Origin of the sequence: Salipiger sp. D13, assembly GCF_003703915.1 — a bacterium.
Classification (GTDB): domain Bacteria; phylum Pseudomonadota; class Alphaproteobacteria; order Rhodobacterales; family Rhodobacteraceae; genus Salipiger; species Salipiger profundus.
In genome coordinates, this window is sequence record NZ_RAPJ01000039.1 from 1 (window position 1) to 55,326 (window position 55,326).

54 protein-coding genes and 1 tRNA gene (1 of these 55 only partly in view) are annotated in these 55,326 nt (G+C 66.6%); 28 read left to right on the plus strand and 27 right to left on the minus strand.

The features are described 5' to 3' along the window. Window positions 1-194: 194 nt before the first annotated feature. Window positions 195-662, plus strand: coding sequence for a very short patch repair endonuclease (locus D6860_RS22475; protein ID WP_017469008.1), 468 nt, complete (start codon window positions 195-197; stop codon window positions 660-662). Between the two features lie 330 nt (window positions 663-992). Here D6860_RS22475 and D6860_RS22480 read toward each other — a convergent pair. Both D6860_RS22480 and D6860_RS22485 read right to left on the minus strand, forming a co-directional pair. After that, window positions 993-1,082, minus strand: a tRNA-Ser gene (locus tag D6860_RS22480). 110 nt (window positions 1,083-1,192) lie between these two features. Next, window positions 1,193-2,839 carry an electron transfer flavoprotein-ubiquinone oxidoreductase gene (locus D6860_RS22485; RefSeq protein ID WP_076622783.1) on the minus strand — a complete coding sequence of 549 codons (1,647 nt, stop codon included), beginning with the start codon at window positions 2,837-2,839 and terminating at the stop codon, window positions 1,193-1,195. A gap of 295 nt (window positions 2,840-3,134) precedes the next feature. On the opposite strand from D6860_RS22485, the gene greA reads away from it, so the two are divergent. The 4 genes from greA (at window position 3,135) to D6860_RS22505 (ending at window position 5,780) form a co-directional block, all read left to right on the plus strand. Further along, complete coding sequence (gene greA / locus D6860_RS22490) at window positions 3,135-3,605, plus strand: transcription elongation factor GreA (RefSeq protein ID WP_017468544.1); 471 nt, start codon at window positions 3,135-3,137, stop codon at window positions 3,603-3,605. Between the two features lie 12 nt (window positions 3,606-3,617). Continuing rightward, entirely contained in the window at window positions 3,618-4,634 is a 1,017-nt protein-coding gene (locus tag D6860_RS22495; protein WP_076622784.1) for a hypothetical protein, read from the plus strand. Between the two features lie 118 nt (window positions 4,635-4,752). Next, on the plus strand, window positions 4,753-5,457 hold the full coding sequence (locus tag D6860_RS22500) for an AzlC family ABC transporter permease (RefSeq protein WP_076622785.1): 705 nt from the start codon (window positions 4,753-4,755) through the stop codon (window positions 5,455-5,457). Further along, window positions 5,454-5,780 (plus strand): AzlD domain-containing protein, encoded by a 327-nt coding sequence (locus D6860_RS22505; protein WP_076622786.1) that lies wholly within the window; start codon window positions 5,454-5,456, stop codon window positions 5,778-5,780. Before D6860_RS22500 ends, D6860_RS22505 begins: the two co-directional genes overlap by 4 nt. Here D6860_RS22505 and D6860_RS22510 read toward each other — a convergent pair. From D6860_RS22510 to D6860_RS22525, 4 genes are all read right to left on the minus strand, one after another. Then, entirely contained in the window at window positions 5,765-6,460 is a 696-nt protein-coding gene (locus D6860_RS22510) for a hypothetical protein (protein WP_076622787.1), read from the minus strand. The genes D6860_RS22505 and D6860_RS22510 overlap by 16 nt on opposite strands. A gap of 29 nt (window positions 6,461-6,489) precedes the next feature. After that, a complete protein-coding gene (locus tag D6860_RS22515; protein WP_017467912.1) occupies window positions 6,490-6,624 on the minus strand; it encodes an aa3-type cytochrome c oxidase subunit IV in 135 nt (44 codons plus the stop codon). 120 nt (window positions 6,625-6,744) lie between these two features. After that, window positions 6,745-7,773 carry an MBL fold metallo-hydrolase gene (locus D6860_RS22520; protein ID WP_017467911.1) on the minus strand — a complete coding sequence of 343 codons (1,029 nt, stop codon included), beginning with the start codon at window positions 7,771-7,773 and terminating at the stop codon, window positions 6,745-6,747. After that, window positions 7,773-9,473, minus strand: coding sequence for an acyl-CoA dehydrogenase (locus D6860_RS22525; RefSeq protein WP_076625280.1), 1,701 nt, complete (start codon window positions 9,471-9,473; stop codon window positions 7,773-7,775). The genes D6860_RS22520 and D6860_RS22525 overlap by 1 nt, the downstream gene beginning before the upstream one ends. A gap of 120 nt (window positions 9,474-9,593) precedes the next feature. Here D6860_RS22525 and D6860_RS22530 point away from each other — a divergent pair, with 120 nt between their 5' ends. Continuing rightward, a complete protein-coding gene (locus D6860_RS22530) occupies window positions 9,594-10,550 on the plus strand; it encodes an L-threonylcarbamoyladenylate synthase (protein ID WP_076622788.1) in 957 nt (318 codons plus the stop codon). Here the strand turns inward: D6860_RS22530 and D6860_RS22535 are convergent. The 3 genes from D6860_RS22535 to nth all read right to left on the minus strand — a co-directional run bounded on the left by D6860_RS22535 (window position 10,510) and on the right by nth (window position 13,441). Beyond that, window positions 10,510-11,685 carry a S8 family serine peptidase gene (locus D6860_RS22535; protein WP_076622789.1) on the minus strand — a complete coding sequence of 392 codons (1,176 nt, stop codon included), beginning with the start codon at window positions 11,683-11,685 and terminating at the stop codon, window positions 10,510-10,512. The genes D6860_RS22530 and D6860_RS22535 overlap by 41 nt on opposite strands. A gap of 101 nt (window positions 11,686-11,786) precedes the next feature. Beyond that, window positions 11,787-12,800 carry an adenosine kinase gene (locus D6860_RS22540; protein ID WP_076622790.1) on the minus strand — a complete coding sequence of 338 codons (1,014 nt, stop codon included), beginning with the start codon at window positions 12,798-12,800 and terminating at the stop codon, window positions 11,787-11,789. Further along, on the minus strand, window positions 12,797-13,441 hold the full coding sequence (gene nth / locus D6860_RS22545) for an endonuclease III (protein ID WP_076622791.1): 645 nt from the start codon (window positions 13,439-13,441) through the stop codon (window positions 12,797-12,799). Before nth ends, D6860_RS22540 begins: the two co-directional genes overlap by 4 nt. A gap of 117 nt (window positions 13,442-13,558) precedes the next feature. Between nth and D6860_RS22550 the strand changes: the two genes are divergently transcribed. The 3 genes from D6860_RS22550 to D6860_RS22560 all read left to right on the plus strand — a co-directional run bounded on the left by D6860_RS22550 (window position 13,559) and on the right by D6860_RS22560 (window position 16,189). Continuing rightward, entirely contained in the window at window positions 13,559-14,401 is an 843-nt protein-coding gene (locus D6860_RS22550; RefSeq protein WP_076625281.1) for a methylated-DNA--[protein]-cysteine S-methyltransferase, read from the plus strand. A 195-nt stretch (window positions 14,402-14,596) separates the two neighbouring features. Next, entirely contained in the window at window positions 14,597-15,262 is a 666-nt protein-coding gene (locus D6860_RS22555; protein WP_076622792.1) for a YiaD family glycine zipper/OmpA-like lipoprotein, read from the plus strand. Between the two features lie 126 nt (window positions 15,263-15,388). Next, the gene (locus D6860_RS22560) at window positions 15,389-16,189 is read left to right on the plus strand and encodes an HTD2 family dehydratase (protein WP_076622793.1); all 801 of its coding nucleotides are present in this window, start codon (window positions 15,389-15,391) and stop codon (window positions 16,187-16,189) included. Window positions 16,190-16,263: 74 nt separating this feature from the next. On the opposite strand, the gene D6860_RS22565 is transcribed toward D6860_RS22560, so the two are convergent. Beyond that, the gene (locus tag D6860_RS22565) at window positions 16,264-16,953 is read right to left on the minus strand and encodes a sugar transferase (RefSeq protein WP_076625282.1); all 690 of its coding nucleotides are present in this window, start codon (window positions 16,951-16,953) and stop codon (window positions 16,264-16,266) included. Between the two features lie 968 nt (window positions 16,954-17,921). Between D6860_RS22565 and D6860_RS22570 the strand changes: the two genes are divergently transcribed. The 6 genes from D6860_RS22570 to D6860_RS22595 all read left to right on the plus strand — a co-directional run bounded on the left by D6860_RS22570 (window position 17,922) and on the right by D6860_RS22595 (window position 21,766). Next, window positions 17,922-18,536 (plus strand): ribonuclease D, encoded by a 615-nt coding sequence (locus tag D6860_RS22570; protein ID WP_076622794.1) that lies wholly within the window; start codon window positions 17,922-17,924, stop codon window positions 18,534-18,536. Window positions 18,537-18,539: 3 nt separating this feature from the next. Further along, entirely contained in the window at window positions 18,540-19,148 is a 609-nt protein-coding gene (lptC, locus tag D6860_RS22575; protein ID WP_076622795.1) for an LPS export ABC transporter periplasmic protein LptC, read from the plus strand. A 10-nt stretch (window positions 19,149-19,158) separates the two neighbouring features. Then, window positions 19,159-19,656 (plus strand): lipopolysaccharide transport periplasmic protein LptA, encoded by a 498-nt coding sequence (lptA, locus tag D6860_RS22580; RefSeq protein WP_076622796.1) that lies wholly within the window; start codon window positions 19,159-19,161, stop codon window positions 19,654-19,656. 14 nt (window positions 19,657-19,670) lie between these two features. Further along, window positions 19,671-20,429, plus strand: coding sequence for an LPS export ABC transporter ATP-binding protein (gene lptB, locus D6860_RS22585; protein ID WP_017467719.1), 759 nt, complete (start codon window positions 19,671-19,673; stop codon window positions 20,427-20,429). Between the two features lie 254 nt (window positions 20,430-20,683). Continuing rightward, window positions 20,684-21,247, plus strand: a complete 564-nt coding sequence (gene hpf / locus D6860_RS22590; protein ID WP_076625283.1) for a ribosome hibernation-promoting factor, HPF/YfiA family — start codon at window positions 20,684-20,686, stop codon at window positions 21,245-21,247. 54 nt (window positions 21,248-21,301) lie between these two features. Next, window positions 21,302-21,766 (plus strand): PTS sugar transporter subunit IIA, encoded by a 465-nt coding sequence (locus D6860_RS22595; RefSeq protein WP_076622797.1) that lies wholly within the window; start codon window positions 21,302-21,304, stop codon window positions 21,764-21,766. A 229-nt stretch (window positions 21,767-21,995) separates the two neighbouring features. Here D6860_RS22595 and D6860_RS22600 read toward each other — a convergent pair whose 3' ends face one another. The 8 genes from D6860_RS22600 to cysQ form a co-directional block, all read right to left on the minus strand. Then, entirely contained in the window at window positions 21,996-23,426 is a 1,431-nt protein-coding gene (locus tag D6860_RS22600) for a sulfotransferase family 2 domain-containing protein (RefSeq protein ID WP_076622798.1), read from the minus strand. A gap of 8 nt (window positions 23,427-23,434) precedes the next feature. Next, window positions 23,435-25,135, minus strand: a complete 1,701-nt coding sequence (locus D6860_RS22605) for a DUF5927 domain-containing protein (RefSeq protein ID WP_076622799.1) — start codon at window positions 25,133-25,135, stop codon at window positions 23,435-23,437. Beyond that, on the minus strand, window positions 25,132-26,142 hold the full coding sequence (locus tag D6860_RS22610) for a glycosyltransferase family 2 protein (RefSeq protein WP_076622800.1): 1,011 nt from the start codon (window positions 26,140-26,142) through the stop codon (window positions 25,132-25,134). Before D6860_RS22610 ends, D6860_RS22605 begins: the two co-directional genes overlap by 4 nt. 51 nt (window positions 26,143-26,193) lie before the next feature. Beyond that, a complete protein-coding gene (locus D6860_RS22615) occupies window positions 26,194-27,429 on the minus strand; it encodes a glycosyltransferase family 4 protein (RefSeq protein WP_093412501.1) in 1,236 nt (411 codons plus the stop codon). Then, window positions 27,410-28,393: a UDP-glucose 4-epimerase GalE gene (galE, locus tag D6860_RS22620; RefSeq protein WP_076622801.1), complete on the minus strand. Its 984-nt coding sequence runs from the start codon at window positions 28,391-28,393 to the stop codon at window positions 27,410-27,412. Before galE ends, D6860_RS22615 begins: the two co-directional genes overlap by 20 nt. A gap of 6 nt (window positions 28,394-28,399) precedes the next feature. Next, a complete protein-coding gene (gene galU / locus D6860_RS22625; protein WP_076622802.1) occupies window positions 28,400-29,296 on the minus strand; it encodes a UTP--glucose-1-phosphate uridylyltransferase GalU in 897 nt (298 codons plus the stop codon). Window positions 29,297-29,487: 191 nt separating this feature from the next. Then, window positions 29,488-30,720, minus strand: a complete 1,233-nt coding sequence (locus D6860_RS22630; protein WP_076622803.1) for a glycosyltransferase family 2 protein — start codon at window positions 30,718-30,720, stop codon at window positions 29,488-29,490. 8 nt (window positions 30,721-30,728) lie between these two features. Beyond that, on the minus strand, window positions 30,729-31,526 hold the full coding sequence (cysQ, locus tag D6860_RS22635; RefSeq protein WP_076622804.1) for a 3'(2'),5'-bisphosphate nucleotidase CysQ: 798 nt from the start codon (window positions 31,524-31,526) through the stop codon (window positions 30,729-30,731). Window positions 31,527-31,673: 147 nt separating this feature from the next. On the opposite strand from cysQ, the gene D6860_RS22640 reads away from it, so the two are divergent. Then, window positions 31,674-32,504: an ABC transporter permease gene (locus tag D6860_RS22640; protein WP_017468370.1), complete on the plus strand. Its 831-nt coding sequence runs from the start codon at window positions 31,674-31,676 to the stop codon at window positions 32,502-32,504. Window positions 32,505-32,581: 77 nt separating this feature from the next. Beyond that, window positions 32,582-33,217: a COG3650 family protein gene (locus D6860_RS22645; RefSeq protein WP_110688247.1), complete on the plus strand. Its 636-nt coding sequence runs from the start codon at window positions 32,582-32,584 to the stop codon at window positions 33,215-33,217. Between the two features lie 104 nt (window positions 33,218-33,321). On the opposite strand, the gene D6860_RS22650 is transcribed toward D6860_RS22645, so the two are convergent. Continuing rightward, complete coding sequence (locus D6860_RS22650; RefSeq protein WP_017467389.1) at window positions 33,322-33,927, minus strand: alpha-ketoglutarate-dependent dioxygenase AlkB family protein; 606 nt, start codon at window positions 33,925-33,927, stop codon at window positions 33,322-33,324. A 220-nt stretch (window positions 33,928-34,147) separates the two neighbouring features. On the opposite strand from D6860_RS22650, the gene dnaK reads away from it, so the two are divergent. From dnaK to radC, 4 genes are all read left to right on the plus strand, one after another. Beyond that, window positions 34,148-36,076 carry a molecular chaperone DnaK gene (gene dnaK / locus D6860_RS22655; RefSeq protein ID WP_017467388.1) on the plus strand — a complete coding sequence of 643 codons (1,929 nt, stop codon included), beginning with the start codon at window positions 34,148-34,150 and terminating at the stop codon, window positions 36,074-36,076. 79 nt (window positions 36,077-36,155) lie between these two features. Further along, window positions 36,156-37,313 carry a molecular chaperone DnaJ gene (gene dnaJ / locus D6860_RS22660; protein ID WP_076622806.1) on the plus strand — a complete coding sequence of 386 codons (1,158 nt, stop codon included), beginning with the start codon at window positions 36,156-36,158 and terminating at the stop codon, window positions 37,311-37,313. Between the two features lie 155 nt (window positions 37,314-37,468). Beyond that, on the plus strand, window positions 37,469-38,107 hold the full coding sequence (locus tag D6860_RS22665; RefSeq protein WP_076622807.1) for a DedA family protein: 639 nt from the start codon (window positions 37,469-37,471) through the stop codon (window positions 38,105-38,107). Window positions 38,108-38,141: 34 nt separating this feature from the next. After that, window positions 38,142-38,906 (plus strand): RadC family protein, encoded by a 765-nt coding sequence (gene radC / locus D6860_RS22670; RefSeq protein ID WP_017469047.1) that lies wholly within the window; start codon window positions 38,142-38,144, stop codon window positions 38,904-38,906. Between the two features lie 7 nt (window positions 38,907-38,913). On the opposite strand, the gene D6860_RS22675 is transcribed toward radC, so the two are convergent. The 3 genes from D6860_RS22675 to secA form a co-directional block, all read right to left on the minus strand. Then, window positions 38,914-40,467 (minus strand): phosphate ABC transporter substrate-binding/OmpA family protein, encoded by a 1,554-nt coding sequence (locus D6860_RS22675; RefSeq protein ID WP_076622808.1) that lies wholly within the window; start codon window positions 40,465-40,467, stop codon window positions 38,914-38,916. A gap of 19 nt (window positions 40,468-40,486) precedes the next feature. Beyond that, entirely contained in the window at window positions 40,487-41,464 is a 978-nt protein-coding gene (locus D6860_RS22680; protein WP_076622809.1) for a translocase, read from the minus strand. 151 nt (window positions 41,465-41,615) lie between these two features. Continuing rightward, complete coding sequence (gene secA / locus D6860_RS22685) at window positions 41,616-44,378, minus strand: preprotein translocase subunit SecA (protein WP_076622810.1); 2,763 nt, start codon at window positions 44,376-44,378, stop codon at window positions 41,616-41,618. Between the two features lie 193 nt (window positions 44,379-44,571). On the opposite strand from secA, the gene D6860_RS22690 reads away from it, so the two are divergent. The 4 genes from D6860_RS22690 to D6860_RS25910 all read left to right on the plus strand — a co-directional run bounded on the left by D6860_RS22690 (window position 44,572) and on the right by D6860_RS25910 (window position 47,431). Then, window positions 44,572-45,423: a peptidylprolyl isomerase gene (locus D6860_RS22690; protein ID WP_017467931.1), complete on the plus strand. Its 852-nt coding sequence runs from the start codon at window positions 44,572-44,574 to the stop codon at window positions 45,421-45,423. Further along, a complete protein-coding gene (gene argJ, locus D6860_RS22695) occupies window positions 45,424-46,653 on the plus strand; it encodes a bifunctional glutamate N-acetyltransferase/amino-acid acetyltransferase ArgJ (RefSeq protein ID WP_076622811.1) in 1,230 nt (409 codons plus the stop codon). A gap of 88 nt (window positions 46,654-46,741) precedes the next feature. Beyond that, the gene (mutT, locus tag D6860_RS22700; RefSeq protein WP_076622812.1) at window positions 46,742-47,143 is read left to right on the plus strand and encodes an 8-oxo-dGTP diphosphatase MutT; all 402 of its coding nucleotides are present in this window, start codon (window positions 46,742-46,744) and stop codon (window positions 47,141-47,143) included. Between the two features lie 159 nt (window positions 47,144-47,302). After that, entirely contained in the window at window positions 47,303-47,431 is a 129-nt protein-coding gene (locus tag D6860_RS25910; protein ID WP_093412504.1) for a hypothetical protein, read from the plus strand. Between the two features lie 171 nt (window positions 47,432-47,602). On the opposite strand, the gene infB is transcribed toward D6860_RS25910, so the two are convergent. From infB to D6860_RS22725, 5 genes are all read right to left on the minus strand, one after another. After that, window positions 47,603-50,095 carry a translation initiation factor IF-2 gene (gene infB / locus D6860_RS22705; RefSeq protein WP_076622813.1) on the minus strand — a complete coding sequence of 831 codons (2,493 nt, stop codon included), beginning with the start codon at window positions 50,093-50,095 and terminating at the stop codon, window positions 47,603-47,605. Further along, window positions 50,096-50,776, minus strand: coding sequence for an RNA-binding protein (locus tag D6860_RS22710; RefSeq protein ID WP_076622814.1), 681 nt, complete (start codon window positions 50,774-50,776; stop codon window positions 50,096-50,098). Between the two features lie 2 nt (window positions 50,777-50,778). Beyond that, on the minus strand, window positions 50,779-52,419 hold the full coding sequence (nusA, locus tag D6860_RS22715) for a transcription termination factor NusA (protein WP_017467297.1): 1,641 nt from the start codon (window positions 52,417-52,419) through the stop codon (window positions 50,779-50,781). 7 nt (window positions 52,420-52,426) lie between these two features. Continuing rightward, window positions 52,427-53,011 carry a ribosome maturation factor RimP gene (gene rimP / locus D6860_RS22720; RefSeq protein ID WP_017467296.1) on the minus strand — a complete coding sequence of 195 codons (585 nt, stop codon included), beginning with the start codon at window positions 53,009-53,011 and terminating at the stop codon, window positions 52,427-52,429. Between the two features lie 225 nt (window positions 53,012-53,236). Then, window positions 53,237-53,632: a VOC family protein gene (locus D6860_RS22725; RefSeq protein WP_076625285.1), complete on the minus strand. Its 396-nt coding sequence runs from the start codon at window positions 53,630-53,632 to the stop codon at window positions 53,237-53,239. 73 nt (window positions 53,633-53,705) lie between these two features. On the opposite strand from D6860_RS22725, the gene dapD reads away from it, so the two are divergent. From dapD to D6860_RS22740, 3 genes are all read left to right on the plus strand, one after another. Beyond that, on the plus strand, window positions 53,706-54,533 hold the full coding sequence (gene dapD / locus D6860_RS22730) for a 2,3,4,5-tetrahydropyridine-2,6-dicarboxylate N-succinyltransferase (RefSeq protein WP_076622815.1): 828 nt from the start codon (window positions 53,706-53,708) through the stop codon (window positions 54,531-54,533). A gap of 151 nt (window positions 54,534-54,684) precedes the next feature. Further along, window positions 54,685-54,939 carry a GlsB/YeaQ/YmgE family stress response membrane protein gene (locus D6860_RS22735; protein ID WP_076622816.1) on the plus strand — a complete coding sequence of 85 codons (255 nt, stop codon included), beginning with the start codon at window positions 54,685-54,687 and terminating at the stop codon, window positions 54,937-54,939. A gap of 100 nt (window positions 54,940-55,039) precedes the next feature. Further along, window positions 55,040-55,326, plus strand: partial view of a sodium:calcium antiporter gene (locus D6860_RS22740; protein ID WP_076622817.1) — the beginning only. 745 nt of this gene lie beyond the right edge of the window; 287 of the gene's 1,032 nt are visible here — the first part of the coding sequence; its start codon is at window positions 55,040-55,042; its stop codon lies off the right edge, out of view.

A 55,326-nucleotide genomic window follows, 5' to 3' on the forward strand; every position in this document is an offset into this window, starting at 1 on the left:
ACTTCGGCCATCAGCCGATTTGTGCAACAGAGCCCGGGAATTTATTAAACGGCATTGATCTTTGTCTTTCTCGCTCGATACTGCTTTCCTAGCCTAAGTGCGTGCTTCAGGCACGGTGGCCAGGTCGCGTTGTTCATAAGGCGGGTTTGCTATAGGCTCTTTACTCAAGCTAATGCCGAGTGAAAGTCTAAGCAATGACCGACGTGGTCGATCCGCTGACACGCTCTCGTATCATGGCGAGTATCGGGCAGAAGGATACCGCCCCTGAGATCGCAGTTCGCAGAGCACTACACTCAAGAGGGTTCCGTTACCGACTGCACGTACGCGGGCTCAGGGGGCACCCCGACCTGGTCTTTCCAAAGTACCGCGCAGTCGTCTTTGTGCACGGCTGCTTCTGGCATCGGCATGCCGGATGCCGCTACGCAACCAACCCCAAGACGCGCACCGGATTCTGGGAGGTGAAGTTCGCCGCGAACGTTGCGCGGGACAGCGCCGTTCGGACCGCGCTGCTCGAAGCAGGCTGGCGCGTCGCGACGATCTGGGAGTGTACCCTTCGAAAGCCGGAGCAGATCGCGGCAGCGGCCGACCAGCTTTCAACATGGTTGCTCTCCGAAACTGACACGCTCGAGCTCGGCGGGCGCGAGATCTCGCCACCCACGTGAGAAGACGAAGATGTCAGGTCGTCCAGCTGATTGGTGCAGCCCTGCAGGGTATGATGTGTCCGTTGAATGTTCGATCTGAGTGTCTCCTTGCGCATGCCACTGGCGTCGAAGTGTTTAGCCAGGGACTCCGCAAAGGCATTTTATTTCAGTGACTTGCAACCAATTCACCAAATTTGTGCAGTCATGAGGTCCGGAGAATATCGGCCCTCAGAGAGTGACTTTGGGTCTTCGGGCCGCCACCGCAGTCAACAGCCAACCGCGCATAACCCCTGAATACAACGGAAAAATCCGGCAGCAACTGGATCGGGAGAACGCTTTCGCGAGGGCAAGTGGCGGAGAGGAAGGGATTCGAACCCTCGAGACGGTTTCCCGCCTACACACTTTCCAGGCGTGCGCCTTCGACCACTCGGCCACCTCTCCGCCGACCCCTTTAGCGGAACAGGCGACCCGGTTGCAAGGAGGAAAACCCCGATAAATCGAAGCCCCGGACAATGCCGGGGCTTCGCGCGAATTCTGACCGTGAGACGCGATCACATGTTGGGGTAGTTCGGGCCGTCGCCACCCTGCGGAACCGTCCAGTTGATGTTCTGCGCCGGATCCTTGATGTCGCAGGTCTTGCAGTGCACGCAGTTCTGGAAGTTGATCACGAATTCCGGCCCCTTATCGGTCTCGAGGAACTCGTAGACGCCGGCCGGGCAGTAGCGCTGCGAGGGGCCCGCGTAACTGGTGTAATCCACCACCACCGGCACGGACTCGTCCTTCAGACGCAGGTGACAGGGCTGGCTTTCCTCGTGGTTGGTGAACGAGAACGACACGTTCGTGAGCCGGTCGAAGGACAGCTTGCCGTCGGGCTTGGGGTAGTCGATCGGCTTGTGGTGGCTCGCGGGCTCGGTCGCCTCCGCGTCGGACTTCCCATGCCCCACCGTGCCGAACAGCGAGAAGCCCAGCTGGTTGGTCCACATGTCGAGCCCGCCCATCGTCAGCGACCCGGCTAGGCCCCACTTCGACCACATCGGCTTGACGTTGCGCACCTTCCAGAGGTCCTTGCCGATCGCGCCATCGCGCACCTCGGTCTCGTAGGCGTCAAGCTCGTCGGACGCGCGACCCGCCTTGAGCGCCTCGCAAGCGGCCTCGGCCGCGGCGATGCCCGAGAGCATGGCGTTGTGGTTGCCCTTGATGCGCGGCACGTTGACCATGCCGACCGAGCAGCCCAGCAGCGCCACGCCCGGCGCGACCATCTTCGGCATCGACTGGTAGCCGCCTTCCGAGATCGCCCGCGCCCCGTAAGCCACGCGCTTGCCGCCCTCGAGCAGCTCGGCGACGTGCGGGTGATGCTTGAAGCGCTGGAATTCCATGTAGGGGAACAGGTGCGGGTTCTTGTAGTTCAGGTGAACCACGAAGCCCACGTAGACCTGGTTGTTGTCGAGGTGGTAGATGAAGGCACCGCCGCCGGCGTTGCCGCCCAGGGGCCAGCCCATCGTGTGCTCGACCCGGCCCTCGCGGTGCTTCTCGGGGTCGATCTCCCAGATCTCCTTCATGCCGAGGCCGAACTTCTGCGGCTCCTTGCCGGCGGAGAGGTCGTATTTCGCGATCACCTCCTTCGAGAGCGAGCCGCGCACGCCCTCGGACAGGAAGACATACTTGCCGAGCAGCTCCATGCCGGGCTCGTAGCCGGGGCCGGGCGTGCCGTCGGGATTCTTGCCGAACTCGCCCGCGACCACGCCGCGCACTTCGCCGTTGTCGCCGTAGACCAGCTCGGAGCAGGACATGCCGGGGAAGATCTCGACGCCGAGCGCCTCGGCCTGCTCCGCCATCCAGCGGCAGACGTTGCCCATCGATACGATGTAGTTGCCGTGGTTCGACATGAACGGCGGCATCGGCCAGTGAGGGATGCTCACCTTGCCGCCCTCGCCGAGGAGGTAGAACTTGTCTTCCTTGACGGGAACGGTGACCGGGGCGCCCTTTTCCTTCCAGTCGGGGATCAGCGCATCGAGCCCGCAGGGATCAAGCACCGCCCCGGACAGGATATGCGCCCCCACCTCCGAGCCCTTCTCGAGCACGACCACCTCGAGCCCGGCATCGAGTTGCTTCAGGCGGATCGCTGCGGACAGGCCTGCCGGCCCCGCGCCCACGATCACCACATCATATTCCATCGACTCGCGCTCGATCTCGGCCATGCCGACCCCTCTGCTGGATTCATACGAAATTTTCTTTCGCTCCGGGGTAGCGCGGCAGCGCGGCGAAGGTCAATAAAAACACGGCGTCGCACGGTCTGCATGCGACCAATTCCGATCATCCCCGCAGGATGTCGCGATGCCCCGCAGGCGGCATGGAACCCCAGGGCGACTCGGAGCCCGGGCCTGAAAACGGCGGCGCTCCGCCACCCTGAGCCCTTGACGAAGGGGCGGTGCGACACGTTATGTGCGTTACTCAGACTGACATGCACGAACCGTTCGTTCAGGAGCGCCCTCCTTGGAAAAGATACTGATCACCCGCGCGGGCTACACCGCGCTCGAGACCGAATTGAAACAGCTCAAGTCCAAAGAGCGCCCGGCGATCATCCAGGCGATCGCGGAAGCGCGCGAGCTCGGCGACCTCAAGGAGAACGCCGAATACCATTCGGCGCGCGAGAAGCAGGGCTTCATCGAGGGCCGGATCAAGGAGATCGAGTCGATCATGGGGCTTGCCGAGGTCATCGACCCGACCAAGATGTCCGGCGCGGTGAAGTTCGGGGCGACCGTCACCGTCGCCGACGAGGACACCGACGAGGAGAAGACCTGGCAGATCGTCGGCGAGCACGAGGCCAACATCGAGAAGGGCCTGCTCAACATCAAGTCGCCGATTGCCCGTGCCCTCATCGGCAAGGAAGAGGGCGACAGCGTCGAGGTCCGCACGCCCGGCGGCGAGAAGAGCTACGAGATCCTCAGCATCGTCTACAAGTAAGGTCCACGCCAGATGGCCGACAGCAACGACAGCCGCTCCACGCCGCTGGGCATCTACGACCGCCCCGGCAAGGCCGGTCTTACCGGTATCGAAATCGCCGCGGCGGGGCTGAGCCTTGGCTGGCTGGTGCTTTCGGGCGCCTTCTTCACGCTTTACGAGAGCGAGGGCACCGACGGGCTGCGTTTCGTGCTGACCATCATGGTGGTCTTCATGCCGGTGGCCCTGATCTGGGTGGCGGCGACCGCGGCGAAGGCCAGCCGCGTGATGCGCGAGGAAAGCCAGCGCCTCCAGTCGGCGATCGACGCGATCCGGAACGCCTACATCTCGCAGGCGCAGGCCGGGCGCTCCGATCCGGCCTCGGGCACGATCACCAAGAAGCTCGACGAGATCGCGGCGGCGCAGCGCAAGACCGAGGCCGCGCTGGCGCTGCTGGGCTCTGACCGCACCACCGCCCCGGCACAGGCGTCGGCCCCCGCCCCGGCCCCGGCGCCGGAGACGACCGGCGCGGACGACCAGCCCCGGCTGTCGCTCGGAACGCCGGCCGAGGCACTGCAGCCGCCGCTCGCCAATGACGACTTCATCCGGGCGCTGAACTTCCCCGAGACCGCCGAGGACCAGGTGGGCTTCAACGCACTGCGCAAGGCCCTGAAGGACCGGCAGGCGGCGCAGCTCATCCAGGCTGCGCAGGACGTGCTGACCCTGCTCAGCCAGGACGGCATCTACATGGACGACCTGCAGCCCGACATGGCACGGCCCGAGATCTGGCGCGCCTTCGCCGAAGGCGAGCGCGGGCGGTCCATCGCGGCGCTCGGCGGTGTACGTGATCGCTCCTCGCTGGCACTGACGGCGGGCCGGATGAAGCAGGATCCGATCTTCCGCGATGCCGCGCATCATTTCCTGCGGCTCTTCGACAAGGCGGTGGCCCGCTTCGCACCCGTGGCCAGCGACACCGAGATATCCGAGCTGGCCAATACCCGCTCTTCGCGGGCCTTCATGCTGCTCGGACGGGTGGCCGGCACCTTCGACTGATGCAATTCCGGCTGTGCGCCCTGCGCGCACGGCCAGCGCGCCGGCCCCGCCCCGCCGGCAATTGCATCTGGCCCGGCGCTTGGATACGGCTGCTGCGACCCCTTCTTCGGAGCACGCCATGGCGGGACGCAATCTCAGGACACACTACTGGAAAGGCGTGCGCGACGCGGCCCCATTCCTGCTGGTGATCGTGCCCTTCGCCATGCTTTTCGGCGTGCTCGCCTCCGAGGCCGGGCTGAACGTCGCCGAGGCGCTCGCCTTTTCCGTTGCGGTCATCGCGGGGGCCTCGCAGTTCACCGCGCTGCAGCTCTTGCAGGACAACGTGCCGCTGGTGGTGGTGCTGGCCTCGTCGCTGGCCGTAAACCTGCGGATGGCGATGTACTCGGCCTCGCTCACGCCCTACCTCGGGCATTTGCCGCTGTGGAAGCGCGGCCTCGCCGCCTATTTCCTCGTCGACCAGACCTACGCGCTCTCGGTCGTCGAGTTCGAGAAGCGGCGCGACCTGAGCAACGCCGAGAAGTTCGCCTATTTCTTCGGGACGGTCACGCCGATCTGCCCGATGTGGTATGTCTTCACCATCGTCGGCGCCAGCCTCGGCGGCGCCATTCCGATCGAGATGGGCATCGACTTCGCCATGCCGATCGCCTTCATCGCGCTCATCGGCCCGGCGCTGCGCACCGGCGCGCACATCGCCGCCGCGCTCGTGGCATCGGTATCGGCGCTGCTGTTCGCCTTCCTGCCCTACAACCTCGGGCTGCTGATCGCCGCCGGCCTGGGCATGGCCGTGGGCGCCGAAATCGAACGCCGGAGGGGCACCGCATGATCGACCGCACGGATCTCTGGATCGTCATCATCGGGCTGGGGCTGGGCAGCTTCGGCCTGCGCTTCGTGTTCCTCGGGCTCGTCGGAGACCGTCCGATCCCGGGGTGGATCATGCGCCACCTGCGCTACACCGCCGTCGCGGTGCTGCCGGCGCTCATCGCGCCGCTGGTGATCTGGCCGAACGCGACCGACGGGCAGACCGATCCGGTCCGCCTTGCCGCCGCTGCGGTCACGCTTCTGGTGGGATATTTCGCCAAGAACCCGCTGGCCGCGATGGTTCTTGGCGGCATCGTGCTGTTCGGCGGGATTTACTGGACCGCCTGACCCTGCTGCACCTGAGCCTGGGTCTGCGCACCGGATTGCCCCTGGGAATCCATGGTGGCCTGTTCCGTCCCGAACTCCGAGATGGCGACGCTCTTGTCGTCGGCGTCGTTCTCGCGGACCACGCGCTCGGTCACCCCGGGCATCTCGGCAAGCTGTTCGGCGAGGTTCTTCGGGAACCACGTCCGGTTGATCTGCTCGAAGCCGCGAAGCTGTGACAGCACCCCCGAGGTCGCCACGGTGCACTGCGTCTGCGCGACGGCGCCGTAGTTCTCGACGATCTGCAATGCGCGCTCGGCCACGTCGGCCGGCACCTCGATTCGCTGGATGCGCACGCGATAGGTCTCGCGGGCGTGGGCGCGCTCGTAGAAATCCTCGATCCGGGGCGTGATGCCGTAGAGCACGTCATCGGACTCCACGAGATATTTCGCGCGCACCGAGCCGGCCGGATCGAAGATCACGCGCTGCGATGGCGCGTTGATCATGATGCTGGAATGCGCGCCTGCCTCGCTGTTGTTGTTGATCATCGTGTAGAGCGTGATCGCCGGCGGGCCGTCGTGGCGATAGGCCGCCGCCGCGACCTCTTGCGGGGTCGCGTTCGGCGCATGCGCACTCGGCGTGGTGCAGCCCGCGAGCGACAGGCCCGCCAGAAGGGCGGCGCAAACCGCGGCTCGGATAGTCATGGAGAGAAGCTCCTGCTGAGGAAGATGCCTCAGCCGTTCCACATCGCGAGAAGGACCACAAGAACGAGGATCACCACGACCGTGCGGATCGTGAAAGTGACGAAGCCGTTGAAGGTCTTCTCCTGCTCGGTGATGTCCATGCTGCCGTGCTTGTGTTCAGCCATCGTGTGTTCCGTCCCTGTGGAAAATGTCCTCCGGAAGACTGGTTAGCCGATTTCCGAGGCGCTGTCACCGCCCAAACAAATGGCATCCGGGTATCTTTTTGCCGCAGCCCCGCCAGCAGCTCAGGCCGCCTGCCAGAGCCAGGCGCCGTCGTCGCGCAGGCTGCGGGTGGCGCGCCCCTCGTGCCAGAGGTGCAGGCAGTGGGCCATCGCCTCGACCAGCGCGAGCCCGTATTCCCCGCCGCCGATGCTGCGCTTGAAGAGCACCGGGAAGCAGTCCCCCGCCGCCTTCGGCTCGCCAAGGAATCCGTGCAGCCGGTCGAGCGCCGAATGGTGGTTGTCGATGAGCTGCGCCATGCGGAAGGGCAGTCCGGTGAACGGCAGCTTGTGGCCGCCGAGCACCAGATGCTCCGGTCGTGCCAGCTCGGAGAGGCGCTCGCAGGCTTCGAGCCAGTCGCCCACCGGATCGGCCTCGGGCTCGGTGGCGTAGACGCCGATGTTCGAGCTGATGGTCGAGAGAATCTGGTCGCCCGAGATCACGAGGTCGTCGTCCCGCGACCAGAGCGTCGCGTGTTCCGGAGCGTGGCCGTTGCCGATGTGAACGTCCCATTCGCGCCCGCCCGCGCGGATACGGACGCCCTGCCGGATACGGGTGAACCCCAGCGGCATGGGCCAGACGCAGTCGGCGAAGTTGAAGGGTCGCTCGTTCGCCCGTTTCTCGAGGATATCCGGCGCCATTCCGCAGCGGCGCCAGTAGGTGAGCTGCGCCTCGGTCGGATGCTCCTGCGCATCGAGCAGCAGCATCCGCGCAAACAGCCAGGCCGTGCGCGTGGTGACAAGCTCGGCGCCGCGTTCCTGGAACCAGCCCGCCAGCCCGACATGGTCCGGATGGTGGTGGGTCAGCAGCACCCGATGCACCGGCTTGCCGCCCAACGGCCCCGCAAGCAATCGCTCCCAGATCGCCCGCGTCCGGCGCGAGGAAAACCCGGTGTCGACGATGGTCCAGCCCTCGCCGTCATCGAGCGCGTAGACGTTGACGTGATCCAGCGCCATCGGCAGCGGAAGGCGCATCCAGAGCACGCCCTCTGCCACTTCGATCGCCTCGCCCTCCTCGGGGGGCTGCGCGTGCGGGTAACGGATGCCGCGCGTCATCAGGCCGCGAGGTCGTCGGGGCTGATCTCCATGAGGCCCTCGCCGCCGGCGCGGACATGGGCAAGCAGCCCCGCGTGTTCGGGCAGCATCCGCGTGATGTAGAACCGCGCAAGGCGACCGTGGGCGCCCTCGGGGTCGGCCATCGCGGCGCGCAGGTGATAATGCCCGCCGAGGACACGGGCAAAGGCGCGCAGATAGGGCACGGCGGTGCCGAACCGGTCGGCCATCGGCTGCGCCACCAGCCAGTCGGTCGTCTCTCGCAGCGATTCAGCCGCATCCCAGACGGCCTCGGCCAGATCCGGCAGCGTGGTCTTGGCAGTGTCGGCAAAGGCCTCGATCTCGTCGAGCAGGCGGTTCGCGGCCTCGCCGCCGTCCATCAGCTTGCGGCCGACCATATCCATTGCCTGGATGCCGTTGGTGCCCTCGTAGATCGCCGTGACACGGACGTCGCGATAATACTGCGCCGCGCCGGTTTCCTCGACGTAGCCCATGCCGCCATGCACCTGCACGCCCATCTCCGAGACCGCGCAGCCCGTGTCGGTGCCGAAGGCCTTGGCGATGGGCGTCAGGAACGCCGCGCGCGCCTGCCACTCGGGCTCGCCGGTGGCGCGACCCATGTCGATGGCGACCGCGCAGTCGAGCGCGATGGCGCGCGCGGTGAAGACGTCGGCCTTCATCGTGGCGAGCATCCGGCGCACGTCGGCGTGGCCGATGATCGTGCCCTCGGGGGTCTTGCCCTGCTTGCGCTCACCCGCGAAGGCCAGCGCGAGCTGGTAGGCGCCCTCCGCCGCGCCCACGCCCTGACCGCCGACGCCGAGGCGGGCGTTGTTCATCATGGTGAACATCGCCTTCATGCCGCCGCCGGGCTCGCCCACGATCCAGCCGGTCGCGCCCTCGTAGGACATGACGCAGGTCGGCGAGCCGTGCAGGCCCATCTTGTGCTCGAGGCTGACGACCCGCAGGCTGTTCGCGACACCCGGGTTGCCATCGGCATCGGGGATGTATTTCGGCACCATGAAGAGGCTGATGCCCTTGGTCCCCGGTGCGGCGTCGGGCAGCCGCGCCAGCACGAGGTGGCACACGTTGTCGACGAAATCCGTGTCGCCCCACGAGATGTAGATCTTCTGCCCGGTGATGGCATAGGTGCCGTCGTCCTTCGGCTCCGCCTTCGACGACAGCGCGCCGACGTCCGAACCCGCCTGCGGCTCGGTGAGGTTCATCGTGCCCGACCATTCGCCCGAGATCAGCTTCGGCAGGTAGAGCGCGCGCATCGCGTCGTCGGCGTGATGCTCGAGCGCCTCGATCTGGCCCTGCGTGAGCAACGGGTTGAGCTGCAGCGAAAGGCAAGCGCCCGACATCATCTCGTTGACCGCGGTCGCCACCGTCAGGGGCAGACCCATGCCGCCGTGCTCGGGGTCGGCGGTAATCGCCACCCAGCCGCCCTCGGCAATCGCATTGTAGCCTTCGGCATAGCCCGGCGAGGCGCGCACGACGCCGTTTTCCAGAACCGCCGGATGCAGGTCGCCGTTGCGCTGCAGCGGGGCGAGCACCTCGTCGCACATCTTGCCGGCCTCGGTGAGCACCGCCAGCACGGTGTCGTCCGTCGCCTCGGCGAAACGCTCGGTCTGCTGCACGGCGGAGAACCCGACGACGTGGTCAAGAAGAAAGCCGAATTCTGAAACAGGGGCGCGATAAGGCATGAACAAATTCCAATCCCGGTTGGCAACAGCGCGACGCTCGGCTAGTCAGAACGCCAATTCTCGGGACGCGAGCCTACTGGGGCCGGCGCCCCTGTCCAACAGAAACGCGGCGTCACGACCATGAGCGAGATCGCAACCCAGCGCCTGAACGCTGACCCCGAGGGCATTGCCCGCGCCGCGCAGATCCTGCGCGAGGGCCAGCTTGTCGCGCTGCCGACGGAAACGGTCTACGGGCTTGGCGGCGACGCCACCAACGATCGCGCGGTGGCGCGCATCTACGAGGCCAAGGGCCGCCCCTCGTTCAACCCGCTGATCGTGCATCTGGCCGATCTCGACGCGGTCAAGCGGCTGGTGGTCTGGTCGGACCTCGCCGACACCGTGGCGGCGGCGTTCTGGCCCGGCCCCCTGACGCTGGTGCTGCCGCTGCGCGAGGGTGCGCCGGTCTCGAAACTGGTGACGGCGGGCATGGACACGCTCGCGGTGCGGATGCCGGCGAACCCGGTGGCGCGTGCGCTTCTGTCCGAGTTCGGCGGCCCGGTGGCGGCGCCCTCGGCGAACCGCTCGGGCCGGATCAGCCCGACCCGCCCCGAGCATGTGCTCGAAAGCCTCGACGGGCGGATCGCGGCGGTGCTCGACGGCGGACGCTGCGACGTGGGGCTCGAATCCACGATCCTCGGCCTTGCCGGAAAGCCGACGCTGCTGCGTCCGGGCCGCATCGGGCCCGACGAGCTTTCGCGCGCGCTCGGCCGCCCGGTGCTCGAACGCAAGGACCGCGACAAGATCTCGGCCCCCGGACAGCTCGCCTCGCATTACGCGCCGAGCGCCCGGGTGCGGCTGAACGCGGCGGAATGGCTGCCCGGCGACGCCCGGCTCGGCTTCGGCGCGACCGAGGGCGACTGCGATCTGAACCTCTCGCCCTCGGGCGACCTGGTCGAAGCGGCGGCGAACCTGTTCGAATACCTTCACCGGCTTGACGAGACCGGGGCGGAGACCATCGCGGTCATGCCGATCCCGCACGTCGGTCTCGGGGTCGCGATCAACGACCGGCTGAGCCGCGCCGCCGCCCCGCGCGACTGAGCGGCTCCGAACGCGCCGGTGCGCGCGGCATCCCGAGTCCGCAGTCGAAGCGATCCGCAAAGCGCGGATCCAGCCCGTCGGTCCGGCAACTGGCCATCAACGCCGCGCCCGCGGCTGCCGCCCCGGGGCGCCGCGCCTCGCACCAGAGCGCCGCAAGGCCGGCGACATGGGCGCAGGCCATGGTCGTGCCGTTGAGCGGTCGCAGTCCACCGCCGGCGGCGGCCGAAACCACGTTGACGCCCGGCGCCACCATGACCGGCGCGGCGTTTGAGAACGGGGCGGGCGCGAGTCCCGACGCCCCCTGCCCCAGCGCACCCACCGAGATCACGCCGGTCAGCGCGTCCGGCACGCTCACCTCGAACTCGGGCGCGATGGTGCGGCGGCTGTCGTTGCCGGCGGGCGCACAGATGACCGGGTCGGCGGCCAGTTGTCCCAGCATCGCCAGCAGCTCGTGCAGCAATCGCAGCGTCATCCGATGGCTTTCCAGCGCCACGGAGACCGCCAGCCCCATCGGCCAGCCCTCGGCCGCGAGCTCTTCGGCAAGCCCCGCCGTATCGAGCCGGGCCGCCAGCGCCACGACATGGGCCCCGCTCTCCGCCGCCCAGAGCAGCCCCCGCAGCAGCCCCTCGGACCTGCCGCGCCCGTCGTCGGCCAGAACCTTGCCGATCAGGGCGTCGGTCACGCCGGGCGCAACGCCGATCCGCGCGCCGTCGACCTCGCGGCCGAGAACGATGCCGGCGCAATGGGTGCCGTGCCCGTTTGCATCGTCGATCCCGGTGCCCGCGAAGTCCCGGCAGGTCAGCGCAACACCGAGAAACGCGGGGTGCGCCCGGTCGATGCCGGTGTCGAGCAGCGCCACGCGGACGCCCGCGCCGGTGCATGGGCTGGCGGACACGCCCGAGGCGACCAGCCCCCAACCGGGTGCCGCGTCTTCGGCACGCACGTCGTCGAGCGGCTCCGGGGCCACGAGCCGGGTCGGCATCGCCCGCGCGATGGCCCGGATCGAGGGATCGCGCACCGCGTCCCGCACCCCCCGCGCATCAAGCGCCGCCAGCTCGAGCACAGGCGCCGGAGGCGGCGCCACGGCGCGTCGCCTCGCGGCGGCCATGCTCGCATCGCGCAGGAGAAGGAACATTCAACGGCTCGCATCAGCGGTCAGGGACCAACGGACACGAGGTTACATACAAGCCACGCCGCCCCGAAGCGGGACCGCGTGAATGCAGCGTGAAATCGACCTCAGAGCAGGCCGTTGCGGCGGAACAGCGCCTTGAGGTCGGCCTCGGGGCGCGGCCCCATGTGGCCGATGACCTCGGTGGCGGCGACGGTGCCCATGCGGCCCGCCGTCTCCATGTCGGCGCCGGTGGCGAGACCGAAGAGGAAGCCCGCGGCGAACTGGTCGCCCGCGCCGGTGGCATCGACCGGCACGATCTTGGTCACCGGGATGTCGATGCGCGTGCCCTCGTGGATGATGCTCACGCCATCGCCCGAGCGGGTGCAGACCACCAGCGGGCAAAGCTCGGCCACCCGCGCAAGATCCTTGTCGAGGTTGTCGTCCTGGAACAGCGAGCGGATCTCGGCCTCGTTGCCGATGACGTAGTCCATCTCGTTGGCGATGAGCTTCACGAAGTCGTCGCGGTGACGCTCGACGCAGAACGGGTCCGAGATCGCGATGCCGGCCATGCCGCCCGCCGCGCGGCAGCTGCGGGCCATGCGGGTGAAGGCGTCCTTGCCCTTGGGCTTGTCGAAGAGATAGCCCTCGAGAAAGACGATCTCGGCCTGGTGCGCGACGTCGTCCGAGACATCCTCGGGGCCCAGCTCCGCAGAGATCCCGAGGTAGGTGTTCATCGACCGCTCGCCGTCGGGCGAGACGAAGATCATGCAGCGCGAGGTCGGCAGCTCGCCGCCCGGCACCGGCGGGTTGACGAAATCGGTGCCGCCCTTCTCCATCGCCTCGGCATAGAACTGGCCCAGCGCGTCGTCATGCACCCGCCCGATGAACCCGGTGCGCAGGCCAAGGCCCCCGATCCCGGCGATGGTGTTCGCCACCGAGCCGCCCGGCGCCTGCACCCGGTCGGACATGGCGCCGAAAAGCTGCTCGGAGCGGTCGCGCTCGACGAGCTGCATGATGCCCTTCTCGATCCCCATGTGATCGAGAAAGCTGTCGTCGCAGCGGGTGAGCACGTCGACGATGGCGTTGCCGATGCCGACGACCTGATACTTCTTGGTCGCGTGTTGCGGGTTGAGTGTCATGGTGTCTTGTCCTCGAACTGGCAGAGGTCGCGGATCAGGCAGGCCTGGCACTTGGGCTTGCGCGCGACGCAGGTGTAACGCCCGTGCAGGATCAGCCAGTGATGCGCGTGCATCTGGAAATCCACGGGGATGTTGTCTTCGATGGCGCGCTCGACGGCGACCACGTCCTTGCCCGGGCAGATGCCGGTGCGGTTGCCGACGCGGAAGATGTGGGTGTCGACGGCCTGCGCCGGGTAGCGCCACCACATGTTGAGCACGACGTTCGCCGTCTTGCGCCCGACGCCGGGCAGCGCCTGAAGCGCGGCGCGCGAACACGGCACCTCGCCGCCGTAGTCCTCGTGCAGGATGCGCGACAGCTTGATGACGTTCTTCGCCTTGTTGCGGTAGAGGCCGATCGTCTTGATATGCTCGATCACGCCTTCCTCGCCCAGCGCCAGCATCTTTTCCGGCGTGTCGGCGATCTTGAACAGCTCGCGCGTCGCCTTGTTAACCCCGGCGTCGGTCGCCTGCGCCGAAAGCGCCACGGCCACCACCAGCGTGTAGGCGTTGACGTGCTCGAGCTCGCCCTTGGGCTCGGGCTCGGCGTCTTGAAAGCGGGTGAAGATCTCCCGCAGGGTGTGATAATCGAGCTGCTTGGCCATCCCGCGTTTAATGCCCGCCGGTTGCGGGATGCGCAACATTCGGGTCGCCTGTCGCGCGCATTTGTCTAGAAAAAGGGACCACGGGCCGGAAACACCGGCAGAGCTGAGGGAATGCAGATGCCCGGAATTCGCGACGAGAGCGGCTATCACTACGACGTCATACGGCGCGCCATCGACGCGGTGGACACCGCCGGCCCGCAGGCGACGCTCGAGGATCTGGCCGCACGGATGGACATGAGCCCGGCGCATTTCCAGCGGCTGTTCTCGCGCTGGGCCGGGGTCTCGCCCAAGCGGTTCCAGCAGTACCTGACGCTCGGCCACGCCAAGGCACTGCTCGAAGAACGCTTCACCACGCTCGAAACCGCGCATGAGACCGGGCTTTCCGGCGGCGGCCGGCTGCACGACCTGTTCCTCCGCTGGGAGGCGATGAGCCCCGGAGCCTTCGCCCGGGGCGGCGCCGGGCTGACCATCCGCTGGGGCTGGTTCGACAGCCCCTTCGGCCCGGCGCTTGTGATGGGCACCGACCGCGGCATCTGCGGCATCGGCTTCGCTGCGGAAACCGGCGAGGCCGAGGCCATGGCCGACCTGAGCGGCCGCTGGCCCGACGCCACCTACATCGAGGACCCCGGCGCGCTCGCCGGCTGGGCGGCCCGCGCCTTCGGAGCGCAGCGGGGCGAGGTGCCGCTGTTCCTGATCGGCGCGCCGTTCCAGATCAAGGTCTGGGAGGCGCTCATGCGCATCCCCTCGGGCCATGTCACCACCTATTCCGAGATCGCGCAGGCGGTCGGCAACCCGAAAGCAGTGCGCGCCGTCGGCACCGCCGTGGGGCGCAACCCGATCTCGCTGCTCATTCCCTGCCACCGGGCGCTGCGCAAGTCCGGGGGACTCGGTGGCTACCATTGGGGCCTGCCGGTGAAGCGCGCCATCCTCGCGTGGGAGACGGCACGGCTCGAGGCGTGACCCGCCGGAGAGCAAGGTACGATCACGGCCTTACGCGACGGCCACCCCGCCCTTCGGCCCACAGACCCCGGACCGTGATCACGATGGGCAGACTCCCGCCGATTCCCGCGTGACACGGATGTTGGCGACAGGCATGGTCCCGCTATACATCAGGAGGAGACCCCGCCAGGGGCCAACACAGGAACGAGGCACACCATGATCCGGGCCAGGACCCCCCTTATTTTCTCGCTTGCCGCCGCAATGACGCTCAGCGCCTGCGCCGACAACCAGATGTTCAACGAGAACAACCCCAACAAGAACACCAACCAGGGCATCCTTCTCGGCGCGCTCGGCGGCGCCGTCGCCGGCCGTGCCATCGGCGGCAACAACGACGACCGCGTGAAGAACACCCTTGCCGGCGCCGCCGCGGGTGCCATCGCGGGCGGTGTCATCGGCAGCCAGCTCGACAAGCAGGAAGCGGAACTGCGCCAGCAGCTCGGCAACAACGTCTCGATCAACAACACCGGCGACCGGCTGATCGTGACCATGCCGCAGGACATCCTCTTCGCCACCGACAGCGCGACGCTGCGGTCGGACCTGCAGGGCGACATCCGCGCCGTCGGCCGGTCGCTGCTCGACTACCCGAACACCACCGTGCAGGTCGTCGGCCACACCGACAGCGACGGTGCCGCCGCCTACAACCAGAGCCTCTCGCTGCGCCGCGCGCAGGCCGTGTCGAGCCTGCTGCAGGCCGAGGGCGTGTCCTCCAGCCGCCTGCAGGCCATCGGCCGGGGCGAGGACCAGCCCGTCGCGTCGAACCTGACGCCCGAGGGCAAGCAGCAGAACCGCCGGGTCGAGATCGTCATCCTGCCCAACGCCTGATCCGCTTCGCCGGACCGGCACAAGGAACACGTCGAAGCGCCGCGGCCCGCCCGCGGCGCTTTCTCTTTGCAGCGGCTGGACCGGGCCCGCCCCCGGTGAGATAGATCACCGCCAAGGAGGACCGCCATGACAGATCGCCCCCTGCACGACATCCGCCAGACCGACGTGATGGACCCGGCGCGCGCCAACGCGCTGCTGATCGCCCTGGGGCGCCCCGAGCGCCTGTCCGAAGGCGACCCGCTGCCGCCGTTCTTCCACCAGCTGCACTTCTGGGACGCGCAGCCGCCCGAGGCGCTCGGACGCGATGGACACCCCAGGGTCGGCGGCCTCATCCCCGACCTCGGGCTGCCGCGCCGCATGTGGGCCGGCGGAGAGCTTCGGTTCCACGCGCCGCTGCGCGCCGGCATCGCGGCAGAGAAACGTTCGGTCTGCGAGAACGTGACACGCAAGACCGGGCGCAGCGGGCCACTCGGCTTCGTGACGCTGCGCCACGAAGTCCGGCAGGGCGGCACGCTCTGCGTCGTCGACCGGCAGGATCTCGTCTACCGCGAGGACCCGGCACCCGATGGCAGGCAGCCAGTGCCGCCCCGGGCACGCACCGACGAGGAGAAGGCCCGCCACGCCGCCTTCGACAGCACCCAGCTGTTCCGCTACTCGGCGCTGACCTTCAACGGCCACCGCATCCACTACGATGCCGACTACTGCCGCGAGGTCGAAGGCTACCCTGCCCCGGTCGTACACGGGCCGCTGCTCGCCCAGCTGCTGATGCTGATGGCCGAGGAGCGCGCGCCGCTGCGGGGCTTCACGTTCCGCGCGTCGGCACCCGTGGTGCTTGGCGAGACGGTGACGCTCTGCCTCAAGGGGTCCTCCGCCTGGATCCGCGGCGCGGACGGACGCCAGTGCATGAATGCAGAGCTGGTTTACTGATCCCCGCAAACGCGACGGCCCCGCCGAAGCGGGGCGCGCTTCCCTTCACAGGCGCCTTGCTCAGGCGGTGCCGCTCAGCAGCCGGTGCCGCGCATGACCACCCGGATCGTCTTGAGCAGCAGCACCACATCGGTCCGGAACGACAGCTTGCGAAGGTAGTCGGCGTCGAACCCGGCGCGTTCGGCAAAGCTCGACTCGTTGCGGACCGAGGTCTGCCACAGCCCGGTGATGCCGGGTCTGAGCGCGTAATAGGCGGTGCCGGGATAGATGTCGCGCTGCTCGACCATCATCGGGCGTGGTCCGACCAGCGACATGTCTCCGCGCAGCACGTTCCAGAGTTGGGGAAGTTCGTCGAGCGAGTTCTTCCGGATGATACGGCCGATCGGCGTGATCCGGGGATCCCGGCGCAATTTCTGGGTGCGGTTCCACTCCTTGCGCGCCTCCGGATCACTGGCAAGGTAAGCCTCGAGCCGTGCATCGGCATCGACCACCATCGACCGGAGCTTCCACATCCGGAAGACCCGACCGTCGCGACCGAGCCGCTGTTGCAGGTAGAACGGCGAATGTCCGTCGAGCGCCACAAGCGCCGCGAGCATCAGTGTCATGAGGCACACCGGCAGCGCGCCGATGACGACAAGCGCGACGTCGAGCACGCGCTTGGCAGCTTTGCGATAGAAGGCGGACCCGGGCGCACGTGACAGTGCGTCATCAATCAGCTTTTCAAATTCCGCCGTCGGCAGCGGCTGGCGAACATGTAGTGTCAAATGGACCTCCCAGAGGCGTGCATCGACGAAATATCGGGACAGGCAGCGCAGCACCGCCGAACGAAGAAACATGCAGCATCCGGGCGCTCTGCCGTTGAGCAGAACGGGACACGAATAATCCGTGCAATTCGGTCGGAATGTCAGGTTTTCAGAACCGTTCGGTTCGCAGCAGCCTTACCGTTACTCCCAGGTGGAAGCACCAACCCCCAAGTGCCATAGTGTGACGAAATTATGTTTTTCTGCTCGATACAACTTCATACGCACCGAAACTTTTAACCGTCAACAAAGCGTTTTGATCACATCTCTGGGTTGATCTTCTTTTCGGAGAACCGCTTTGAGGCAACCACACCCATAATGAGAATTAGGACCAGAAAATCTCTTTTTAAGAGAGACATGAACGCCCAGCGGAGAAGGCTCCTTATTCAGAAAAATGATTGAATCCATCAAGAAATCACCCGTAAACAATTCGAAAGACTTTCCCGCCTTGATTGTATTCAAAATGGGAACAATCCTTTCAAGATATTATATACTGTCTCCACTTCAGATCGGATTGAAAGTGCCCGCCGCTTATTGAATCAATCCATCTTCCGCTCTTCAGCAGGAACGGAAACAATGGTTGCCCCTCGTGTCCCGCCGTCAGGCCGGGCTCAACCATTTGCCTCGCCGGTCTGCGTCGGTTCCTCCGCTCCTTGGCCTGGACAGGAGCAACCGGCGCCGCTTCTCACGCCGGGCCTCATCGCGACACGCTAAGAGTGAGCGACGCTTGTAACGTAATATTTCAAATTGACACAATTTGCGACCAACAGGTCCAATTGAGGCCCGCCCCATGCCCTTGGCTGGCCACATTCGCCCCGAATCGAGCCACAATCCTTGCCACTGCGCTAAGAGCTGCGGCCCTTCCTCAGTTGCATGACGACCCTCGCTTGCCTATTCCCGGCATGACGTTTCGCGCGAAAGGAGCCTGCGCCATGGCGAACCATCTCTACCAGGGCGATCTGCCCGATGGCCTGGACCTCGGCCCGGAGGTGGCGATCGACTGCGAGACCATGGGCCTCAACCCGCACCGCGACCGGCTCTGCGTCGTGCAGCTGTCCGGCGGCGACGGAAACGCGCATCTCGTGCAGATCGCGCGCGGCCAGACCGAAGCCCCGAACCTCTGCCGGCTGCTGCGCGACGAAACCGTGTTGAAGCTCTTCCACTTCGGCCGTTTCGACATCGCCGCCATGTACAACACCTTCGGTGCGCTCGCGGCGCCGGTCTACTGCACCAAGATCGCCAGCCGCATGGTGCGCACCTATACTGACCGCCACGGACTCAAGACACTGACCCAGGAACTGCTTGGCGTCGACATCTCGAAGCAGCAACAGTCGAGCGACTGGGGCGCGGCCACGCTGAGCGACGCGCAGCTGGATTACGCGGCGTCGGACGTGCTGCACCTGCACCGGCTGCGCACCGCGCTCGACGCGATGCTCGCGCGCGAGGGGCGGACCGCGCTGGCGCAGGCCTGCTTCGACTTCCTGCCGACCCGCTCGCTGCTCGATCTCGAAGGCTGGCCCGACACAGACATCTTCGCGCATGCCTGACCCATGGCACCGCGCGGAGACACATATTCCCATGTCATCGGCTGGCTGAAGATCCTGCTGCCGCTCGCGGCGCTCATCATGCTGTCGACGCTGTTCCTGCTGCCGCGCACCAGCGAGCCGGTGAACCGCCTGCCCTATATCGAGGGCGAGTCCGGGGGCGACGGCGCCCGCGAACAGATCGTCGCGCCCTATTTCGCCGGCACCACTGCCGATGGCGACCGGCTGACGCTGACCGCCGAAAGTGCCGAACCGATCGAGGGCGCGCTCTCGCGGGTCAGGGCGCTCTCGCTCGACGCCTCCATGGACCTGACCGATGGCAGCCGCATCGGCCTGCGCTCGGACACCGCCGTGGTCGACGACGACGACAAGTCCGCCGACCTTCAGGGCCGCGTGCATATCACCAGCTCGACCGGCTACGAGATCGACACCGAGCGGCTTCTCACCGCCCTCGACAGGATCGAGGCCGAGACGCTCGCCCCGGTCAGCGGCACCGGCCCGGCCGGGCGGTTCACCGCCGGCAAGCTCACCATCACGGCGAACGACGCCGGCGACGACGTGCAACTGCTTTTCACGGACGGCGTAAAGCTGGTATACGACCCGAAAGATCCATGAAGGGTGCCTCATGTTCCGTAGTCTGACCGCCGCCGTCCTCCTCACCCTGCTCTCCGGACCGGCGCTGGCGCAGGGGGCCCAGGTGGCCTTTGGCGGCATGCAGCAGGACACCAGCGCGCCGGTCGAGGTCACCGCCGACCAGCTGCAGGTGAACCAGTCCGACGGCACCGCGCTCTACACCGGCAACGTCGTCATCGGCCAGGGCGAGATGCGGCTCGCGGCGCCGCGCGTCCTCATCGTCTACGCCGAGGGGCAGGACCGCATCGACCGGATGGAAGCGAGCGGCGGCGTCACGCTGGTGAACGGCGACGAGGCCGCCGAGGCCGAGAACGCCGACTACAGCATCGACACCGGCACCGTCGTGATGACCGGCAACGTGCTTCTGACGCAGGGCGACAACGCCCTCACCTCCGAGCGCATGGTCGTCAACCTCGAGGACGGGACCGCCCAGATGGAGGGGCGCGTCCGCACCGTGATCAACCAGGGCTCCGGCGGCCAGGACCAGTAAGAGCAGGATCCCGGATGACCCGCCCCGACCTGACCGTGACCGAAGGCGACAGCGGCCTGCGCGTGCGCCACCTGCGCAAGAGCTACCGCAAGCGCGTGGTGATCCGCGACGTCACGCTCGATCTCGACCGCGGCGAAGTGGTCGCGCTTCTCGGTCCCAACGGCTCGGGCAAGACCACGACCTTCTACGCGGTCGCGGGGCTCGTGAACCCCGAGGGCGGACAGGTCACCATCGACGGGCGCGACGCCACCTGGCTGCCGATGTATCGCCGCGCGCGCCTCGGGATCGGCTACCTGCCGCAGGAGATGTCGATCTTCCGCGGCCTCTCGGTCGAGGACAACATCGCCTCGGTGCTCGACATCGCCGAGACCGACCGCCACCGTCGTCGTGAACGGCTCGAGGAGCTGCTGGGCGAGTTCTCGATCGAACACCTGCGCCGCGCGCCCGCGCTGGCGCTCTCGGGCGGCGAACGCCGTCGCGTCGAGATCGCCCGCTGCCTTGCAGCGAATCCCCGCTACCTGCTGCTCGACGAACCCTTCGCCGGTGTCGACCCGATCAGCGTCGGCGACATCCGGCACCTTGTCGCCGACCTCAAGAAGCGCGGCATCGGCGTGCTCATCACCGATCACAACGTGCGCGAGACGCTCGAGATCGTCGACCGCGCCTACATCCTGCACGACGGCAAGGTGCTGATGTCCGGCACCCCCGCCGAGGTCGTGCAGAACGAAAACGTGCGCCGGGTTTACCTGGGCGAGAACTTCCGGATCGGGTGACACCGATGACGCGCGGCCTGCCCGCGTTTTCGATCCGGCGTTTGCGACAGATCATTGACAGAACCGCCGAGTCTCACGTCAAATAAGGACATGACGCAGCGCATCCATGCATGCCCGTTTTCAAGCGCCCCCGAGGAGAGGGAAGGACGGGCGTCAAGTGCATCTGCCTTGCGTCTCCCCTGATCCGCCACCACATCGAGCCTGCCGGCAAACGGCAGCAGGGGTGACGGGTCCAAAGAAGAGAAGGAATGACCATGCGCTACCAGATCACGGGAAAGCAGATCGATATCGGTGAAGCCCTCCAGACTCACGTCAAGACAGAGCTGGACGCGGTGATCGAGAAATACGCCTTCAGGCCGACCGATGCCCAGATCACCTTTTCCAAGAGCGCACACGAGTATATCTGCGAAGTAACCGTGCACCTGTCCACAGGCCTGACCTCTTCGGCCAAGGACAAGGCGACCGAGATCTACAGCTCCTTCGATGGTTGCTCCGAAAAGGTCGACAAGCAGCTGCGCCGCTACAAGCGCCGCCTGAAAGACCATCACAAGGAACGCGCACAGCCCGTTGAACTCTTCGGAGCGTCCTCGTATATCCTCGCCGGCGAATCCGAGTCCCATGACAACGAGCCGGACTCGCTGCAGCCGATCATCGTCGCCGAGATGGAGACGAAAATCCCGTCCCTGACGGTGGGCGAAGCCGTGATGCAGATGGAACTGGCCGGGGCGCCCGTGCTGGTCTTCCGCAACGAGAAGAAGGATGGCGTGAACGTCGTGTATCGCCGCGACGATGGCAACATCGGCTGGATCGATCCGTAAGAAGATCGTCGCCGCGACGGCCCGCGCCCTTGAGCAGACAGTGAAAGGCGGTCCATGACCTTTCTGGAACTTCTGAAACCGCAAGCGGTCAAGGTCGTTGCGGCGGCAAGCAGCAAGAAGCGCCTGATGCATGACATCGCGGAACTGGCCGAAAGCGCACATGGGCTTCCGGCCGCCGCGGTGGTCGAGGCGCTGATGGAACGCGAAAGCCTCGGACCGACCGGTGTCGGCCACGGGGTCGCGTTGCCGCATGCACGCATATCCGGCATCGACGAGGTCCGCGGGGTCTTCATCCTGCTGGAAAAGCCCGTCGAGTTCGAGTCGGTCGACCGCCAGCCGGTCGATGTGGTCCTCGCGCTCTTTGCGCCCGAGGACGCTGGCGTCGAACACCTCAAGGCACTGGCGCTGGTTTCGCGCACGCTGCGTGACGCAGCGCTCTGCAACAAGCTGCGCGCCAACCCCGACCCGGCGACACTGCACACCATCCTGACGGCCGACCGCTCCTCGCAAGCGGCCTGACCCCCGGACCACGAAAAGCGGACCGCCTCGGTCCGCTTGTCCACGTCGCGCGCAGTCCTCGCCGGCACTGCGCGGCGCCCGGTCCTTCTTCTCTTTCCAAATACCCTCGGGGGTGAATTGGCGCAGCGCGCCAAGAGGGGGCAGCGCCCCCTGCTCCGGCCGTCCAGTCAGCCGATGCCCATGTTTCGAAGCGCCGCCGCCGCAGGGTGGGTTTTCACCCCACCTCCCCTCACATCCAGTCGTCGAAGCCGAACATGACGTAGTCGCGCTGGTAGGCCTCGCGCGCCAGGCGCTCCAGTTCGTCGTCATAGATCTGCGCAAGCCCGAAGGGCGCGCGCACCGGCACATGCACCGGGTCGGGCGGCGCGTCGTGGCCGACCTGCACCGCCAGCGCCGGCAGGTAGCTCGCCATCTCGTCCTCGCGCACGATCATGTCGGGCAGCGTCAGCTCCGACATGCCCTGGATCACCTGCGCCTGGCTCGCCCAGTGCCCGTCGATGCGCACCGCAGTCTGGCCCGACAGGTTTGCCCGGAGAAACCCGAGGAACGCCGTGAAAGCCTCCCGGTGCGCCTCGAGCGTGTAATCCGCGCCGGGCTCGCCCTCGGGGATGGGCAGATTGTGCGCCCGGCGCAGGGTGTTTCGGATGCCGCGGTAGCTGCCCGGCCCGGTGGTCAGGATCCGGTTGCAGAAGGCATCGTGCGCCCGCGCGAGCGGATGCCGCAGCACGGTGAAGCTGCGGTGCCCCGGGCGCGCACGCTTCCACTGGCGCAGGCTCTTCTGGCTGAAATCCCGCAGCAGCGCGTCGTCCTCCACGCCGTCGAGCGCCCGCAGCCAGTCGAGCACCGCCGCTTCCGGCCCCGAGCGGATCGGCATGTAGAGCAACGGAGTCTTTGCCGCCGCCACGTAGCCCGGCACCGCCGGCCCGCGGCGTGGCTCGAAGGTCGGCGTGCGGCCCAGGTTGAAGCGATCGAGCCGGGCCAGCGCCCGCTCCATCTCCTCGAAATTCGCCACCTTCTCCGAGACCGGTTCGGGATTCTGACGCTTCAGCGCGGTGTTGAGGCTGTCGAGCTGCGACCGCGCGCCGAGCCAGCGGGCCAGCCCGTTCATCACCTGCACGTCCTGCAGGTCTTCGTAGGCCACGTAGAAGGCCGTCTGCCCGCTCACCTGCAAGGCGTTCATCAGCGTCACCTGGAAGTCTTGCAACGCCCCCAGATGCGCCTCGAATTCACGGGCGTCGAAGCGCACCCGGGCGTCCTTGCGCTTCCTGACGTTGGTGAGCTTCCACTGTCCCGTGGCCTGGGCGATCTTCCAGCTCACGTAGCTGTCGACCGGGTTTCGGGTCAGGATGATCTTGGCACAGCGCGGATCCTCGAGGACCGCGGGCAGGATGCGGGCGTCGTGATCGTGGAAGAACCGGAACCCGCCGATCCCGTCGGGCATGGCCTGCCGGATGCGGGCGAGCAGCCGCTCGGGATCGCGGTCCCGCTCGTCCTGCGTGATGCCCAGCACCTCTTCCGAATTCGGGTAGCCGATGAAATGCGGATTGAAGACCTCGCCGAGGCAGGTCAGCCCGTCGAAGGCATTGATGTTGGCCTCCAGGAAATTCGACCCGGTGCGCATCTCGGCAAAGACGACGAAGCAATCGAAGCGGTCGGACATGAACGGCCTTACTTATTCACGACATAGGGTCTGCGGCGGCGCGGCCGGGCGCTCCGCGCGGCGGGCTCGACGGGGAAATCCCCCATGAGATACGGATGCATCCCCTGGTTCTTGAGGTTCTGCAGGAACCGGCCGAAGCCGGCGAGCTCCTCCATCACCGGCGCCTCGGCGAGCCGGTGCGAGGATGACTGCCCGATCTCGTCGATCACCAGCTGCAGGGGCTCCATCGGGGCCTCTATGAACTCGGCCATGGTCCAGATACGGATGCGCGCCTTGGCATCGGGCGAGCGCATCTGGTCGAGCATCCTGCTCTCGATCTTCTGCAGCGCGGCCGCCTCGGCGCGCAGGTCGGCAAAGGTCGCGTTGGACTTGAACAGCGGCACCGCCCAGGCCCCCGAGATCACGCTGACCTGCGCGTTCGGATCGCGGCTGATGTGCCAGATGATCCCCGGCGTGTCATGGGGGCCATGCTGAAAGCACTGCCGCTCGCCGCGGGTGTTCCACAGAAGGTTCGTCAGGAACGCCTTCGGGTTGGCGTCGCGCAGCTTCGCGTTGTCCGGCAGCGCCCCGTTGATCACCGTCTGCCCGCCGGCGAACTCGGCACGCTCCGGCGCGTAGAGATGGCCATGCACCTGCGCCCCGGTCGCCCGACCGAGCCACCCCTCGAAGTCCTTGAAGAGCTCGGAGAACCCCTGGAAGACCGAGTATTTCCCGGCGGTCACGCCGTTCTCCCAACCAAGGTTGGGATAGCGCGACTGCATGTAGAGGCCCGGTCGTCCGCGTGTCCGGCGGTCGACGGCGCGGGCGAAGATCCGGTCGATCTTGCCGGGGTTGGGCTCCTGCCGGTTCTGCTCGGCCTCGGCGTCGGTCAGGAAGGCGCGGTAGAGCCGGTCGGCATACGGCCAGATCTTGCGCGCCACGAAACAGTCCGAGCGCCGGAGAAGCTGCAGGTGATCGTCGTAGAAGATGTGCGGCTTGCCCTGGAAATCGAACTTGGACAGCGTCAGAGAGCGGCTCTCGATGTTGGTCGAGTAGAGCCGCGCGAGGGTCTGGAAATAGCTCTCGTCGGGAATCCAGACCCGGCGGAAGTAGCGGTCGAACCGGCGTCGCTGCGGGTCCTGCAGGATCGCGGTCAGCGTCTGGCGGGTCAGGCACCACCACTGGCTGCCCATGTGCGGCACGATCCCGCGCGGCATGCGCCTGCGGAAGCCGATGCTGCGCTGGACCTCGACGAAGCGGTCGAAGAAGAAGCGGCTCTTGCGCCAGGAGAACGGGAACAGCAGCGTGAAGCGTTCCTCGTCGAGCCCGCCGACGGTCCATGGCACATCGGCCGTGGTGGCGCTTTCGATGAAGTCGGTGCCCGGCCGGGCGTCGAGGTAGCCGACCAGTTCCTCGACCGGGCGCAACGGCAGGCAGGAGCCCGATGTGAGGTAGACGTGGCGCACCTTCTCGAAGCGGGCCAGCATCAGCTCGGCCGCATCCTGACTTGCCGCCACGAGCCCCCAGGTCCCCCATTCGCAGCGGTGGCGTTTCGAGAACAGCACCTCCGGATCGTCCGCGAGGGACGCGACGAAGGCGTCGTAGGTCTTTTGCGGGACGTTGCTGTCGACGTGGATGACCACCGGGCAGCCGGCCCGCCGCCAGTGACGCGCCACCTGCTCGGCCCGGTCCAGCGCGGTGTGCACCAGCATGAGGATGCCGACGCTCATGCCCAGTTGCCCTTGGACATGAGGCCGAGGATCTCGAGCTGACGCCAGTTGATGTATTTCTCGGACCACTTGCACCAGAGATCCGGGTTGTCCCGGATCTTGTCGGCATAGGCGAGATACTCGGTCGACCCCGCGTAGTGCTCCCTGCGGGCGAGCTCCTCCTCGGCCTTGGCGCCGAAGGTGTCGAGGAACTTGGTGTGCAGCAGCAGGCCGCTGGCCTTTTCGCCGCCCCATTCGTCGTAGACGAGGTTCAGCCCGCGCGGCAGCAGCATGTGGGTCGAGCTGACGTAGGTGTAGCGCCGGTCCCATTTCACCAGCGGCACCTTGTTCAGCGCCGGGGCGCGTTCGGGCCTGTCCGCAAAGAACACGCGCGCCCGCGGCCCGCCCTGGATCCAGAGGTTGCCGAAACGGCGGTTGCGGCTCGTGCGGTAGTTGCCGGCATCGAACCACGAGGCGATCTCGAGCGGGTTCTGCCCGGCCCGGTAGGGCTGCGCGTCGATCCGGCCCTTGGGATACATGTCGAGCAGCATCGCCGAGAAGCTCTTGATCGACGACGCATCCAGCCAGTCGGTCAGCGCCCGCAGCGGGCGCGTGTCGCAGAACGGGTAGAGGAAGAACTCATCGGGATCGAGGGTCAGCGCCCAGTGGCCATGGGCATGCTTGCGCAGCAGGTGGTTGATCCAGTCCATCCCGAAGCGCGACCGCTTGTAGCTGCCCTGCGTCGACCAGACCGAGACGTCCTCCTGCCGGGACAGGTAGTCGAGCGAGCCGTCGGTGCTGCCGTTGTCGACGAAGAAGAAGTGGTTCACCCCCATGTCCCGGTAGTATTTCAGGAAATACGGCAGGCGGATCGCCTCGTTCCGCTGGGTGCAGAAGACGAACAGGTCGGAGGGGCGGATGCGGTCGGTGCGGTCCGAGACCGGCTTCAGCTCGCGCGACTTGCGCAGGGCGCGGACGCGCCAGCGCTTGCGCTGAAGCCTCAGCCTGTATGACTGCCATGCACCCAAACTCTACCCTTCGTGCGGACCGGAAGCGCGGCCCGGGCTCCGTGGCGGCTATCAGATCAGGGTTAATACGGTCTTGAAATGCATGCCCCAGCCCGGCGGGCACCACCCCTCCGCGCCGCTGCGCTCCCTGCCCGGATCAGCCCGACGCTCCTCGGCCATCCTTGTTATGTGACGGCGCCAAAGATAGCCGTCAGTTACCTGTGCGTAAACGGGAATATCTCCCAGCACCTCGCGCAGCACCGGCAGGTCGGCGGACAGCACCGGCACCCCCAGAGCCGCGGCCTCCATCGGCGGCAGGCCGTAGCCCTCGGCAAGGCTGGGGAACAGCAGCCCGGCACTGTCGCGCAGCAGGGCGGCGACCTGACCGTCGTCCAGCCCCGGCAGTTCGTGCACCCGGGCGATGCCCCGGTCGAGCCGGGCGAAGACCTCGGCGTTCCTCCAGCCCCGCGCCCCGCAGACGAGCAGCTCGGCATCGGGCGCGTCCCGCTCCCAGATGTCGAGCAGCAGCGCGTGGTTCTTGCGCGGCTCGATGGTGCCCAGCACGACGAAAAACGCCCTGCCGGTCCACGGGCCCCGCGGCGCGTCCCCCGGAGGCGACGGCTCGACGCCCAGATGCGCGACCACCGTGCGGGGCGCGTCGCCCTGCGGCGCTGCTTCCCCCCACCGGTCGCATCCCGCCATGTGCCTGCGGAAATCGGCCTCGGTCTGGTGCGAATTGCAGATCACGAGATCGGCATGGCGCCCCACCCGGTCAAGGAAGGCACTGAACCGCGCGGTGACTCCCTCGCGCGTGTAATCGGGGTAGTCGAGCGGAATGGTGTCGTGCAGCAGCACCGCGATCCGGCTGGCGGGGCGGGCGCGCACCGCGCGCACCACCCGCTCGGTCAGGTTGGTGTGGCCGGTGTTCAGGTAATGCGTCCACGCGGGAAGGTGCCGTTCCAGCATGCGGGTCAGCCCCCGGGGCAGACAGCGCGCCACGGCCAATCGGCGGACCGCCGTCTCGGCCTCCGCGCGCCCCGGCGGCAGGCGCCGGAGCCGCGACAGCAGGTCCGGCGCGGGCCAATCGCCCGCCGTGAACTGTCGCTTCAGCGCCGCGCAACCCTCGGGGTCCAGCAGAAGGTAGCCCATCGAGCTGCGCACCAGCCCCCAAAGGGGACCCGCGTCGAGCAGATGCACGAGATAGGCATATTCGACCCGGTCGATACCGGTGAAGGCGCGGCCGGCCCGCGAGACCAGCCGCGTGAGATCGAGGAGGCGCGTTGGCGCCTCAGCCCTCGTAGTGCCCATTCTGATGCCAGCGCCAGGCGTCGGCGATCATCTGCGGCATCGTCGAGCGACCCGGCGTCCATCCGAGTTCGGCGGCGGCGCGGGTCGAGCCCGAGACCAGCTTGGTCGCATCGCCGGCGCGGCGCGGCCCCTCGGAGTGCGGCACCTCGCGGTTGGTGACCGACCGCGACGCGTCGATGACCTCGCGCACCGAGAAGCCGTCTCCGGTGCCGAGGTTGAAGACGCGGCTATCCTTGCCGTCCTTGAGCCACTTGAGCCCCAGCACATGCGCATCGACAAGGTCCATGACGTGCACGTAGTCGCGGATGCAGGTGCCGTCCGGCGTGTCATAGTCGGTGCCGTGGATGGTCAGCGCCGGGCGCGTTCCGTCGATCGCCTCGAGCATCACCGGGATGAGGTGTGTCTCGGGACGGTGATGTTCGCCGACCTCGCCCTCGGGGTCCGCCCCCGCCACGTTGAAATAGCGGAAGATCACCGACTTCAGGCCATAGGCGGCCTCGAAGTCGCGCAGGATGTTCTCGACCGCGCGCTTCGACGCGCCGTAGGCGTTGAGAGGCTCCTGCGGGGTGCTCTCGTCCAGCACGACGTTGTCATGCTCGCCATAGGTCGCGCAGGTCGAGGAGAACACGAAGTTCAGGCAGCCCGCCGCGCAGGCGGCCTCGATCAGCGTCAGCGAGCCCTCGACGTTGTTGCGCCAGTAGCGGCCCGGCTCGGCCATCGCCTCGCCGACCTGGCTCAGTGCAGCGAAGTGCATCACCGCCACGGGCTCGTATTTCGCGAAGACCTCGTCGAGGCGGGCGCGGTCGGACAGCGCCCCCTCTTCGAAGGGTCCGAACTTCACCGCGTCCTTCCAGCCGGTGACGAGGTTGTCGTAGGTGACGGGCGTGTAGCCCGCCGCTTTCAGTGCCTTGCAGGCGTGCGAGCCGATATAGCCCGCACCGCCGGTGACCAGTACGTTTGTCATCGTTGCTTATTGCGCCGCTTTCCGGGCCGAGACGATCTCGTGCAGGTAGGCCTCGAGGTCGTCACGCAGATCGTCACGGTCGAGACCGAACGCCACGGTGGCCTGCAGGAAGCCGGCCTTGGAACCGCAATCGTAGCGCTGGCCGTTGAAGCGGTAGCCGTAGACGCCGTTGCTCTCGTCTCCGATCTGCCTCGCGATTGCGTCGGTCAGCTGGATCTCGCCACCCGCGCCGGTCTGCTTCTCGTCGAGGTTCTTGAGGATCTGAGGCGACAGGATGTAGCGGCCGATCACGGCCAGGTTCGAGGGCGCGGTGCCCGCCTTGGGCTTTTCGACCATACCCTTGACCGACACCATCGAGCCCATGTCTTCCTCGACGTCGAGAATGCCATAGGAGGACGCCTTGTCGGCAGGCACTTCCATCGCGGCGACCATGTTCCCGCCGGTTTCCTCGTAGGCTTCGACCATCTGCTGCAGGCATGGCTTGTCGGCGGCGATCACGTCGTCGGGAAGCATGACCGCAAAGGGCTCGTCACCGATCAGACGGCGGGCGCACCACACGGCGTGACCGAGGCCCAGCGCCTTGTGCTGGCGGATGTAGGCAATCTCGCCCGAGTCCATGTTGGTCTGGTTCAGCACGTCGAGCAGCTTGTCCTTGCCCTTGGCCTTGAGGTCGGCCTCGAGGTGGGGCGCGACGTCGAAGTAATCTTCGAGCGCGCTCTTGCCGCGCGAGGTGACGAAAATGAACTCGGTGATGCCCGCCGCGCGCGCCTCGTCGATGGCGTATTGCACCAGCGGACGGTCCACGAGGGTCATGATCTCCTTCGGAACGGATTTTGTCGCGGGAAGAAATCGAGTGCCAAGCCCTGCCACCGGAAAGATGGCTTTCGTGACTTTATTACGCATTGTCTGCTCCTTGCATTCGCCCAAGGCAGTAAAAAAATTAGCCTATGCAGGCGTCTCACTAGCACGTTACCCGGTAGCGTGAAACTGCGCAAAAGCTGTCGGCGGGAAACCCCGCGAAAGTTTCGTGACAGCTGCCGAAAGCTTCATCGGGTTGGAGAACTCGCCCATAGAGAGAGCAGATATAAAACCCCTCAACCCCTTTCGCGCACCTGCGAAACCCGCGCGCACTCGGCCTCGAGACGGCGACGGAAGAGCCATGGCCATACGATGGGATCGCCACGATCGGAGCGCCCCCAAAGTCCGCCGATCTGCTCCCAGAACCCTTCCGGATGGAACCTCACACGGTGAAAAAGCGCCGTGTGAGAGAATCGGTAGAGGCTGACGATTCGCCCCTCGCGGACGAGTCGCTGCGCCTCGCGACGCAGCCCCGCGCGACGCCAGGGGCGGCCCGCCAGAACCGTGCGCGGGGCGCCCGGCCGGCCGGGGAACGCAAGGAACGGTGACGGTGCATCCGGCATCGGCTTCAACGTCGACAGCGGACGTGCCCGCCCCTCGCGCCAGCCATGGTCGAGCCCCCGCAGGAGTCGAAGCACGTCGTCGGGGCCGAGCGGTCCGCGCTCCATGTGGCGCAGAAGTCGGCGCCGCTGCTCGGCGCGAATCCGTTTCCAGGCAGCCGCATGCCCGGCCTTGTCGCAATGCCGCCGCAGGAACACCGCGACCGAGGCACCGATCTCGGTAAGATCGCGCGGGGTGCGGTCCGCCGCGCGACGCAAGCTTTCAGCGTATCCGTGGTGCACCTGCGCCAGCGGCACGACGACGACACGGTGCCCGGCTTCCGCGTGGCGCAGGTCGAGGTCGGTCTCGTCGAGGAAGAACCGGTAAGCCGGATCGAAGCCCCCCATCCGCATAAGCACCGAGCGCCGATGCGCCATGTTCGTGCCCTGCAGCTTGATCGCCCGGCCTGCGCGAGGCTCGGGCGCGACCGGGTCCTCGCCGTCGAGCGTGAGCTCCGACTCTTCGAGGCCCGCCGTCACGGTGCGTGCCCGCCACTGGAAGTCGATGCCGTTGCGTCCGCGGACGAAACCACCGGCCGCGGCGACGTCGGGGTTGATGAAGGGGGCGGAGAGACGGGCCAGCCATGTCGGCTCTGGCACCGCGTCGTCATCGAGAAAGGCGACCACCTCGCCCGCTGCCTGCGCGATCCCGAGATTGCGTGCGGCCGAGATATTGGGCTCGTCGAAAGGCACGAGCTTGATCCGGTCGGCATCGGACCGGTCGGCGACCACGGCGGCTCCCTGCGGGCAGGCCACCACGATCACCTCGAAGACCGGATGGTCGAGCTGCGCCACGCCGGTCAGGCAGAGGCGCAGCGCATCGGGACGCCCGCGGCTGACGATCACCACGCTGACCGACGGGGCGTCCATGGGCCCGCTCAGGCCTCCTTGAGGTCCACGCCCGGGGAATAGGCGATGAAGAACGGGTTGGCGAAGCCGGCCTTGCCGTAGGCGAGCGGCGTGTGATCGTCGAAACGGACGACCCGGCCGCCAGCGCCGTTCAGCACCGCGTGCCCGGCTGCGGTGTCCCACTCCATCGTGCGGCCAAGACGGGGGTAGAGGTCGGCCTCGCCGGTCGCCACGAGGCAGAACTTCAGCGACGAGCCGGCGCTCTTGGAGTCTTTCACCGAGTACTTGTTGATGTAGGCATCTGTGGCCTCGTCGCGGTGCGACTTGGAGGCCACGACCATCAGCGCGTCATTGTTCGCCTCGGAGACCGAAAGCTGCGTCAGCTCGCCCGCGGTCTCCTTGTCGAAGGGGCCAGCCTCTTCGACCGAGTGCCCGAGCGAGTCGGTGTAGAACATCCGCCCCTTGGCCGGCGCGTAGACCACGCCACGGGTCGGAACGCCCTCTTCGACCAGCGCGATGTTCACGGTGAAATCGCCGCGGCGCTTGACGAATTCCTTGGTGCCGTCGAGCGGGTCGACGATCAGGAAGGTCATCACGTCCTGCTCGTGGCTGTCCGCCTGCTCTTCGGTCACCAGCGCCATGTCGGGAAAGGCTTCGCGCAGGCCGGCCGAGATCAGCGCGTCGGCGGCCTCGTCGGCTTCGGTCACCGGGCTCTCGTCGGACTTGGTCTTCACCTCGAAATCGGGGGAGTCGTAGATCTCCATGATCTTGTCGCCCGCCTCGAGCGCCAGACGCCGCATGACCTGCACAAGTGTTTCGTAATTCAAAGCCTGTCTCCTAGCTCCCGCCATTCGCGGGTTCATTGATCTGAAAGCCTCCTCCCCTTATGCTGACGCCGATCTGGATGGGCAAGAAGATCGGCTGAAAGTTCCGGCATCCCCCACCCGGCGTGACGAGGATCGGAGCAGTTTGCCATGTTTCAGACCACGAAGCCGCGTTCCCGGCTGGGCTCCGCGATCTACATCTCCGAGTTGATCTACCACAATTCGGTTCGCGCTGTCCGAAAGACTCATGGCAATGCCTTCATGGCGCTGTTCATGAACATGCTGCAGACGGTCATCTTCGTGCTCGCCTTCTACTTCATGTTCCAGATCCTCGGCATGCGCAGCACCGCGATCCGCGGCGACTTCATGATCTACATCATGACCGGCGTCTTCCTCTACATGACCCACACAAAGACGCTTGGCGCGGTGGTATCGTCCGAGGGGCCGGCGAGCCCGATGATGCAACATGCGCCGATGAACACGGCCATCGCCATCGCCTCGGCGATGCTGTCGACGCTCTACATCCAGATCCTGTCGCTGGTGGTGATCCTGTTCGTCTACGACGTCGCCTTCAACCCGTTCGTCATGCAGGAAATCCACGACCCGATCGGCTGTCTCGCGATGATCCTGCTGGCGTGGTTCTCGGGCGCGGCCATCGGGATGTTGTTGCTTGCCGCGAAGCCGTGGTTCCCGACCCCGGTGCAGATCGTCTCGACCGTCTACCAGCGGGCCAACATGATCGCCTCGGGCAAGATGTTCGTGGCCAACTCGCTGCCCCCGCACATGCTGGCGATGTTCAGCTGGAACCCGCTGTTCCACACCATCGACCAGTCGCGGGGCCACGCCTTCGTCGACTACAACCCGCGCAACTCCGACTGGGAATACGCCCTGTATCTCTCGCTGATCCTCATCATGATCGGCCTGATGGGCGAATTCTACACCCGCAAGCATGCCTCGGCGAGCTGGAGCGCCCGACGCTAGGCAGGGATTCCGGACTAGGGGGCCGGCCGTCTTCGGGCTACGCTACTTCCTCTCAATTGGTCGAAGAGGAGCCCGAGATGTTTCGCGTCCTGTCCGTTTTGCTTGCCGCCAGTTCCTTTGGTCTCGCGCCTGGGGCGCCGGTCTTGGCCGCAGAGCCCGGCGCGCTCCCGGCGCTCTACGCCGTGAGCGGCGTCGCCTCCGATGACCAGCTCAACGTGCGCGCCGCGCCCGACGCCGGGGCAGAGATCATCGGCGCGCTTTCGCACGCGCAGACCCATGTCGAGATCACCGCGACGAACGACGACCAAAGCTGGGGCCGGGTGAACACGGGCGAGCGCGCCGGCTGGGTCTCGCTCGCCTACATGGACCGGCAGGAGGGCAGCGCCCTGCCCGACGCCGGCGCGCTGCGCTGCTTCGGGACCGAGCCGTTCTGGTCGCTCGACGCGGTCCCCGGCGAAGACGTCGGCTGGTCCGAGCCCGAGACCACGCTGCCCCGCCTTCGGGCCGACGCCCTGCGCACGGCGGAGGGCCGTTTCGAGCCCTACGTGCTGACCTTCGGCGGCCCGGGTCAGGACGGCACACTGGTCATTCACCCTGTCGAGGCCTGCTCCGACGGCATGTCCGAGCAGCTTTACGGGCTGTCCGGTGACGTGGTGCTTACCGGCCGGACCGAACGCGCCGTGTCGGGCTGCTGTTCGATCCAGCCGCAGTAAAGGCCTCACCGGGGGCGCGGTGGGTTGCAAACCCACCCTACGGCGTCGCGCGCCGGATCATCCGACGCGCGGCTCCGCCGGGGCGGCACCGTCCCGCGCCGAGCTCAGGTCACCACGCGCAACGTAAGGTTGATCCGCCCCCCCTGCGGCAGCAGCGTCGACGAGCCGAAACGGATGCGGTCGACGCCGTGATGCTTCAGCCGCGCCTCGCCGCCCATCACCACGACATCGCCCGAGCGCAGCCAGACCGACTCGGTCCTGCCGCCGCGCTCCTCGTTGCCCATGCGGAACAGCCCCTCGTCGCCGAGCGAAACCGAGACCACGGGCATCCCGAAATCCGCCTCGTCCTTGTCCTGGTGCAGCCCCATGCGGGCGCCCTCGCCATACCAGTTGATGAGGCAGCATTCCGGCGCCCGGTCGACCCCCGAGACGCTGTCCCAGATGTCCAGCACCTCGCGGGGAATCGGCGGCCAGTCCATGCCCTCGGGATGGCGCGGCTCGTAGCGGTAGCCGCGCCGGTCGGTCACCCACCCGAAACGCCCCGCCGCCGACATTCGCACCGACATCTCGCGGCCGCGCGGGGTCACCGGCTGGTAGAGCGGGGCCACGCGCAGGCAGCCGCGCAGCGCCTCGACCAATCGCTCCTGCGCCGGCCGGTCGAGAAAACCCGCGTGGATGCGGAAGCCGCGACGTTCGATCACTTCGGTCATGGCCTCTTTGTTCCGGATTCCCCCGGCGGGCGCAAAGAAAATCCAGTCATTTGCCGGAATCTCGCCCTTTGCGGCGCTTGCAGCGCTGAAACCCCCTCCTTATATACCCTCCGAACGCCGCGAGGCCCCGGCCAGACGGCATCACCATCAGCGGGGCAGGATGCCGTAAACGGGTCCGGACGCCTCGTGTCATCGCCTTGAATCAGAAAGGGATCGAAACATGGGTAAAGTCATTGGTATCGACCTTGGCACCACGAACTCCTGCGTCGCCATCATGGACGGCAGCCAGGCACGGGTGATCGAGAACGCAGAAGGTGCCCGCACCACGCCCTCGATCGTCGCCTTCGCCGAAGAAGAGCGCCTGGTCGGTCAGCCTGCGAAGCGTCAGGCCGTCACCAACCCCGAGAACACCATCTTTGCCGTCAAGCGCCTGATCGGCCGCCGCACCACCGATGCGGAGGTGACGAAGGACCAGAAGATCGTGCCCTACAAGATCATCGACGGCGGCAACGGCGACGCGTGGGTCGAGGCTCGCGGCGACAAGTATTCGCCCTCCCAGATTTCCGCCTTCATCCTCGGCAAGATGAAGGAAACCGCCGAGAGCTACCTCGGCGAAGAGGTGACGCAGGCCGTCATCACCGTTCCCGCCTACTTCAACGACGCCCAGCGTCAGGCCACCAAGGACGCCGGCAAGATCGCGGGCCTCGAGGTGCTGCGCATCATCAACGAGCCGACCGCGGCCGCGCTCGCCTATGGCCTCGACAAGAAGGACAGCAAGACCATCGCGGTCTATGACCTCGGCGGCGGCACCTTCGACGTCACGATCCTCGAGATCGACGACGGCCTGTTCGAAGTGAAGTCCACCAACGGCGACACGTTCCTCGGTGGCGAAGACTTCGACATGCGGATCGTCAACTACCTTGCCGACGAGTTCAAGAAAGAGCACGGCATCGACCTGACGCAGGACAAGATGGCCCTGCAGCGTCTCAAGGAAGCTGCCGAGAAGGCGAAGATCGAGCTTTCGAGCGCGACCCAGACCGAGATCAACCAGCCGTTCATCTCGATGGGCTCGAACGGTCAGCCGCTGCACATGGTGATGAAGCTGACCCGCGCCAAGCTGGAAAGCCTCGTCAACGACCTGATCAAGAACTCGATCAAGCCGTGCCAGGCCGCTCTCAAGGACGCCGGCATCTCGAAGGACGAGATCGACGAAGTCGTGCTCGTCGGTGGTCAGACCCGGATGCCCAAGGTGTTCGAAGAGGTCACCAAGTTCTTCGGCAAGGAGCCGCACAAGGGCGTGAACCCCGACGAGGTGGTCGCCATGGGTGCTGCCATCCAGGCCGGCGTTCTGCAGGGTGACGTGAAGGACGTGGTCCTGCTCGACGTGACGCCGCTGTCGCTCGGCATCGAGACGCTGGGTGGCGTGTTCACCCGCCTGATCGACCGCAACACCACGATCCCGACCAAGAAGTCGCAGATCTTCTCCACCGCCGAGGACAACCAGTCGGCCGTGACGATCCGCGTCTTCCAGGGTGAGCGCGAGATGGCGTCCGACAACAAGCTGCTCGGCCAGTTCAACCTCGAGGACATCCCGCCGGCACCGCGCGGCATGCCCCAGATCGAGGTGACCTTCGACATCGACGCCAACGGCATCGTCTCCGTTTCGGCCAAGGACAAGGGCACGAACAAGGAGCAGAAGATCACCATCCAGGCCTCGGGTGGCCTCAGCGACGACGACATCGAGAAGATGGTCAAGGAAGCCGAGGAGAACTCCGAGAAGGACAAGGAGCGTCGCGAGCTCGTCGAGGCGCGCAATCAGGCCGAAAGCCTCATCCACTCGACCGAGAAGTCGATGGAAGAGCACAGCGACAAGGTCGACCCGTCGACCATCGAGGCGATCGAGCTGGCCCTGTCCGCGCTGAAGGAAGACCTCGAGAAGGACGACGTCTCGGCCGAGAAGATCAAGGCCGGCATCCAGAACGTCACCGAAGCGGCGATGAAGCTGGGCGAGGCGATCTACAAGTCGCAGGCCGACGCTGGTGAGGGCGCCGACGAGCCCGAGGCGGCGGACAACTCCGGCAACTCGGGTGACGACGACATCGTCGACGCCGACTTCGAGGACCTGGGCGACGACAACAAGCGGAGCTGAGCCAGGCTCTCGGAACATAAGAGGGGCCGGTCCGGACGCCGGACCGGCCCTTTCCGTTCCGGGCAAAAGGAGGGCATGAATGTCCAAGCGTGACTATTACGACGTGCTCGGTGTCAGCAAAGGTGCCTCCGCGGACGAAATCAAGAAGGGCTATCGCAAGAAGGCGAAGGAACTTCATCCCGACCGCAACGCCGACAATCCCGATGCCGAAGCGCAGTTCAAGGAAGCGAACGAGGCTTACGAGGTTCTGAAGGACCCCGAGAAGAAGGCGGCCTACGACCGCTTCGGCCATGCGGCCTTCGAGGGCGGCATGGGCGGTGGCGGCGGACCGCGCCCCGGTGGCGGTGGTTTCCATGGCCAGGGCGATTTCGCCAGCGCCTTCTCGGATGTCTTCGACGATCTCTTCGGCGACTTCATGGGCGGCCGCCAGGGCGGTGGACGTCAGCGCGCGGCGCGCGGGGCAGACCTGCGCTACAACCTGCGCGTGACGCTGGAAGAGGCCTACAACGGCCTCCAGAAGATGATCAACGTGCCGACCTCGGTGCAATGCGACGAGTGTGACGGCTCCGGCGCCGAAGGTGGTGCCGAGCCCGTGACCTGCCCGACCTGTTCGGGCATGGGCAAGGTCCGTGCGACCCAGGGCTTCTTCACGGTCGAGCGCACCTGTCCCACCTGTTCGGGGCTGGGCCAGATCATCAAGAATCCCTGTGGCAAGTGCGGTGGCACCGGTCGCATGCAGAAAGAGCGCGCGCTCTCGGTCAACATCCCGGCAGGGGTCGAGACCGGCACCCGCATCCGGCTTGCCGGAGAGGGCGAAGCCGGCATGCGCGGCGGGCCTCCGGGCGACCTCTACATCTTCATCGAGGTGAGGCCGCACGAGATCTTCGAACGCGAAGGCGTCGAGCTGCATTGCCGCGTGCCGGTGTCGATGACAACGGCCGCACTCGGTGGCGACATCGAGGTGCCGACGATCGACGGTGGCCGCAGCCGGGTAAAGATCCCCGCGGGCAGCCAGTCCGGTCGCCAGATGCGCCTTCGGGGCAAGGGAATGCCGGCGCTGCGCGGCGGCGGCTCGGGTGACATGTTCATCGAGCTCGCGGTCGAGACGCCGGTCAACCTGACGTCGCGCCAGAAGGAGCTCCTGCGCGAGTTCGAGGAGCTGAGCGAGGACAACAATCCGGAATCGCACAGCTTCTTCTCGTCGGTGAAAAACTTCTGGGATTCGATGAAGGGCTGACCCCGGCCTTGCGCGAATGCGGCTCCTGGTCGGCGCCTTTCGGCCCCCCCAAGCACCGGCGGCCGCCACGGCCTCGCGCAACTATCGGTGGAACCGATCAGAGAGGGCCCGGGTTGATCCCCGGGCCCTGTTTCATTCGGGAGAGACACCTTCGCATGTTCGACTGGATCACGAACCTCATCGACAGCATGGGCGCGTTCGGCGTCGCTCTCCTGATGTTTCTCGAGAATGTCTTTCCCCCCATTCCCTCCGAGCTGATCATGCCGCTGGCGGGCTTCAACGCGGCGCGGAACACCATGTCCCTGCCGCTGGTCATCGCCGCAGGCAGCATCGGCTCGCTGGCCGGCGCCTACCTCTGGTACTGGATCGGGCGACGGATCGGGTTCGAGCGGCTGTGCAAGCTGTCGCGGAAACACGGTCGCTGGCTCTCGGTGTCGCCCGAGGAGTTCGACCGCGCCAATGACTGGTTCGACCGGCATGGCGGCGGCGCGGTGCTCATCGGGCGCCTGATCCCCACCGTCCGCACCTTCATCTCGGTCCCGGCGGGCGTTCGCCGGATGCCGCGCGCCTTTTTCCTCGGGCTGAGCGCGATCGGAACCGTGGCATGGACCGCGTTCCTCACACTCGCGGGTTACTGGCTCGAAGGCGGCTACGAGGCCGTCAGCGCTTGGCTCGACCCGGTCTCGACCATCGTCGTCGTCGGGCTGATCGGCACCTACCTGTGGCGCGTCGCGACCTACAACCGCCGCGTCAGTGATTACGACGAAGAGAAGCAGGGCGCAGAGCAATCTTAACGCTTCGCTAAGGTCTGCACGCGACGCTCCGGGCATGGCCCGTGCGACGCAATTCTCCGCTTCCCAGCCCGCGCTCTTCGATCGTGACGAGGCGCCCGAGGCGCCGCTTCCCGCCGGGCGCGCCCTGCCCTCCTACATCCGCGACCATCGCGCGCGGCTGCGCGAACGGTTCATGACAGGCGGGGCCGATGCGCTGCCCGACTACGAGCTGCTCGAACTGGTGCTCTTCCGGGCGATCCCGCGACGCGACGTGAAACCGCTCGCACGGGCGCTGCTCGAGGCGTTCACCGACTTCAACGGCGTGCTCTCGGCGCCCGCCGCACGGCTGGGCGACATCCCCGGCGTCGGTGACGCGGTTGTCGCCGAGCTCAAGATCGTCGAAGCCGCCGCGCATCGGCTCGCCCGCTCCCGCGTCTTGCAAAAGCAGGTCGTCAGTTCGTGGGATGCGCTTCTCGACTACTGCCAGACCGCCATGGCCCACCGCGAGACCGAGCAGTTCCGCGTGCTGTTCCTCGACCGCAAGAACGTGCTGATCGCCGACGAGCCACAGGCGCGCGGGACGGTCGACCACGTGCCGGTCTACCCCCGCGAAGTGGTGAAACGGGCGCTCGAGCTGAACGCCAGCGCGCTGATCCTCGTGCACAATCATCCCTCCGGCGACCCGACGCCCAGCCAGGCCGACATCGACATGACGGCGCAGATCCAGAGCGCGGCGGATGTGCTGGGCATCACCTTGCACGACCATCTCGTCATCGGACGCTCGCGCGAGCTGAGCTTCCGCAGCGAAGGCCTGCTCTAGTGCCGGCTCAGCGCAGCCAGACCTCGACCCGGCGATTCACCCGTCTTCCCCAGACGGTATCGTCGCAGGCCATCGGCATTGCCTCGCCGAAAGCCACTGTCTCGAGCGTCAGCCGGTCGAGGTCCGCCGTCTCCGCGGTGCCGATCACCGCATCGCGCACGGCCTCTGCCCGGGCCCGCGCGATCTCGAGGTTGTCGTCGGCCGGGCCCTGCCCATCGGAGAAGCCGACGAACACCATCCTGCGCCCGTCATACTCTCCAAGCTCCAGCGAACGCGCGAGTTGCTGCACGTTCGATCGTGATTGCGCATCGAGCCGCACCGACCCGGTCTCGAAGCGGAAGGAGGTGGTCAGCCGCCGCATCGGGGCAAGCATGGTGACCATCGACTGCAACGCCCCGAGCCCCTCCTGCCCCTGCGCCACGGCAATCGCGTTGGCGAGCCGGTTGCCCTGCGCGTTGATCTCGATCTCTTCCGGCGCCTGGTCGACAAAGCCCGCGCGGCGGATCACGATCTGGGCCGGCGGGCTGCGCGTGTAGGCGAGGAACTCGCGGGCCAGCGCCGGCAGGCGGCGCGCCGGCATGTAGAGGAATATCGGCGCAGTGAGCGGATAGTCCTCGGTCTTGATCGCGGTGCGCCGACCGCGAAGCTGGAAACCGCAGCTGCCCGTGAGGGAAAGCGGCTTGGTGTTGCCGATCTCGGAGTAGCTTGCGAGACCGATGCCGAAGGGATCGTCCGCGACCGCCTCGGACAGCACGGCGTTGCTCTCGTGTCGTACGATCTCGCCGTTCAGCTCAAGTCCGGAGGGGCGCAACAGGCGGTCCTCGAGCCCCTGCGCGAGGCCGGAGCCCGCGTTGCGCAGATGCAGGACGACCGGCGCGTCGGGTCCGCCGAGCGCCCGCCAGTTCACCAGCCGCCCCGAGAGCATCCGCGCCAGCGCCGACAACGAGATCGCGTCCACCGGATTTCCGTGGGCGACCACGGGGATCATCGCATCGAGGGCGAGAACGCGGCTGCGATTGGGGTGCGACAGGTCGCCGAGGCCCGCCGCTTCGGCCTGCTCCCGCTCCTGCGGTCGAACCTCTCGCAGCGCCATGACCACGTCGGCCTCGTCGGAGAGCAGGTCGGCGAAACCGCCGTTCGTGGTGTGCGACCGAAAGGAGAACCGGCCGACCACGCGGTCCTCGGAAGGGTCGGTCAGCAGGTATCGAAAGCGGCCGTCCGCGCTGTCTTCCCGCGCCGCTTCCAGCCCGTTGCGCAGCGCGAAGCCCTCGACCAGCGCCGGCATGAGCACGTCACCGATGGCGGCAGAGCCGGACACGCGCATCTCGGCCACGAAGTCGGTCAGGGACGGGCACCCGACGCCCTCGCAAAGCACGCCCGAGCTGTCCACGGTCAGCTCGCCGTAGCGGGTTTCCATGCGGTAGAATTCGCCGTCGAAGCCGAGCAGCGTTCCGGACAGTTCGATGCCGCCGTCGCGCGAGCGCAGCGTGATGTCCTGCGCGCGAAGCGGCCCCCCGAAAAGGCAAAGTGCGGCGAGGACCGCCGCACAGATCGTCTTCATGGAATTCCCCGGTTCCCTGTCACCTTGCAGCGATCTTCAGGTCTTCCACGAGGTTTTTCAACACCAGAAAATCTCCGACACCGTCGCAGGCCGGGATCGACAGCGACAGGTCGCGGACCCGCAGCGGGGCATCGCCATGGCGTTCGAGCGTCTGCGCCTCGACCGCGCGGTCGCAGTTGGCATCGGTGACCTCGGCCTCGACCGAGATGCTCACGGTGCCCTCCTGCCGGGCGGTGCCCGCGGGGAAGCTGTAGATCTCTGCGACCAGCGGATCGCGCCCCGACGCGTCACCGAGACGGGTGAGGAAGCCGCTTTCGCCTTGCGCGCTGCGGGTCATGTCGCCGGCGTGGGCGCTCCAGATGTGTCCGTCGGTGAAGTAGTCGGCGCCGAACTCGCGGGCGTGAAGCTGCAGCCCGCTCGCACCGCGCCATTGCAGGACGACCCGGTCGTAGAAGGGCAGCGCCGGCACGTCGACCACTGCGGTCGCCCCGTCACCGCCGTCGAAGGCCGCAACGAAGAGCGCCCGCTCGGTCAGTGCAGGCACGGACAGGCGCAGGCTGCCGTCGGGCGCGGTATGCTCGGTGAACATCAGCCCGTGATGGTGGATGGTGACCCGCTCGGAGGCGTAGCAGGGCGCCGAGAGCTCAAGCGCGACCATGGCGCCGGCGTTCACCTCTGCCGACATCTCGATGGCACAGTCGAAGCCCTCGGAGCGGGCGGTGTCCGGGGTGGGAATCGTCGCAACCGGCGCCTCGGCCCGGACCCGCTGCACCGGCAGGTCGGGAAGCGTGGACGCTGTTTCGAGGGCTGCCGGAACCGGCAGGCGCGGAGCCACCCCGGACGCCGAGGACATGTCAGTGATGTCGCTCACGACCAGATCGCCCTTCTGGTTCAGCGCGACGGGCGTGGCAGCGTCGCCCTGCTGCATGAAGTAGCCGATGGCGAGCGCCATGAGCACCGTGGCCACCGCCAGAAGATATGTCTTGAGTCGCGCCATCCCGGCCTCCACTCGCATCCTGCGTTCTCATTCATAAACAATTTATGAGTGAAAAGCGGCACTGTTGCGGCAGAGGCGGGGTGTCATTCTGACAAGAAGGGGCGCCGAAGCGCCCCTGTCCAATCAAGCTCGCATCGAGTTGCGGCCCAACTCAGGCGAGGCGTCCGTGACAATGCTTGAACTTCTTGCCCGACCCGCAAGGGCAGGCATCGTTGCGGCTGGGGTTGCCCCAGGTCGTCGGATCGCCCTCATCGAAGCCTTCGACCAGCGGCGTGGTCGCGGCGTCCGGGGTGCCCGAGCCCGGCTCGGGCGCGGCTGCGGTGTCGCCCTCGCCCGGCGCCGGCGGATGACCGGCGGCGGCGTTCTCGGTCTGGCGACGCAGCGCAGCCTGCTGCTGCGACAGCTGCTGCATCATCGCCTTCTGCTCGTCCTCGGTCATCGGGCGGATCCGGGCGAGCTGCTCGGTGACCGTCTCGCGCAGCGACTCGAGCATCGACTCGAACAGCTGGAAGGCCTCGGTCTTGTACTCGTTCAGCGGATCGCGCTGCGCGTAGCCCCGGAAGCCCACGACAGAGCGCAGGTGTTCCAGAGTCAGCAGGTGATCGCGCCATTTCTGGTCGATGGTCTGCAGCACGACCTGCTTCTCGATCTGGCGCATGGTGTCCGAACCGAAGGCTTCGGCCTTCTCGGTCATCATCTTGTCCGACGCCTCGACCATCCGCTCGCGGATCACCTCTGCGTCGACGCCCTCTTCCTCGCCCCACTTGATGACGGGCACGTCGATGCCGAGCTTCTCGAGCGCGGCGGCGTAGAGCCCTTCGGTGTCCCACTGGTCGGCATAGGTCTTGGGGGGGATGTGGACGTCGATCAGCTCCTCGATCACCTCGTGACGCATGTCGTCGGTGATCTCCGACACGTCCTCGGCTTCCATGATCTCGCGACGCTGCGCGAAGATCACCTTCCGCTGGTCGTTCATCACGTCGTCGAATTTCAGCAGCTGCTTGCGGATGTCGAAGTTGCGGCCTTCGACCTTCGCCTGCGCCCGCTCGAGCGACTTGTTGACCCAAGGGTGAACGATGGCCTCGCCATCCTTCATCCCGAGCTTCGACAGCATCTTGTCGAGCCGCTCGGACCCGAAGATCCGCATGAGGTCATCCTCGAGCGACAGGTAGAACGAGCTGCGGCCCGGGTCACCCTGGCGGCCCGAACGGCCCCGCAGCTGGTTGTCGATGCGGCGGCTCTCGTGGCGCTCGGTGGCAAGAACGAACAGGCCGCCCGCCTCCTTTACCGCGGCCTCGGCCTCGGCGTGCTCGGCCTCGATCCGCCGACGGATCTCCTCGGGGTCACCGTCGGGCTCGGCGTCCAGCGCCTCCATCACCTTGAAGTCGACGTTGCCGCCCAGCTTGATGTCGGTGCCACGGCCGGCCATGTTGGTCGCGATGGTGATCGCCCCCAGCTTGCCGGCGTCGGCGACGATCTGCGCTTCCTTCTCGTGCTGGCGCGCGTTCAGCACGTTGTGCGGCAGCTTCGCCTGCGTGAGAAGCTGCGACAGCATCTCGGATTTCTCGATCGAGGTCGTGCCCACGAGCACCGGCTGGCCCTTCTCATGCGCCAGCTTGATCTCGTCAGCGATGGCCTGGTATTTTTCCTGCGCGGTGCGGAACACCTGGTCGTCGTCGTCCTGGCGCGCGATCGGCCGGTTGGTGGGCACCTCGACCACGCCCAGCCCGTAGATCTCCATGAATTCCTCGGCCTCGGTCGAGGCCGTGCCGGTCATGCCGGCGAGCTTGTCGTAGAGACGGAAGTAGTTCTGGAAGGTCACCTGCGCCAGCGTGACGTTCTCGGGCTGGATCTGGCAGCCCTCCTTGGCCTCGATGGCCTGGTGCAGACCGTCCGACAGGCGCCGCCCGGCCATCATGCGGCCGGTGAACTCGTCGATGAGCACGACCTGCCCGTCGCGGACGATGTAATCCTTGTCCCGCGTGTAGAGCTTGTGTGCGCGCAGGCCCTGGTTCACGTGGTGCACCACCGTGGTGCTTTCCGGATCGTAGAGCGTCTGCCCCTCGGGAAGGATGCCGCGGGCGTGCAGGATCTCTTCGAGCGCCTCGTTGCCCTCGTCGGTGAAGGTGACGTTGCGGGTCTTCTCGTCGATCGTGTAGGCGTCGTCGGAAAGCTCGGGGATCAGCCGGTCGATCGACATGTAGAGATCGGAGCGGTCCTGCGATGGCCCCGAGATGATCAGCGGCGTCCGCGCCTCGTCGATCAGGATGCTGTCCACCTCGTCGACGATGGCGAAGTAGTGGTCCCGCTGCATCATCTGGTTCAGCTCGGACTTCATGTTGTCGCGCAGGTAGTCGAAGCCAAGCTCGTTGTTGGTGGCGTAAGTGATGTCGGCGGCATATGCCGTCTTCTTCTCGTCCTCGGGCTGCTGCGGGTAGACGACGCCGGTCGACAGGCCAAGCGCCCCGTAGACCTTGCTCATCCACTCGGCGTCGCGCCGGGCGAGGTAGTCGTTGACCGTGACGATGTGCACGCCGCGCCCGGTCAGCGCGTTCAGGTAGGCCGGGAAGGTCGCGACGAGCGTCTTGCCCTCGCCGGTCTTCATCTCGGAAATGTTACCCTGGTGCATGAAGATGCCGCCCATGAGCTGCACGTCGAAGGCGCGCAGGCCGATGGCGCGGCGGGCGCCCTCGCGGCAGTTGGCAAAGGCTTCGGGCAGGAGCGAGTCGAGGCTCTCGCCGTCCGCGATCCGCGTCTTGAACTCTTCGGTCTTGGCGATCAGGCCTGCGTCATCGAGCTTTTCGAACTCCGGCTCCAGCACGTTGATCTTGTCGACCAGCGGGCGTGTCGCCTTGATCTTGCGGTCATTCGGCGTTCCGAACACCTTCCGCGCGATAGTCCCGATACCCAGCATACCTGCCCGTTCCTGTTTGACAATGTCGTGTTCGCGTCGCGGCATCTGCTTGCCCGCCTCGAACACAGCCCATATGACACAGGGGAACGACCGGCTTTGCAGAGCCTTTTGGCGATGTAAGGAACGGCTCTGAAAGTGTCAACGCCGCCTGCCCCGGGCGGAGAAGTCAAGGACCCGGAAAGGACCTTACCAGATGCGCAAGACTCTCACCAAACTGACCGCAGCCGCCTTCGCCGTCACGCTGGCGCTCCCGGTTCACGCGCAGGAAGAGATGGACCTCGATTCCGTGGTGGCCACCGTCAACGGTTCCGACATCACGCTCGGCCACATGCTGGCGATCCGCGCCACGCTGCCCGAGCAGTACCAGCAGCTCGGCGACGAGGTTCTGTGGAACGGCATCCTCGACCAGATCGTGCAGCAGAGCGTGCTCGCGCAGGACGAGAAGGCCGAGGAAAGCAAGCTGGTGACCCTGTCGCTCGACAACGAGCGCCGCTCGCTGATGGCTGCCACGGCCATCAAGCAGGTCGCCGACGAGGCCGTGACCGACGAGGCGGTCCAGGCCGCCTATGACGCCAACTACGCCGATGCCGAGCAGGGCCAGGAGTTCAACGCCTCGCACATCCTCGTCGAGACCGAGGAAGAAGCGCAGTCGCTCGTCGAAGAACTGAACGGCGGCGCCGATTTCGCGGAGCTCGCCAAGGAGCACTCCACCGGCCCCTCCGGCCCCAACGGCGGCGAGCTCGGCTGGTTCGGCCCCGGCATGATGGTCGAGCCCTTCGAGAAGGCCGTCGAGCAACTCGAGGCCGGCGAGATCTCCGAGCCGGTCGAGACCCAGTTCGGCTGGCACGTGGTGAAGCTCAACGAAACCCGCAGCAAATCCGCCCCGGCCCTCGACGAGGTGCGCGACGAGATCGAGCAGACGCTCCAGCAGGAGGCCGTCAAAAACTATATTGACGAAAAGGTCGCGGCGGCCGATGTCACCCGCAAGGACAGCGCCGACGTCGATACCTCGGTCCTGTCGCAGGTCGAGCTTCTGGAGGAATAATTGGCCAAGATCACGTCCGTTTCGCCCCTCGCCCCCGCCGCCTTCCCGGACCTTCCGGTGATCGACGGGGTCCGCTTCGCCTCTGCCGCCGCGGGGGTCCGATACGAGGGCCGAACCGACGTGATGCTGGCGCTCCTCGCACCGGGCAGCACCGTGGCGGGCGTGTTCACGCGCTCCGCCACCCGCTCTGCCAGCGTGCTGGACTGCCAGGCCAAGATCGGCGCCGACAGCGACGACGGCGCCGCGATCCTCGTCAACTCCGGCAACTCCAACGCCTTCACCGGCAAGGCCGGGGACGGCTCTGTCGCCGCCATCTGCGATGCTGTCGCGGCGGCCACCGGCCTTCCCGCCGCGCGCGTCTTCACCAGCTCCACCGGGGTGATCGGCGAGCGTCTGCCGCACGACCGCATCACCGCGAAGATCGACGCGCTGGTCGCGGATCTTGACGCGGCAAAGGCCCCCGAGGCCGCCCGCGCCATCATGACCACCGACACCTTCCCCAAGGGCGCCTGCACCACCGTGTCGCTGCCCGGCGGCGGGGTGAAGATCGCGGGCTTCGCCAAGGGCTCCGGCATGATCGCGCCGGATATGGCAACGATGCTGGTCTACGTCTTCACCGACGCGAAGATCGCCCGTGCCGACCTGCAGACGCTCGTCGGCGGCATCAACGACCGCACCTTCAACTGCATCACCGTCGACAGCGACACCTCGACATCCGACACGCTGTTGATGGGCGCCACCGGCACCTCGGGCGTCGAGGTCACCGCGGAAGACGGCGCCTTCGCCGACGCGCTCGAGGGCCTCTTCCGCGACCTCGCCCATCAGGTCGTCCGCGACGGCGAGGGTGCCACCAAGTTCGTCACCGTCAAGGTGACCGGCGCCGCCAGCGACGCCGATGCCCGCACCCATGCGCTCGCCATCGCCAACTCGCCGCTGGTCAAGACCGCCGTCGCCGGCGAGGATCCGAACTGGGGCCGCATCGTCATGGCGATCGGCAAGTCCGGCGCCGCCGCCGACCGCGACAGCCTGTCGATCCGCTTCGGAGACCTGCTGGTCGCCGAGAACGGCTGGGTCGCCCCCGGCTACCGCGAGGAAGACGGCGCCGCGCTGATGAAACGCCCCGAGATCGACATCTCCGTCGACATCGGCCTCGGCACCGGCAGCGCCACCGTCTGGACCTGCGACCTCACACACGGCTACATCTCGATCAACGCCGATTACCGGTCCTGACCCCGCCCCTTCTCCGGTTTTCAAATACCCTCGGGGAGCGCGAGGGGCAGAGCCCCTCGTTCCCGCCCGCGCCGCCAGGAGCCCCGCCATGAAAAAGATCGTTCTCGTCTCCGCCGTCGCCCTGATCGACGTCGACGGCCGTATCCTCCTGGCGCAGCGCCCCGAGGGCAAGTCCATGGCCGGCCTCTGGGAATTCCCCGGCGGCAAGGTCGAGCCCGACGAGACGCCCGAGGTCGCGCTGATCCGCGAGCTGCAGGAAGAGCTCGGCATCGACACCTGGGAAAGCTGCCTGGCGCCGCTCACCTTCGCCTCGCACGGCTACGACAGCTTTCACCTGCTGATGCCGCTCTTCGCCTGCCGCAAGTGGCAGGGCACGCCGCGCGCGAAGGAGGGCCAGACGCTCAAGTGGGTCCATGCCCGCGATCTGCGCGACTATCCGATGCCTCCCGCCGATGTTCCGCTCATCCCGATCCTGCGCGACTGGCTCTGAGTCGGGGCTCGTCCAGCCTTTTCTGCGGTGCGGCGTAAAAAAACGGGTAAATCCCGCCTTTTGCATATATCTTAATCGCTATTGACAGATTTTAATCTGGTTATGTTAACGATTCGACCTTATTCATTGAATCGTCACACTCGATAGGGGAACACAGAAATGCTGCGTACGATCATTCTTGGCACTTGCGTTTCCGTCCAGGGCACTCTCGAAAAGAAGCTGCCCGACGGTCGCATCGCCGTGCGTGTCGGTACTCAGGTCTACACCGGCACGCCGGTCGCAGCCTGATCATCGCCCGCAACACTTCGAATACACCTTGAGAAAGCCCGGACGCAGATCGCGCCCGGGCTTTCTTCTGTCCGGCAGGCACGACCCGTCTCGCGCGCGCAGCTCGCCAACATCCCACGAAAAAGGGCGGCTCCGTCGGAGCCGCCCTTTTCAGTGTTCGTCAGCACGGGATCAGAGCGAACGCTCGATCTCCTCGCGCTCGAAGATCTCGATGACATCGCCGGGGCGGATGTCTTCGTAGTTCTCGAAGGCCATGCCGCATTCCTGGCCCGACTGGACCTCGGCAACCTCGTCCTTGAAGCGCTTGAGCGTCTTCAGCGTGCCCTCGTGGATCACCACGTCGTCGCGCAGCAGGCGGACCCCTGCGGACCGGCGGGCGATACCCTCGGTGACGAGACAGCCGGCAACCTTGCCCACGTTCGAGACCTTGAAGACTTCCTTGATCGACGCGTAGCCGATGAAGTTCTCGCGGATCTCGTTCGACAGCAGACCAGAGGCCGCCGCTTTCACGTCGTCGACGAGGTCGTAGATCACCGAGTAGTAGCGGATCTCCACGCCCTTCTGGTTCGCGGCGTTCCGCGCCGGTGCGTTGGCACGGACGTTGAAGCCGATGACCGGGCAGCCCGAGGCTTCGGCAAGGCCGATGTCGGTCTCGGTGATGGCGCCCACACCGTAGTGGATCACCCGCACGCGGACCTCGTCGTTGCCGACCTTCTCGAGCGCCTGGACGATGGCCTCGGCCGAGCCCTGCACGTCGGCCTTCACGACCACCGGCAGCTCGGAGACGCTCTCGTCGTCCTTGGCCTTCTTCATCAGCTGCTCAAGGGTCGTCGCGGCGCCTGCGGCGGCGCGCTTCTCCTTGGCCGCGTGCTCGCGGTATTCGGCGATCTCGCGGGCCTGTGCCTCGGTCTCGGTGACGTTCAGAACGTCGCCCGCTTCCGGGGTGCCGTTGAGACCAAGCACCTCGACGGGCACCGACGGTCCGGCTTCCTTGACGCGCTCGCCCTTGTCGTTGATGAGCGCGCGCACCTTGCCGTACTGCTCGCCGACGACGAAGATGTCGCCCTGCTTGAGCGTGCCGTTCTGCACGAGCACCGTCGCGACCGGGCCGCGGCCCACGTCGAGCTGTGCCTCGATCACCGCACCCTCGGCGGCCCGATCCGGGTTCGCCTTGAGTTCGAGAACCTCGGCCTGCAGCGCGATCGCCTCGAGCAGGTCGTCGAGACCTTGGCCGCTGTGCGCGGAAACTTCGACGTCCTGCACCTCACCGGACATCTCTTCCACGATCACCTCGTGCTGGAGAAGGTCGGTGCGCACCTTGGTCGGGTTGGCCTCGGGCTTGTCGATCTTGTTGATCGCCACGATCATCGGGACACCCGCCGCCTTGGCGTGGTTGATGGCCTCGACGGTCTGCGGCATCACCGCGTCGTCCGCCGCAACCACCAGCACCACGATGTCCGTCACCTGAGCGCCGCGCGAGCGCATCGAGGTAAAGGCCGCGTGGCCGGGCGTATCGAGGAAGGTCAGCACGTCGCCGCCCTTCGTCGTCACCTGGTAGGCGCCGATGTGCTGCGTGATGCCGCCGGCCTCGCCGGAGGTCACGTTGGCTTCGCGGATCTTGTCGAGCAGCGAGGTCTTGCCGTGGTCGACGTGGCCCATGATCGTGATGACCGGGGGACGCGACACGAGATCCTCGGGCTTGTCCTGCTCGAGCTTGATCACGTCCTCGACGTCGGCATCGGACACGCGGGTCACGCGGTGGCCGAATTCCTCGATGATCAGTTCCGCGGTGTCGGCGTCGATCGACTGGTTCTGCGTCGCCATGATGCCGTTCTGCATCAGCGACTTGACCACATCTGCCACGCGCTCGGCCATACGGTTGGCGAGTTCCGCCACCGTGATCGCCTCGGGAAGCTGCACATCGCGCACGACCTTCTCGCGCTGCTGGCTGCCACCCATGGCCTTCTGACGCGCCCGCTCCTGCTTGCGCTTCATCGCCGCCATGGATTTCTGCCGGCCGCCCTCGCCGCCGAGCGCCTGGTTCAGCGTCAGCTTGCCGGACCGCCGTCCACCGTCGCGGCCCTTGCCGCTACGGCCACGCTCTTCACGCTCGCGGTCGGCCTTGCGCTGCGGCTGCGCCGTCTTGGGTGCAGCACGTGCGGGTGCGGCCGCCTGGCCGGGCTCCGCGGTCTTGGGTGCGGCAGCGTCGGCCTCGGCCTTCTTGGCGGCCTCGGCCGCCTCCTTGGCCTTGCGCGCCTCTTCCTCGGCTTTCGCCTTGGCCCGCTCTTCGGCTTCGCGCTGCTCGCGCTCTTTCTGTTCCTTTTCCGCGCGGAGACGTTCACGCTCTTCGGCGCGGGCCTTTTCCTCGGCCTCGCGCTTGGCCTGCTCATCGGCTTCGCGGGCCTTGGCGGCCTGCAATGCCTTCAGGCGGCGTTCCATCTCGGCATCGGAAATCCCAGCCGGGCGCTTGCCACCAGAGCCGCCGGGGGCGCTGCCACCCTTGGAACCGCCACCGGCTCCGGGTTTGGGCACCACCACGCGCTTGCGCTTGGTTTCCACCACGACATTCTTGGTACGCCCATGGCTGAAGCTCTGCTTCACGGATCCCGAACGGGGACCTCCACCACGAACACCCAGAGTCTTTTTGCCGTCGTTATCGCTCATTCAGCTCTCATATCCTTTCCGGCGGCCCCTGCCGCCACCGGCGGCCTTCGCCGCCCCGGCAGCCCCTGCTGCCGTGTCCGCGTCGGCCCTTCCGACGCGCAGGCCCTTCAGTCGTTGGGCCTCCTCTACAACACGTTGCGTGAGTCCGCCAGCGCCAAGCGCCGCGTGTATCACCTTTTCCCGTCCGAAGGCCAGCCCCAGCTCGTCCGCCGTGAGCCAACCGATGTACGATCCCCAGCCGGGGGTCGACAATTTCGTCTTGCCGCGCGCCGATCCGTCCTCGGCCTGGATCAGCACATCGGCCTCTTCCTTGCCCAACCAGTCCTTCACCTTCTCGTATCCGGCGACGGCGCCGCCGGACTTGCGCGCGAGGCTGATCAACTCGACCACCCGCCGCGCCAGCATCTGCTCGACAAGCTCGGGAAGCGCGTCGGGGACCTTGACCGGCGCCCGTGCGGCGCGGGCAAAAAGCCCTTTCGCCGCCGCCTTCTCGAGTGCCGACCGGGTCGAAGAGACCCAGATTCCGCGACCGGGCAGCTTGCCGGCGATGTCCGGCGCCAGCTGCCCCTCGGGCCCGACCACGAAGCGGATCAGTCCGGATGCGGGCTGCGACTCGCCGGTGGCGATGCAGCGACGCTCCGGGCCGTCGGCCCGGTCCTTATCCCGTCCGCCCCGGCTCACGTTCAGGCCTCTTCCCCGGTCTCGGCGCCTGCCTCGACCTCGGTGTCATCGGCCTCTTCGTCCTCGTCGACCTCGGGTTCGAGCTCGGCGGGATCGACCCAGCCCAGAAGGACCCGGGCGGTCATGATGAGGTTCTGCGCCTCGGCAAGGTCCACGTCGAAGGGTTCGAGAAGGCCGTCATCCTTGACGCGCTCGCCGTCGCTGATCGTCCAGCCACCGGCCAGTTCCCAGTCGGCACAGGTGGCGAAGTCTTCCAGCGTCTTGATGCCGTCTTCCGCCAATGCCTCTACCATTTGGGGTGTGAGGCCGTCGAAGTCAATGAGGCTGTCCTCGGCACCCAGTTCGCGCGCCTTCTCGAGCGCCTTGCGGGCCTGCTCTTCGAGGAATTCGCGGGCACGGGTCTGAAGCTCCTGCGCGGTGTCCTCGTCGACGCCGTCGATGACCAGAAGCTCGTCGAGCTCGACATAGGCCACTTCCTCGAGGTTGGTGAAGCCCTCGGCCACGAGCAGCTGCGCGAAGAACTCGTCGAGATCGAGCGTGTCCATGAACAGCTGGGTGCGCTCCTCGAATTCCTTCTGGCGGCGCTGGCTTTCCTCTTCCTCGGTCATGATGTCGATGTCGAGGCCGGTCAGCTGCGACGCGAGGCGCACGTTCTGACCGCGGCGGCCGATGGCCAGCGAGAGCTGCTCGTCGGGCACCACGACCTCGATGCGCTCGGCGTCCTCGTCGAGAACCACCTTGCTCACCTCGGCGGGCTGCAGCGCGTTCACGAGGAAGGTCGGCATGTCCTCGTTCCACGGGATGATGTCGATCTTCTCGCCCTGCAGCTCGTTCACCACGGCCTGCACGCGGCTGCCGCGCATACCGACGCAGGCGCCCACGGGGTCGATGGAGCCGTCATAGGAGATGACGCCGATCTTGGCGCGCGAACCGGGGTCGCGGGCCACGGCCTTGATCTCGATGATGCCGTCGTAGATCTCGGGCACTTCCATCTTGAACAGCTCGGCCATGAATTCCGGCGCGGTGCGCGACAGGAAGATCTGCGGCCCACGCGCTTCGCGGCGCACGTCCTTGATGTAGCAGCGGATGCGGTCGCCGGGGCGATACGCCTCGCGGCCGATCTTCTCGTTACGGCGCAGGATGCCTTCGCCACGGCCGATGTCGACGATGACGTTGCCGTATTCCTCACGCTTGACGGTGCCGTTGATGATGGTGCCGGCGCGGTCCTTGAACTCGTCGTACTGGCGGTCACGCTCGGCTTCGCGGACCTTCTGCAGAATGACCTGCTTGGCCGACTGCGCCGCGATCCGGCCCATGTCGACCGGCGGCACTTCCTCGACGTACTGGTCGCCCACCTTGGGGTCGGCCATGTACTGCTTGGCCTGCGCGACCGTCATCTCGGCCTGGTAGTTCTCGAGTTCCTCGTCCTCGACCACGGTGCGGACGCGGGTAAAGGTCGCGCGGCCGGTCTTGCGGTCGATGCTGACGCGGATGTCCATCTCGGAGCCGTAACGGCTCTTGGCGGCCCGCGAGAGGCTTTCTTCCATCGCCTCGATCACGAGCGTGGGGTCGATCATCTTCTCGCGCGCCACGGCCTCGGCGGTCTGCAGAAGCTCAAGCTGGTTGGCAGAGGTGATTGCCATTTTCTTCTTACTCCTCCTGAGCGGCCGCGTCGTCGGCCTGGATATCGTCGAATTGGGTTTCGTCCACGGCCTGGGCCTTGCGGGCGCGCAGCATGTCGCGGACGAGGTCATCTGTCATCACGAGCTTGGCATCGCTCAGCCAGTCGAACTGCAGGCCGATGGTCTGGTCCTCGCCGTTCTCCTCGATGTTGAGCAGCACCTCGCCACCTTCGACACCGGCGAGCATGCCACGCCAGCGCTTGCGGCCGTCGATCATCTCGTGGGTCTCGATCTTGGCCTCGTAGCCCTCGTAGGTGTCGAAATCCTTGAGCCGCGTGAGCGGCCGGTCGATGCCGGGGCTCGACACTTCGAGCGTGTAGGCGTCGAGAATCGGGTCTTCGACGTCGAGCACCGCCGAGACGGCGGTCGAGATGTCGGCGCACTCGTCGACCTCGATGCCGCCCTCGGGGCGTTCGGCCATGATCTGCAGGGTGGATGTCTTGCCGCTCATCAGGCGAATGCGCACGAGCTCGAACCCCATGTCCTCGATGACGGGGGTGATGATCTCGGCGATGCGCCGGTCGATGGCGGATTTGGCGATCAGGTCGGTCATTCTCCGGGTCCGATGCATGAAACAAAAAAACGGGCGCGCGGCCCGTCGATCTTTCCCGGTGGAGCTTCGGAGGAGGCCCCGACGCGCCGCTGTTGATGGGCCATATACGCGCCACGATTCGATTCCGCAAGGGGCGCGTGCAACGCAAGCCCCGCGCCGGCCGCCCCGCGGGCCAAGACGAAGGCAGGCCCGGCCCGGGCGGTTTGCCCCGGGCCGGGCCCGGTGTCAGGCGAAGCGGCCCTCGCGCGCCAGCACCTCGATCTGGTAGCCGTCCGGGTCGGCGACGAAGAAGAACTTCGCGACGACCTCGCCCGCGGGAGCGAATTCCACCAGCTTGCGCGGATTCAGCCCCTCGGCCTCGAACCTTGCGTGCTCGGCCTCGAGGTCGTCGACCGACACGGCAAGGTGGCCATAGCCGTCGCCGAGATCGTAGGGCTCGGTGCGGTCCTTGTTCACCGTCAGCTCGAGCTCGAAGCCGCTTTCGGCATTGCTGAGGTAGACCAGCGTGAACTCCGGGAAGTCGAGCCGGTCGGCCACGGTCAGGCCGAATGCCTTTTCGTAGAACGCCAGCGAGCGCGCCTCGTCGAGCACGCGGATCATGCTGTGAATGGCCTTCGCCATGGTCATGTCTCCTTTTCTTGCGGGAAGCCGCCCGCTATAGGGCTGGAAAACCGGATCGCACGAGGAGACGAAGATGTCCAACGCACAGCTCGAAGCCGCCATCGAAGCCGCCTGGGAGGCGCGCGACACCATCACGCCGTCGACCGGGGGCGAAACCCGCGAGGCCATCGAGGACACGCTGAACGCGCTCGACAGCGGCAAGCTGCGCGTCGCCGAGAAGCCCGAGGGCGGCGACTGGGTCGTGAACCAGTGGGCCAAGAAGGCCGTGCTTCTGGGCTTCCGGCTCAAGGACATGGAGCAGCAGGACGGCGGCCCGCAGGGCGGCCACTGGTGGGACAAGGTCGACAGCAAGTTCAAGGGCTGGGGCGACAACGAGTGGGGCGCCGCCGGCTTCCGCGCGGTGCCGAACTGCATCGTCCGCAAGTCCGCCTACATCGCGCCGGGCGTGGTGCTGATGCCGTCCTTCGTGAACCTCGGCGCCTATGTCGACGAGGGCACCATGGTCGACACATGGGCGACCGTCGGCTCCTGCGCACAGATCGGCAAGGGTGTGCACCTGTCGGGCGGCGTCGGCATCGGCGGCGTGCTGGAGCCCATGCAGGCCGGCCCGACCATCATCGAGGACAACTGCTTCATCGGCGCCCGCTCCGAGGTCGTCGAGGGCGTCATCGTGCGCGAAGGCTCGGTGCTGGGCATGGGCGTCTTCCTCGGCCAGTCGACCAAGATCGTCGACCGCGAGACCGGCGAAGTGATGTACGGCGAAGTGCCGCCCTACTCGGTGGTGGTCTCGGGCTCGATGCCGTCGAAGAACGGCGTGAACCTCTACTGCGCCGTCATCGTCAAGCGCGTCGACGAGAAGACCCGCTCGAAGACCGGCATCAACGAACTGCTGCGCGACTGATCCGTGCCGGGAACAGGGCGCCCATGCCGCGATGCGGCGCGCCCGACGGCACGATAAATCCAGAAGGCGGGGGAACTTCCCCGCCTTTTTGCTTGTTATGACCTGCATGAGCCGGCGCAGTCCGGCACGACATTTGAAAAGAGGTTAGGTCATGACCGGAATCGGTTGGTTTGCGGCAATCATCGTCGGCGGTATCGCCGGCTGGCTCGCGGAAAAGTTCATGAACTCGAACATGGGCATCATCATGAACATCATTCTCGGCATCGTGGGCGCGATCCTGCTGAACGCCGTCCTGATGTTCATCGTCGGCTCGACGCTGGGCGGCTGGATCGGTCAGCTCATCATCGGCTTCATCGGTGCCTGTATCCTGATCGCCATCGCCCGCGCCGTCCGCGGCCGGGCCTGACGTCCGGAAGGTTTCCCTACGCGACAGAGGCCGCGCGCTCATTTGAACGCGCGGCCTTTTTGTTGCTCTGTCTTTAACAATCCAAGGAACTGGCCGGCCCATGTTCGCAGACCTGTCGCTCACGCTTCTGCTCGTCGTTTTCGCCATCGCGGGCGCCATCGTCGTCGCCGCCTCCATCCGCGCGACGGGGCTGGCGGATGTCATCGCCGACCGCACGCGCATGGGCGAGGCCATGGCCGGCGGCATCATCCTCGGCGGCGCGACCTCGCTTTCGGGCGTCGTCGTCTCGATCACGGCTGCGGCCGGTGGCGACGCAAGCCTCGCGGTCTCGAACGCGGTCGGCGGCATCGCCGCGCAGACGCTGTTCCTTGCCATCGCCGACCTGCT

What these genes read in the sequence shown, in the direction of transcription:
- D6860_RS22555 (WP_076622792.1), top strand. Translation starts at nt 14,597, where the DNA reads ATGATCCGGGCCAGGACCCCCCTTATTTTCTCGCTTGCCGCCGCAATG.
- D6860_RS22500 (WP_076622785.1), top strand. Translation starts at nt 4,753, where the DNA reads ATGGCGGGACGCAATCTCAGGACACACTACTGGAAAGGCGTGCGCGAC.
- lptC (WP_076622795.1), top strand. Translation starts at nt 18,540, where the DNA reads ATGGCACCGCGCGGAGACACATATTCCCATGTCATCGGCTGGCTGAAG.
- D6860_RS22485 (WP_076622783.1), bottom strand. Translation starts at nt 2,839, where the DNA reads ATGGCCGAGATCGAGCGCGAGTCGATGGAATATGATGTGGTGATCGTG.
- D6860_RS22495 (WP_076622784.1), top strand. Translation starts at nt 3,618, where the DNA reads ATGGCCGACAGCAACGACAGCCGCTCCACGCCGCTGGGCATCTACGAC.
- dnaK (WP_017467388.1), top strand. Translation starts at nt 34,148, where the DNA reads ATGGGTAAAGTCATTGGTATCGACCTTGGCACCACGAACTCCTGCGTC.
- secA (WP_076622810.1), bottom strand. Translation starts at nt 44,378, where the DNA reads ATGCTGGGTATCGGGACTATCGCGCGGAAGGTGTTCGGAACGCCGAAT.
- D6860_RS22535 (WP_076622789.1), bottom strand. Translation starts at nt 11,685, where the DNA reads ATGTTCCTTCTCCTGCGCGATGCGAGCATGGCCGCCGCGAGGCGACGC.
- dapD (WP_076622815.1), top strand. Translation starts at nt 53,706, where the DNA reads ATGTCCAACGCACAGCTCGAAGCCGCCATCGAAGCCGCCTGGGAGGCG.
- D6860_RS22665 (WP_076622807.1), top strand. Translation starts at nt 37,469, where the DNA reads ATGTTCGACTGGATCACGAACCTCATCGACAGCATGGGCGCGTTCGGC.
- D6860_RS22520 (WP_017467911.1), bottom strand. Translation starts at nt 7,773, where the DNA reads ATGACGCGCGGCATCCGTTACCCGCACGCGCAGCCCCCCGAGGAGGGC.
- lptA (WP_076622796.1), top strand. Translation starts at nt 19,159, where the DNA reads ATGTTCCGTAGTCTGACCGCCGCCGTCCTCCTCACCCTGCTCTCCGGA.
- infB (WP_076622813.1), bottom strand. Translation starts at nt 50,095, where the DNA reads ATGAGCGATAACGACGGCAAAAAGACTCTGGGTGTTCGTGGTGGAGGT.
- D6860_RS22690 (WP_017467931.1), top strand. Translation starts at nt 44,572, where the DNA reads ATGCGCAAGACTCTCACCAAACTGACCGCAGCCGCCTTCGCCGTCACG.
- rimP (WP_017467296.1), bottom strand. Translation starts at nt 53,011, where the DNA reads ATGACCGACCTGATCGCCAAATCCGCCATCGACCGGCGCATCGCCGAG.
- D6860_RS22550 (WP_076625281.1), top strand. Translation starts at nt 13,559, where the DNA reads ATGCCCGGAATTCGCGACGAGAGCGGCTATCACTACGACGTCATACGG.
- D6860_RS22675 (WP_076622808.1), bottom strand. Translation starts at nt 40,467, where the DNA reads ATGAAGACGATCTGTGCGGCGGTCCTCGCCGCACTTTGCCTTTTCGGG.
- D6860_RS22560 (WP_076622793.1), top strand. Translation starts at nt 15,389, where the DNA reads ATGACAGATCGCCCCCTGCACGACATCCGCCAGACCGACGTGATGGAC.
- radC (WP_017469047.1), top strand. Translation starts at nt 38,142, where the DNA reads ATGGCCCGTGCGACGCAATTCTCCGCTTCCCAGCCCGCGCTCTTCGAT.
- D6860_RS22525 (WP_076625280.1), bottom strand. Translation starts at nt 9,473, where the DNA reads ATGCCTTATCGCGCCCCTGTTTCAGAATTCGGCTTTCTTCTTGACCAC.
- galU (WP_076622802.1), bottom strand. Translation starts at nt 29,296, where the DNA reads ATGCGTAATAAAGTCACGAAAGCCATCTTTCCGGTGGCAGGGCTTGGC.
- D6860_RS22515 (WP_017467912.1), bottom strand. Translation starts at nt 6,624, where the DNA reads ATGGCTGAACACAAGCACGGCAGCATGGACATCACCGAGCAGGAGAAG.
- galE (WP_076622801.1), bottom strand. Translation starts at nt 28,393, where the DNA reads ATGACAAACGTACTGGTCACCGGCGGTGCGGGCTATATCGGCTCGCAC.
- D6860_RS22725 (WP_076625285.1), bottom strand. Translation starts at nt 53,632, where the DNA reads ATGGCGAAGGCCATTCACAGCATGATCCGCGTGCTCGACGAGGCGCGC.
- D6860_RS22605 (WP_076622799.1), bottom strand. Translation starts at nt 25,135, where the DNA reads ATGAGCGTCGGCATCCTCATGCTGGTGCACACCGCGCTGGACCGGGCC.
- D6860_RS25910 (WP_093412504.1), top strand. Translation starts at nt 47,303, where the DNA reads ATGCTGCGTACGATCATTCTTGGCACTTGCGTTTCCGTCCAGGGCACT.
- D6860_RS22595 (WP_076622797.1), top strand. Translation starts at nt 21,302, where the DNA reads ATGACCTTTCTGGAACTTCTGAAACCGCAAGCGGTCAAGGTCGTTGCG.
- D6860_RS22540 (WP_076622790.1), bottom strand. Translation starts at nt 12,800, where the DNA reads ATGACACTCAACCCGCAACACGCGACCAAGAAGTATCAGGTCGTCGGC.
- D6860_RS22505 (WP_076622786.1), top strand. Translation starts at nt 5,454, where the DNA reads ATGATCGACCGCACGGATCTCTGGATCGTCATCATCGGGCTGGGGCTG.
- lptB (WP_017467719.1), top strand. Translation starts at nt 19,671, where the DNA reads ATGACCCGCCCCGACCTGACCGTGACCGAAGGCGACAGCGGCCTGCGC.
- hpf (WP_076625283.1), top strand. Translation starts at nt 20,684, where the DNA reads ATGCGCTACCAGATCACGGGAAAGCAGATCGATATCGGTGAAGCCCTC.
- D6860_RS22600 (WP_076622798.1), bottom strand. Translation starts at nt 23,426, where the DNA reads ATGTCCGACCGCTTCGATTGCTTCGTCGTCTTTGCCGAGATGCGCACC.
- D6860_RS22570 (WP_076622794.1), top strand. Translation starts at nt 17,922, where the DNA reads ATGGCGAACCATCTCTACCAGGGCGATCTGCCCGATGGCCTGGACCTC.
- D6860_RS22630 (WP_076622803.1), bottom strand. Translation starts at nt 30,720, where the DNA reads ATGGACGCCCCGTCGGTCAGCGTGGTGATCGTCAGCCGCGGGCGTCCC.
- D6860_RS22530 (WP_076622788.1), top strand. Translation starts at nt 9,594, where the DNA reads ATGAGCGAGATCGCAACCCAGCGCCTGAACGCTGACCCCGAGGGCATT.
- D6860_RS22510 (WP_076622787.1), bottom strand. Translation starts at nt 6,460, where the DNA reads ATGACTATCCGAGCCGCGGTTTGCGCCGCCCTTCTGGCGGGCCTGTCG.
- mutT (WP_076622812.1), top strand. Translation starts at nt 46,742, where the DNA reads ATGAAAAAGATCGTTCTCGTCTCCGCCGTCGCCCTGATCGACGTCGAC.
- D6860_RS22645 (WP_110688247.1), top strand. Translation starts at nt 32,582, where the DNA reads ATGTTTCGCGTCCTGTCCGTTTTGCTTGCCGCCAGTTCCTTTGGTCTC.
- D6860_RS22640 (WP_017468370.1), top strand. Translation starts at nt 31,674, where the DNA reads ATGTTTCAGACCACGAAGCCGCGTTCCCGGCTGGGCTCCGCGATCTAC.
- nth (WP_076622791.1), bottom strand. Translation starts at nt 13,441, where the DNA reads ATGGCCAAGCAGCTCGATTATCACACCCTGCGGGAGATCTTCACCCGC.
- D6860_RS22650 (WP_017467389.1), bottom strand. Translation starts at nt 33,927, where the DNA reads ATGACCGAAGTGATCGAACGTCGCGGCTTCCGCATCCACGCGGGTTTT.
- D6860_RS22680 (WP_076622809.1), bottom strand. Translation starts at nt 41,464, where the DNA reads ATGGCGCGACTCAAGACATATCTTCTGGCGGTGGCCACGGTGCTCATG.
- D6860_RS22735 (WP_076622816.1), top strand. Translation starts at nt 54,685, where the DNA reads ATGACCGGAATCGGTTGGTTTGCGGCAATCATCGTCGGCGGTATCGCC.
- dnaJ (WP_076622806.1), top strand. Translation starts at nt 36,156, where the DNA reads ATGTCCAAGCGTGACTATTACGACGTGCTCGGTGTCAGCAAAGGTGCC.
- D6860_RS22615 (WP_093412501.1), bottom strand. Translation starts at nt 27,429, where the DNA reads ATGGGCACTACGAGGGCTGAGGCGCCAACGCGCCTCCTCGATCTCACG.
- nusA (WP_017467297.1), bottom strand. Translation starts at nt 52,419, where the DNA reads ATGGCAATCACCTCTGCCAACCAGCTTGAGCTTCTGCAGACCGCCGAG.
- D6860_RS22475 (WP_017469008.1), top strand. Translation starts at nt 195, where the DNA reads ATGACCGACGTGGTCGATCCGCTGACACGCTCTCGTATCATGGCGAGT.